Consider the following 54,856-nt stretch of genomic DNA (forward strand, 5'->3'; position numbering starts at 1 on the left):
AAGCTTCATGAAAATCCATATTCCCGGTGCCCGGCTCGCCGCGGCCCGGCGCGTCGGCAAACTGCACGTGGCCAATCCGCCCTTCCAGCTGCGCAATCGAGTCGGGCAGCGACTCACCCATCCGCGTCAGATGGTACAGGTCCACCTGTGCCGAGAGGTTCGAGTGAGCAACCCGATCCAGCATGTCCAGCAACTCCAGGGTGCTGCCCAGCAGGAAGCCGGGCATATCGTGGCGGTTGACTGCTTCGCAGACCAGGCATACCCCGATATCGGAAAACGCGCTGGCCGCCTTGTCCAGGTTGCCGGCCAGGGTATCCAGCGCCAGCTCCCGACTGACGCCCTCGGCAAGCCGCCCCGGCAGGACATTGACCTTCTCCGGGCGCAGCACCAGCGCATACTCCAGCGCCAGCTCCAGGGCAGCGTCGAACTCGGCCTGCCGCGCCGGCACACCAGCCAGGCCGGGGCCGCCGGTCAGGAGATCGCCAGCGGGGACATTGATCAGTACCAGCGGCATGCCGGCAGCGGCGAGATGGTGCTGCACAGTGGCGGCGGGCATATCGTAGGGAAACTGGATTTCGACCCCATCGAACCCCGCCTCGGCGGCGGCATGGAACCGCTCCGCCATGGGCAGGTCGGCAAACAGCATGGATAGATTGGCAGCCAGCGGCCAGGACATGATGAGCCCTCCGAAACGTGTCTGAGTACTGTAGCAGTTTGCCCGCCCGGCCGGTTCCAGTAAACTTGCGCCACGCCTCATCCGGCCTCGACCTCCGGATGGGAGTCTTCCGCTATTGAACCGGAGCATCACATGTCGACTTTTCGCCGCCCGCTGGCCATTCTGGCTGGCGTTTGCATGACCCTTGCCGCCAGTTTTCTGCCCGCCCATGCCGAGACCAAGGTGCTGCGCGTGTCTGCCATCCCCGATGAAGCGCCTACCGAGCTGCTGCGCAAATTCGAGCCGCTGGCTGCCTACCTGGAACAGGAGCTGGGCATCGAAGTGACCTTCCAGCCGGTATCCGACTACGCTGGCGTGGTTGAGGCATTGGGCGCCGGGCGCCTGGATATGGCCTGGCTCGGTGGTTTCACCTTCGTTCAGGCGCGGCTGCGTACCGGCGATGCCATTCCGGTGGTGCAACGAGAAGAGGATGAGGTCTTCACCAGCACCTTCATCACTGCCGACCCTGAAATCAACGAACACAAGGATCTGCAGGGCAAGAGCTTCGCCTTCGGCTCGGTCTCTTCCACCTCGGGCCACCTGATGCCGCGCTACTTCCTGCTGCAGGACGGCATCAATCCGGATGACGATTTCAGCCGAGTCGGTTTTTCCGGTGCCCATGACGCCACCGTCGCCTGGGTCGAAGCCGGCCGGGTGGATGCGGGTGTGTTGAACACCTCGGTGTGGGACAAACTGGTCGAGGAAAACAAGGTCGATACCGCCAAGGTGCGCGTCTACGGCACCACGCCGACCTATTTCGACTACAACTGGACCGTGCGCGGCGATCTGGACGCGCAACTGGTGCAGGACATCAAGGCCGCCTTCCTCAAGCTGGACCCGGCAAACCCCGAACACAAGGCAATTCTGGATTTGCAGCGGGCCTCTCGCTTCGTTGAAACCAGTGCCGAGAATTACGAGGGCATCGAAGAGGCGGCCCGCTCCGCCGGCCTGTTGCAGTGACCGTACGGCTTGACGGGGTGGGCCTGACCCACCCCGGTGGTTTTCAAGCCCTGCATGACATCGATCTGAGCATTAACCAGGGCGAACGGGTCGCCATTATCGGGCCGTCCGGCGCGGGCAAGACCAGTCTGTTGCGGCTGCTCGGCACGGGGCTTGCGCCCAGCACCGGGCAACTGCACCTGCTGGGCGTTGACCCCGCCACGCTCAAGGGTCAGGCTTTGCGCCGGCTGCGAGCCCGCATCGGGTTGATCCATCAGAGTCCTCCACTGCCGCCGCGCCAACGCGTAGTCACCGCCGTGCTGGCCGGCCGGCTGGGTCAATGGTCGCTGCTGCGCTCCCTGATCTCGCTATGCTACCCCCTGGATAGCGCCGGGGCCCGTGCCGCGCTGGAACCGCTGGACCTGCAGGACAAGCTGTTCGCTCGTTGCGATCAGCTTTCCGGTGGCCAACTGCAGCGTGTCGGTATCGCCCGCGTGCTGTATCAACGCGCTGATTTGCTATTGGCTGACGAACCAGTCTCGGCGATGGACCCGGTGCTGGCCGACCATACGCTGAACGTACTGGGCAAGGTGGCAGCCGAGCGCCAGATCAGCCTGGTCGCCAGCCTGCATGCGGTGGACCTGGCGCTACGGCATTTCCCCCGGATCATCGGCCTGCGGGCCGGGCGGGTATTGTTCGACCTGCCGGCCGAACGCGTCTCCCAGGCGGAGCTGGACCAGCTGTATAGCAACGACAGCTTCAACGAGCCCGTCTTTGCCGATCCGGTATCTGCAATAGCCGCTGCATCCCTCGAGGCACCACGCCGATGTACCTGAGCGGTACCGATGTCGGGGTCCATGGCCGCCCCCGTGATCCAGCCGCCCTGCCCCGGCTGCTGCTGACTATTCTCGCCCTGCTGGTGCTCTGGCCCGGTCTGGTATTGACCGAGTTCAATCTCGCGACCCTGGTCGATCCGCGCAATCTTGATATCTTTGCGCGCTTTCTGGCCGGCTTCTGGCCGCCGGAACTGTCTTCGGGCTTTCTCACCCTGCTGGGCAAGGCCACGCTGGAAACCCTGGCCATGGCCACCGCTGGGCTGGTGCTGGCATTGCTGCTGGCGGTACCCCTGAGTCTGATATCCAGTCATGCGCTATCGGTGTCGGCCTTAGCACGCGGACAGCCAAGCCCTGTCGGTCGAATGTTGCGCTATCCGGCGCGACTATTACTCATCATTCTGCGCAGCATCCCGGAAATCGTCTGGGCGCTGCTGTTCGTACGCGCCGTGGGGCTGGGGCCGACGGCGGGGGTGCTGGCCATTGCCATCACCTACAGCGGCATGCTCGGCAAGGTCTATGCGGAAATCTACGAGTCGGTGGATCGACGCCCGGCCCAGGCGCTGCTGCAGGCCGGCAGCTCGCGGCTGGCTGCGTTCTGCTACGGGATTCTGCCCGCTGCCGCGCAGGAATTGACCTCCTACACGCTGTACCGCTGGGAATGCGCTATCCGTGCCTCGGTAATCATGGGCTTCGTCGGAGCCGGCGGGCTGGGGCAGATGATCGACCTGTCAATTCGCATGTTCGCCGGCGGCGAGGTAGTGACCATCCTGCTGACCTTCCTGGTCCTGGTCTTGGCGGCAGACCAGCTCAGCAATCTACTGCGCCGGCGGTTGGCATGAAACGCCAATTCGAAGCGCTGATCTGGGTCGCCCTGCTGCTGGCGGCGGTGGTAGCGTCCTTCAGTTGGCTGAAGCTGGATTTTGTCGCCCTGTTCGCCGGTGACGGGTTGCAGCAGATGCACAGCTATGCCGCTTCCTTCTTCCCGCCGGACACCTCGACCAACTGGCTGCGGCAGATCTTCCATGGCTCGCTGGAAACCCTGGCCATCTCCGCCATCGGAACACTGCTGGCTGCATTGGCCGGCGCCGCCCTGAGCCTGCTGGCAGCCGGGCGGCTGGGCACCGTGGCGAAGCTGCTGGCGCGATTGCTGCTCAATGCCTTGCGTTCGATACCGGAGCTGGTCTGGGCCGCGCTCATGGTGCTGGCTGCCGGCCTCGGCCCCTTTGCCGGCACCCTGGCACTGGCGCTGCACACGGCTGGGGTTTTGGGCCGGCTGTTTGCCGAAGCGCTGGAAAACGCCCCGCCCGGCCCGACCCGCGCCCTGCGCGAAGCCGGCGCCGGCCCGGTAGCGGCCTTCTGTTACGGCACCCTGCCGGGCGTCCTGGCCCAGTGGCTGAGTTACACCCTGTATCGCTGGGAAAACAACATCCGCATGGCCGCGGTGCTGGGGTTTGTCGGTGCCGGCGGGTTGGGTCAGATGCTTTACGTCACCCTCAGCCTGTTCCAGCAACCCCGCGCCGCCAGTGTGATCCTGGCGATGCTGGTGATGGTATTGCTGGTGGATGCGCTGAGCGCCTGGTTGCGGCGGCGCTGGGGGTAAACCTTGCAGTCGGCGGCGCGGTAAAACTCAGCTCCGCTCCTGCATCAGCACCCACGGCCGGATGACCACCGCCCACAGCGTATCCGGATTGCGCTCGAACCAGTCCGCCGCCTGGGTATCTGTGGCGGCGCCCAGCAGCCCCTGCGCCATCCAGTCTTTCACCTTGGCGCTATCATCGTCGATAAAAGCCTGAGCGACGGTGACCAGATCCAGCCCGCTATCGACCACCAGCAGTTCGCCGCGGGCAAAATGCGGCTCGAGTGCGTTCCATTCGATCTGGGCGGTGGCGCCGAGAATGGCGGCATAGGTTTCGCTTGGCGCGGGCATGGCTTCTACCTCTGGGGAATGATTGTTGCGCATGGTAACCATCACAGCGCCAGATGCAATATCCCGTTGACTGGAAACCGAAGCGGCAGGGGAGTAGCGACTTGGCATCGCCTCCGCTACAGTTCACTTATCTGTGGGCGCTCCATTTCGACCATGCCGACTCTCCGAGGCAATGCAAGATAGCGCCAGCAGACCCGACTACAACTCCAATAAAAAGTGAGCAAATGGCATGAAAAAGACACAGCGCAAGGCTCTTTCTCAATTCATCGTCATCACCGCCCTCGCCGGCGTCAGCAGTCTTACCCTGGCCGCCGAGAATATCCGCATCGCCCTCGCCGGCCCGGTGACCGGCGCCGTGGCGCAATATGGCGACATGCAGTTCACCGGCGCCAACATGGCCATCGAGATGATCAACAAGGCTGGCGGCGTCAACGGTGCCCAGCTCCAAGGCGTGGTGTTCGATGATGCCTGCGACCCGAAGCAGGCTGTCGCGGTGGCCAACCGCATCGTCAACGAGGGCATCAGCTTCGTCGTCGGCCACCTTTGCTCCAGTTCCACCCAGCCGGCCACCGATATCTACGAGGATGAAGGCATCCTCATGGTCACCCCCGCCGCCACCAGCCCGGACATCACCAACCGCGGTTACGAACTGGTATTTCGCACCATCGGCCTCGACAGCCTCCAGGGTCCGACTGCCGGCAAGTACATCGTCGAGCACGTGAAGCCGCAGAAGGTAGCAGTCATCCATGACAAACAGCAGTACGGTGAAGGCATTGCCACCGCGGTGCGCGGTGTATTGACCGAGGCCGGTATCGATGTGCCGATCTTCGATGGCATCACCGCCGGCGACAAGGACTTCTCCTCACTGATCGCCCGTCTGCGCCAATCCGGCGTCGATTTCGCCTATTTCGGCGGCTATCACCCGGAACTGGGGCTGATCCTGCGCCAGGCCCGCGAACAGGGACTGAATATTACCTTCATGGGGCCGGAAGGCGTGGGTAACAGCGATATCAGCGCGATCGCCGGTGAGGCAGCCGAAGGTATGCTGGTCACCCTGCCCAAGGCATTCGATGAAGACCCGGCCAACGCCCACCTGGTGGAGGCGTTCGAGGAGCGCAAGCAGGACCCGCGCGGCCCCTTCGTGTTCCCATCCTACGCTGCGGTACAGGTGATTGCCGATGGCATACGCCTGGCGGAAAGTACCGACCCAGTCGATGTGGCCGAAGCACTGCGCAGCAACACCTTTGATACCCCTACCGGCAAGCTGGCGTTTGACGAGAAAGGCGACCTGAAGGACTTCAACTTCGTGGTCTATGAGTGGCATGCGGACGGAACCAAGACCGCACTGAGCGAGTAACACAACCTGCTCACGGGTCGGCGGCAACGCCGACCCCGCGCTCAAGGATGTATCCATGCCCGACAGTTTTTACTATCTGCTGCAACAACTGCTCAATGGCCTGACCGTGGGCAGCACCTATGCCCTGATCGCCATCGGCTACACCATGGTCTACGGCATCATCGGCATGATCAACTTCGCCCATGGCGAGGTGTACATGATCGGCAGCTACATCGCCTTTATCGTGCTGGCAGCGCTGGCGTTGATGGGCATCGAGTCGCTGCCGCTACTGATCATCGGCGCCCTGGTGGTCAGCATGATCGTTACCAGTGCCTACGGCTACAGTATCGAGCGGGTCGCCTACCGGCCGCTGCGCGGCGGCAACCGGCTGATTCCTTTGATTTCCGCAATCGGCATGTCAATCTTCCTGCAGAACCTGGTGCGTCTGGCCCAGGGCTCGCGGGACATTGCCATGCCCAACCTGGTGCGCGGCGGCCTCGACATCGGCCCCACGACCGGCTTCCATGCGACCCTGTCCTACATGCAGATCATCATCTTCGTGGTGACCCTGATCAGCATGACCTTGTTGACGTTGTTCATCACCCGCTCACGCATGGGCCGTGCCTGCCGCGCCTGCGCCGAAGACCTGAAGATGACCAACCTGCTGGGCATCAATACCAATGGCATCATCGCCCTGACTTTCGTCATCGGCGCCGCCCTGGCGGCAGTAGCCGGGGTGCTGCTGGGTATGTACTACGGGGTGATCAACCCCTATATCGGCTTCATGGCGGGGCTCAAGGCGTTTACCGCAGCGGTACTCGGCGGTATCGGCAGCATTCCCGGCGCGGTACTCGGCGGGCTGTTGCTGGGCGTGGCCGAAGCCATGACCTCTGGCTATTTCAGCGCCGAATACAAGGACGTGGTGGCTTTCAGCTTGCTGATTCTGATACTGCTGTTCCGTCCCAGTGGCATTCTCGGGCGGCCGGAGGTGGAGAAGGTATGATGCGCAATCTGAAACCGGCGCTGATCTCCGCCGTGGTGGTGGTCGCGCTCAGTGGCCTGCTGATGGGCGTGCGAATCAGTCAGCAAGGTACCGGGTTGGCGTTGACCGGCGCCGGACCTGATGTCGCCATGAAGATCGCCGCAGCGGCGCTGTTCATCTTCTTGTTCAATCTGTTCCGCGATCAACTGACGGCGCTGTGGTTCAAGGTGCCGGCCCTGCCCCGCACCCCGGCGGCGTTCAGCATTCTCGCCGGGCGACCTGCCATGCGCCGGCTGTTCTGGTGTTTTCTGATTGCCGCTGCGCTGATCTGGCCGTTCATGAGCAACCGCAGCAATATCGACCTGGCCACCCTGGTGTTGATCTATGTAATGCTCGGACTGGGGTTGAATATCGTGGTGGGGCTGGCCGGGCTGCTGGATCTGGGTTATGTCGGCTTCTACGCAGTCGGCGCCTATACCTACGCGCTTTTGGCCATGTATTTTGGCGTCGGCTTCTGGACCGGGTTGGTCGCCGCCGGGGCCATGGCGGCGCTGTTCGGCTTTCTGCTGGGCTTTCCGGTATTGCGCCTGCGCGGCGACTACCTGGCCATCGTCACCCTGGGTTTCGGCGAGATCATTCGCATTCTGCTGAATAACTTTACCGCGCTGACCAATGGTCCCAATGGCATCGGCAGCATCCCCAAGCCAGACCTGTTCGGCCTGGAGTTCAGCCGCCGCGCCAGCGAGGGCATGCAGACCTTCCACGAGTTCTTCGGCATCGAGTTCAATTCGGTGCACCGGGTGATGTTCCTGTATTTCCTCGCCCTGCTGCTGGTGCTGTTGACCCTGTTCGTTATCAATCGCCTGCTGCGCATGCCGGTGGGCCGCGCCTGGGAGGCTCTGCGCGAGGATGAGGTCGCCTGCCGGTCGCTGGGCATCAACCCCACCGCGGTCAAGCTCAACGCCTTCACCATCGGCGCGACCTTCGCCGGCTTTGCCGGCTGCTTCTTCGCCGCGCGCCAAGGCTTCATCAGTCCGGAGTCCTTCACTTTCATCGAGTCGGCGATCATCCTGGCTATCGTGGTACTCGGCGGCATGGGCTCGCAACTGGGGGTAATCCTGGCGGCCATCATCATGACCCTGTTGCCGGAGGTGGCGCGCCAGTTCGATGAATATCGCATGTTGCTGTTCGGCCTGCTGATGGTGCTGATGATGATCTGGCGGCCCCAGGGGCTGCTGCCGATGAAGCGCCCGCATATGGAGCTGGGAACATGAGTAGCGTCGCTCCTTTGCTGGATGTATCCGGCCTGTGCATGCGTTTCGGTGGACTGCTGGCGGTCAACGAAGTCGCATTGCAGGTCGCCGAGGGTCAGATCGTCTCGCTGATCGGCCCCAACGGCGCGGGCAAGACCACGGTATTCAACTGCCTGACCGGCTTCTACAAGCCCAGTGCCGGCAGCATCCGCTTTCGCGGCGAGGAAGTCAGCGGCATGCCCGGCTTCAAGCTGGCGCGCAAGGGCATGGTACGTACCTTCCAGCATGTGCGTCTGTTCAAACAAATGAGCGTGGTGGAGAACCTGTTGGTAGCCCAGCATCATCACATGAACACCAATATGCTCGCGGGGTTGCTGAAGACGCCGGGCTTTCGCCGCAGCGAAAAGGAAGCACTGGACCGCGCCGCGCAGTGGCTGGAACGGACCGGGCTGCTGGAGTTTGCCAACCGCACCGCCGGCACCCTCGCCTACGGTCAGCAGCGCCGCCTGGAGATCGCCCGCTGCATGGTCACCCGCCCGACCCTGCTGATGCTCGATGAGCCCGCCGCCGGGCTCAATCCGCGGGAAACCGCCGACCTGCAGGAACTGATCGCCGAATTGCGCAGCGAACATGGGCTGACCATCCTGCTGATCGAGCACGACATGAAGCTGGTAATGGGAATCTCCGACCATGTGGTAGTGATCAACCAGGGTTGCCCGCTGGCCGCCGGTACACCGGAGCAGGTGTGCTGCGATCCCGAGGTGATCAAGGCCTATCTGGGAGAGACCTGAAGCATGCTGTCATTCACTGACGTCAATACCTTCTATGGCAAGATCCAGGCGCTGCACGATGTCAGCCTGCAGGTGGAAGCCGGCGAGATCGTCACCCTGATCGGTGCCAATGGCGCCGGCAAGACCACATTGTTGATGACCCTGTGTGGCGACCCCGCACCGACCAGCGGCAGTATTCGCTACCGTGACGAGGAACTGATGGGGATGGACACCTGCGACATCATGCGGCGGGACATCGCCATCGTGCCCGAGGGGCGGCGGGTATTTTCCCGGCTGACGGTGGAAGAGAATCTGGCGATGGGTGCGTTCTTTCTCGAGCGCAATGAGGTGCAGGCACAACTGCAGGCCACCCTGGAGCTGTTTCCCCGATTGAAGGAGCGCTTTCAACAGCGTGCCGGGACCATGTCCGGTGGCGAACAGCAAATGCTTGCCATCGGCCGTGCCTTGATGAGCAAACCGCGATTATTGCTGCTCGACGAGCCCTCTCTTGGCCTGGCACCGATCATCATCCAGCAGATTTTCGAGATCATCGAAGAGCTGCGACGCCAGGGCGTAACCATCTTCCTGGTCGAGCAGAACGCCAACCAGGCGCTGAAACTGGCCGACCGGGGTTATGTAATGGAACACGGCCACATTCTCATGCAGGGCAGCGGCGAGGAGTTGCTGGCCAATCCGCAGGTGCGGGAGGCGTATCTGGGTGCCTGAGCCCCGTCATGGATCCATCCCTGGGAGCAGACTTTGAGCAGGACCAGACCCTGGTAATCTCCTGTCATAGGCGATAAAAAGTTATCGCTCAGCCCCCTGATACCCACAGCCGCGCAACCGCTGCCCGTCGCGCATCAGCGTCGCGCTCAGGTGGTAATAGTCGCCGGTGCTGCGGTCGATGCAGCCGGTGGGGTACAACCATAGCTCCAGCCCCTGGTCATGCACTCCACGGAATACCTGCGCGCCATCCGGCAGCTGTTCATGAATGGTCGCCAGTTGCCGACCGCTTTCCGCATCCTCGGTGGTCAGCGTCAGCCCTTGCGCGCTGATATCCACCCTCCAGGCCGGCTCATGGCTGAAACCGACCCATTGACTGTTCCTGGCGCTGTTGTCCATGCAGCCACGCCCGGTGGTCTGCAGCCGCTGGGTCTGCTGGACGACCCAGCGGCCCTCGTTCTCGGTCACCCGCAGCTCCGCGAACATGGATACCTGCCCCGGCTGGGCAACATCATCGAACAGCTCGCGCAGTTGCGGGGTCGGTTGCAACAACCGCTCATGCTCCTGGCCGCAGGGGCGCAGAACCCAGCGGTCATCCCCCCCCCGTTCGACAAGACCGGAAACGAGCTGCGAGGGCGCTTCCTCCCCGGCCGGCCAGAGGGACCAGGAGGCGCAGCCAGTCAATATCAGGGAGAAACCAGCGACTGCCAACGCCGGTATCCGGCCAATCCAACCCGTCATAGTGTGAACCTCTTTGAAGAATCGGCCATAAACCGATGAATTGCTTGCATTTGGTGGTCACAACCCGATTTTCCGGTGGTAATCTGTGTGCACTCGATGGCCCAGGTTACCTCACCGTCTGGATTGCACATGAATAGCATAAAAACACTGGCACTTGCTTCACTGGTTTTCGTCACCGCCTGTTCCTCCAAACAGGAAGTTGTACAGGCTCCCCCGGCACCGTCCTGGGCCGAATCACGCATCGTCAACCTCACCAGCATCGCTGAGCAGCAGGGTTACGAGATCGAGCGCGAAGGGGAGCAGATTCGTCTGCTGATACCGGTAGACGGCAACTTCCATCCCAAACGCACCCTGTTGCTGCCCTCGGGTCTGGTGCCGCTGAGCAAGGTTGCCCAGGCACTGAAAGTCGACGGCGCCAGCCAGTTGACTGTGGTCGGCCACAGTGACAGCGATGGCAGCGACGAACTGAACAAGAAGCTGAGCATGGAGCGGGCCCAGGCTGTGGCCAGCGTGCTGCGTCTCGGTGGCATCGAGCGTCAGCGCATGCGTCTGAGCGCGATGGCTGACAACCAGCCCCGCGCCGACAATGCCAGTAACACCGGTCGCAAGCTCAACCGCCGGGTAGAAATCATCCTCACGCCCTACCCCACCAGTATCGCTCTGGCCGACTGATACCTGCTACTGCTCCCAAGGCTCGCCCCGGGTCCGCTCGACCCGTGCGGCGTGCACCTGCATGGCAGCCTTGGCCAGCATGCAGGCACTGGTGGGCGCGGTGATAAACAGGAATAGCGTGATCAACAGCTCGTGCAGCCCCACCTCCCCTGTAGTACTGAAATAGATCATGGACGCCAGCACCAGCGAGCCAACGCCCAAGGTAGTCGCCTTGGTCGGGCCATGCAGGCGCATATAGAAGTCCGGCAGCTTGAACAGGCCGAACGAGCCGATCAGGGCAAACAGACTTCCCAGCAGCAACAGTGCGGCGACCAGCCATTCAATTGCAGTTTCCATAGGCACTCCTCATTCGATGATGTCGCCGCGCAATAGGTATTTGGCCACGGCCACGGTACCCACAAATCCCATCACGGCTATCAGCAATGCCGCTTCAAAATACAGATTGGAGCGCAGCAGCAGCCCCATCAGAATGATCATGGCGATGGCGTTGACATACAGGGTATCCAGCGCCAGCACCCGATCAGGCAGATCCGGCCCCTTGAACAGCCGCAACAGATTCAGCAGCATGGCCACCGAGATCATGCCCAGGCAGAGAATGATTACGTTGTGGAGCATTCGAACACCTCAATCAGGGGTTTCTCGTAGCGCTGCTTGATGGTGTCGATCAATTCCTGTTCATCCGGCACATCCAGCCCGTGAATCAGCAGGGTCCGATGATCCTCGCTGACATCCGCCGAGACCGTGCCCGGCGTGAGAGAAATGGTGGTCGCCAGCACCCCGATCCCGAACTCGTTACGCAGTTCGAGTGGGTAGACCACAAACGCCGGTTGCAGTCTGCTGCTGGCGCCCAGAATCAATTTGGCCACTTCGAAGTTGGCGAAGAGAATATCGCCGAGAACCCGGAATACAAAGCGAACCAGCACCCAGGGCCGGTGTAACTTGGGCGGGTCGGGCCAGAATGCATGCGTCAGCAAAGGGATCACCCAACCCAGTATCGCACCCATGATGAGCGACCCTGCCGACAGATCGTTGACCAGCAGTTGCCAGACCCCTAGCAACAACAGGCTGAGCCAGGGATGCGGGAACCATTTTCCTGGCGCGTTCAATGTCCACCTCCGCTCGTGTTGATCTGCATGGATAATACCTGCCGCGCATACGCCTGCGGATCCAGCAACTGATCGACAGTGATGGTGAGATAATCGAGCAGCGGGCCGGCAAACACCACCAGTAGTGGGGAGCACAGCAGCAATGCGAGGACGGCCACCAATCGCACATTATCCACCGATCCGCCGGCAGCGGCCGCCGGATCGGTGCGCCAGAACAAAGTGCTACCGGCACGGCTGAAGGCAATGATGGACACCAGCCCGCTGCCCAGCAACAACGAGTACAGCCAACCCGCAGCCACCCCGGTCTCCGCCGCACGCAGCAACAAGAGCTTGCCGATGAAACCGGACAAGGGCGGCAAGCCGATTACCGATATCGCCGCCAGGAAGAAAAGGCCACTCAGTAATGTCGGCCTGGACAGCGCCGGGCCCGGCACCAGGCGACCGACAAAGCGTGGCCCGCGGCAACGGGAAATGATGCCCGCGAACAGGAACAAGGCGCCGCAGACCCAGGTCGAGTGAATCAGATAGTAGAGACTGCCTACCAGCGCATCGTGGCTGTCCAGCGCCAGCCCGGCCAGCAGCGTGCCGACAGATACCACCAGCAGGTAGGAAATCAGACCGTTCAGGGTGCTGGCAGCCAGCGCGCCTATGGTACCCAGAACCAGGGTCAATAACGCCGCCGGCCATAACCAGCCGTTAGCCAGGTCTGCCAGCGGACCGGCAGTATCCCCGAAAACCTGGGTGTATATCCGCAGAATCGAGTAGATCCCGACCTTGGTCATGATGGCGAACAGCGCCGCCACCGGCGGGGTAGCAGCGGCATAAGCCTTGGGTAACCAGAAGTACAGAGGGAAGACAGCTGCCTTGAGGCCAAACACCACCAGTAGAAGCATGGCTGCTGCCCCTACAAGAGGAGCATCCGGGGCTGGCAGCTGGGCTACACGCTGGGACAGGTCGGCCAGGTTCAGGGTGCCGGTAACACCATATAGAGTACCTATGGCGATCAGAAACAGGGCGGAGCCGAACAGGTTCAGCAGCACATAGTGCAACCCCGAGCGGATCCTGGCTGAACCAGTCCCATGCAACAGCAAGGCGTAGGAGGCGATGAGCAGGATTTCGAAGAAAACGAACAGGTTGAACAGGTCACCTGTCAGAAAGGCACCATTGATACCCATCAGTTGAAACTGGAACAGCGCGTGAAAGTTCGCCCCCAGCAGATCGTCGCCGCGCACGGCGTACACCACCGCCGCTATTGCCAGCACCGCAGTCACCAGCAGCAGCAGCGCCGCCAGATGATCCACCACCAGCACGATCCCGAACGGTGGCATCCAGTTACCGGCGGCGTAAACCTGCAATCCCCCGCTGGCTTGTGCCATCAAGGCTATCGCCAGTGGCAGTTGTAACAGTGTTGCCAGTAGACAGAGGCTGCGCTTGAATCCCTCACTCGCCCGGCCGCTCAATAACAGCAGGGCGCCGGCAAACATCGGCAACAGTATTGGCAGTATGGCCAGATGATCCATCAACGTTTGCCCCGCCCATCAACGTGATCATTCTCCAGCTCACCCTGCGCGCGAAGCGCCAGTACCAGAGCGAAGGCAGTCATTGCGAAGCCGATGACGATGGCAGTCAGTACCAACGCTTGCGGCAGGGGGTCGCCATGCTCGGCCACCTGACCAAGCACCGCTGGCTTGCCTGTATGCAGACGCCCCATGGCAAACAGGAAGAGATTCACTGCGTAGCTGATAAGCGTCAGCCCCACTACCACAGGAAAAGTACGGGCCCGTAACAGCAAATAAACACCCGACATCGTCAACACACCCAAGGTGAGAGCGTACAGCAGTTCCATTATTCAGGCTCCCTGGCGGCATGGATGGAAAGCTTGCCCAGATTGGACAGAATCAGCAGTGTGGCGCCGACCACCGTCAGATACACACCGAGGTCAAACAGGAGGGCCGTCGCCAGCTCGATTTCACCGACCAGCGGAATGGCAAAATGATCGAATGCGCTGGTCAGGAAAGGATAACCGAACAACCAACTACCCACTCCGGTCAGCCCCGCGATGATTACGCCGGCCCCGGCAAGATGATGGAAATCGACACCCCAACGGGCCTGACTCCAGGCGTGACCACTGGCGATGTACTGCAGGATAAGCGCCACGGCGGTAATCAGGCCCGCGATGAAACCGCCACCCGGGAGATTATGCCCGCGCAGGAAAATGTACACCGATACCATCAAGGCCAACGGCAGAATGAGCCGTGACAGGTTCACCAGCATGAAGGGATGAGCATCTCGCGCCCAGGTCCATCCCTGTTCATCCACCGATGGTTTGCGCAACCGCAGGCCGTGGATCAGCGCGTAGATAGCGGCGCCTGCAATCGCCAGGACAGTGACTTCCCCCAGGGTATCGAAGCCGCGAAAATCGACCAGGATCACGTTCACCACGTTGGTTCCGCCACCACCCGACAGACTGTTGGCCAGAAAATACCCGGCGATGCTCTCATAGGGGCGGGTAAGTACGGCCAGGCACAGCCCGGCAACCAAAACACCAGCCAATCCGGCGATCAGCAGATCTCGACCGCGCCGCAATCCGGATGACTCTGCCGGCGAGGTGCGCGGCAGGAAGAACAGCGCCAGCATCATCAGGATAATGGTGACCGATTCGACCGAGAGTTGGGTCAGTGCCAGATCCGGCGCCGAGAAACGGGCGAAGGCCAGGGCCACGAATAGCCCCACTACGCTGAGCATGACCAGTGACACCAGCCGCCGACGATGCCAATACGCAGTGGCGGCGGCGGTCAGCATGAGCAGGACGGCACCGACCAGAGTTGCCCCATCCACCGGGGTCATGGGCATCGGCCCCACCAGTGACGGGAGCTGCATCAACCAGAAACCGCTCATCAGCAGCGCCGTCAGCAGCATCCACAGCAGATAGCGTTGCAACGAACTGTTCTCGATTCGCAAGGTAAGCATTGCTGCCTGGTTCACCAGCCGCTGGATCACACGCTCAAACAGATTTTTCGCATCCAACCGCGGCAGGTGCACGTGCCAACCCAGCAAACGGTGCCGCCCGAAGTAGATGAGCACACCCACTAATAATGCCACCACACTCATGGCCAACGGCAGGTTGAAACCGTGCCAGATAGCCAGGCTGTAGCTCGGCAAGTCTCCCCCTAACGTCGCTGCTGCTGCCACTGCCAGCAACCCGGCCACGGTAAAGCCTGGGACCAGGCCTACCAGCAGACACAGGGCGACCAGAATCTCGACCGGAATCTTCATGTAACGGCTGGGTTCATGGGGTGGAAATTTCGGCAGATTCACCGGTTTGCCATTGAAAAACACATCATGAATAAAGCGCAGCGAGTACGCCACCGAGAATACGCCCGCTATTACCGCGACCAGCGGCACCATCCAGCTGAAATTGCCGAACTGGTGTTGCTGCAGGGTCTCGGTGAAAAACATCTCCTTGCTCAGGAAACCGTTCAACAGGGGCACGCCGGCCATCGCCGAGGCCGCAACCATAGCCAGCGTGGCGGTATGTGGCATGTACTTCCATAGGCCATTGATGCGCCGCATGTCCCGCGTGCCGGTCTCATGGTCGATGATCCCTGCAGCCATGAACAGCGAGGCCTTGAAGGTCGCATGGTTGATGATATGAAACACGGCGGCTACCGCCGCCAGCTGGGTATCCAGCCCGAACAGCAGCGTGATCAGGCCCAAGTGGCTGATGGTCGAGTAAGCCAGCAACCCTTTCAAATCATGCTGAAACAGTGCGGTACAGGCGCCCAGTAGCAGCGTAGCCATACCGGTGATACTGACCAGGAAGAACCACAGGTCCGTATCTGATAGCGCCGGGTACAGCCGCGCCAGCAGAAATACCCCGGCTTTGACCATGGTCGCCGAATGCAGGTAGGCCGACACTGGCGTGGGAGCAGCCATCGCGTGGGGCAGCCAGAAGTGGAAAGGAAACTGCGCAGACTTGGTGAACACTCCCAGCAATACCAGTACCAGAATCAGCGGATAGAGCGCATGGTCGCGAATCAGATCGCCTGAAGCCAGCACCACACTGAGCTCGTAGCTACCTACCACCTGCCCCAGCAGCAGCACCCCGGCCAGCAGGGCCAACCCACCTCCCCCGGTCACCGCCAGCGCCATGCGCGCGCCCTTGCGTGCATCGGAAGAGTGCGACCAATAGCCGATCAACAGGAAGGACGACAGGCTGGTCAACTCCCAGAAGAACATCATCAACAGGAGGTTTTCCGACAGGACCACCCCCAGCATGGCGGCCATGAACAGCAGCAGGAAAAAGAAGAAGCGCCCCATCGGATCGTTCTTCGACAGGTAGTAGCGCGCGTAGATGATAACCAGAATGCCGATACCGAGAATCAGCAAGGCAAACAGGAAACTCAGCCCATCGAGGCGAAAACTGATGGTGAGTCCGAGCCGCTCGATCCACGGCCAGCTCTGCACCACCACCCCACCTGAAAAAACGGTGGCGGCATGACTCCACAGCAGTATCAGACCCAGAACTGGCGCCACCATGGTCGCCAAGGCACATAGGGAGCGGCCTTTAGTATCCGTTAGCAGTGGCAGGAAAAAACTCAGCAGTGGCAGCAGCACGATCAGCGCCAGGGTCATTCATGAAACTCCGTTTGTTCGAACGTGCTCAGCACAATATGGTCCATCCCGCTAGCGCGGCGGCGGGAAATGTCCGGGAACGACAGGATGAAGGCAAGCGGGCAGTCAATCAATGACGGGCCAATGAGCGACCCGCCATGCCAGCCAGGTTACTACTTGCTTACACGCGAAACCCCGTTGACTGTCAGTACCCGCACTCGCTCGCCCGGAGCGAAGGAGATACTCGGATCGACTTCCTGCACATAGGCGCGGGTCTGGCCACCATCCTCTCGCACAGTGATTTCGATACCCTGATTGCGGGTGATGCCTTCTTCGGCCGCCGCACCCGCCATGCCACCGGCGACGGCACCCAACACGCCGGTAATAATGCTGCCACGTCCGCCACCGATCGAGCTACCGGCAACACCACCAACCACTGCACCAGCGCCGGTACCGATATTAGTCCTGGTGCCTTCGATCTGCACCAGGCGAACCGATTCGACGGTGCCCATACGCACTGTTTGCGGCGCGCGCGCTTCATCGCGGCTGTAGGTGTCACCGGTCAATCCCGAAGCACAACCACCCAGCACCAACGCAACACCGAGCAGGCAGCTCTGGAGAATTCGTATATTCATGATTCACCTCTGTATTGTGCAGCAACCCTGAAGGCTACCGGTTAGTGTGCAGTTTCTGCCACTGAATATTGGACCGGGCCAGCCCGCGAATGTTGCGGGGGCCTTTCATCGGGTTTTCTTCGGCGTGGGTCGAGGTCCACTGCGGTTTCCTTTAGAATCCGCGCCGATCATTCACCTTCCCACTGCTCCAGCCAGAATAACAATTAAATCCGCAGCTCACGAGCACTCGATATATTCGGAGAAGAATTGCATGCCCGTATTGCAGCTTGCGTGGCTTTATTATCTTAACAATAGCGCCTTTGTACTCAACTGCCTGGCGTTGTTTTACGGCCTCAGTGGCAGCTGGCTGATCATCGCTACCCAGTGGCGTACCGCCCGCGCCATGCGGTTGGCAACCGGCGGCAGCGCACTGACGCTAACCGGCCCGACGGCCCGCCCGCATCCCGCCAACCGGATGTTCATGCTGGTCGGCGGTGTCTGCCTGGGTCTGGCACTACTGCTCACGCTCGCTGCCCGCCTGGTCTGACACCCACTGGCGGCTAGCCACCGGGTTGGCGTATTGGCGCAACCACCAGGGGCGCTGATCCGGCGGGCAGGCCGCCAGGCGCTCGGCAAACCGTTGTTCCTCAGCCACCAGCATCGAAGCATTGAACTGCCCGCGCCAGCCAGCGATGTCTACTGCTGGATGCTCCGCCAGCAGTTGCTCCATCGCCAGATAGTTGCTGGGATACAGACGATATAGCCCGAGAATCTGGCGATCCGCCTCCGCGGCCACCGCCTTGGCATCGGTGTACTCCTCGGTCAGCGGCTTACCGAAGGCGATATGCACGCGCCCCTTGTAGCCGGTCAGGCCCATGGCAATGGAGCGGTCATCCTCGCCCGGCTGCTTGGTATAGCCGCCGGTGCGTTCACGCTGCTCCAGCTCACGTGCCTTCATCTGATCGCAAGGGTCCCACTCATAGGCGATGGAAACCGGCACGATATTCAGTGAGCGCACCACGTCGGCAAAGGCTTCGCCCTTGCGGCTCATGCACAGCATCTTGATGATCGCCGTGTCGGTGCGATCGCAGCCGTCCTTAGCGCGCCCTTCAGCCTGGGCAATCCACACCGAGTGCCCATCCAGAATCGAATGGCTGATGTAGGCGGACAGGGTCTGATAAACCGCCAGTTTTTCCCGCCGCCCGGCCACCGAGCGATGCACGATGAAGCATTTGTTCAGCCGCATCAGGTCGCTGACGAAAGGCCGCTGCAGCAGGTTGTCGCCAATCGCGATGCGCGGCGTCGGATGGCCGCCATGGTACAACGCATAGTTGACGAAGGCCGGATCCATGGCGATATCCCGGTGATTGGCCAGGAACAGATGAGGCCGCGTCTTGCTCAGATGCTCCAGCCCGCTGTAGGTAACGGTGAGCGCGCTGCGCTCGATGACCTTGTCCAGCCATGGCTCAAGCCGGTGCTGCAGCGCATCCACAGTGGTAATGCCCCGCGCCTCACGACGCAGCCCACCACCAACCAGGGCCGAGGCCATGCCCGGCAGCCAGCGGCTGAGCCGCGGGAACCGGTAGCGGGCCAGCGTTTGCAGCAACTCGCGATCATGCAACAGCCGTTGCATGACGGCAGGCACCTCATCGTCTCCATAGGGCCGGATGGCATCAAACTCGCCCATGCATTCCTCATTACCTTGGGTGGAAACCGCGCATTATGCGGCGCAGCGATTCGACTCACAATTGCTGAATGACTGTTTCGTCGGATTGGGGAAGGAGCTAGACTCCCCTTCCCCCTTCCCATCGAGCTGCTGCCAGGAGAATAGCCATGCCGTTGCTGGACGAATGTGCCCGCCATTGCCCGCACTGCGGCGAGCCCATCCGCTTGCTGGTCGATCTCAGCGGCGGGACCCAGAGCTATATCGAAGACTGCGCCGTTTGCTGTCAGCCCATCCTCATCAACCTGTGGGTCGATGCGGACCTGGAAGGTTACCAGCTGGATCTGCGCCGTGAGGAAGACCCGCTGTGACCGGCCGCATCGCCCAGTTCAATGCGCCGGTGGCAGAGGTGCCCCAGAGCTGGCGGCCCAACTGGAACCTCAGCCCCGGCAATCGCGTACTGATCCTGCGCAAGCTGGACAACCGCCTCGACTGCGCCGAGGTGCTATGGAACCTGACTCCGGGCTGGCTGCGTGATCTGAGCCGTGCGCCCTTCTCGGCTCAGGCCGAGTTCCTGCACGACAAGCCGATGTTCCGCGAACCTCTGGTACAGCGGCGCTGCCTGCTGCCGGTCGATGGTTTTTATATATGGCAGCAACAGGGGCAACGCAAGCAGCCCTGGTACCTGCGACAGGAACAGGGTGGGCTGGCACTGGCTGGATTATGGGAGCGCTATGCATTGGATGATGGCGAGTACTGGGACAGCTGCGTTCTGATCACCGCACCGGCCAAGGGCCTGCCGGCCCGACTGGGAGAACGCATGCCGGTCACCCTGAACCGGGCCGAACAGGCCATCTGGCTCGCTGCGGCCACCGCTCCGAGCGCATTGCAACCACTGTTGCTCAATGCCGATTCCCAGGTGCGACTGATGTACCCGGTCAACCCGGCGGTCAGCAGCCCGGCGACCCAGGGGCCACAATGCTGCAACCCCACCGGGCACGCCGTCAGGCTGGATGATCCTATACCTTGAACTGGTTGATCAGCCGGCGTTGATGTTCGGCCAGCTTGGTCAGGCCGGCGCTGGCGCTGGAGGACTCACCAGCCCCTTCGGCCACCGCATTGGCGACCTCACCGATGGTGTTGACGTTGCGGTTGATATCCTCGGCCACGGCGCTCTGCTGCTCCGCCGCACTGGCAATCTGGATGTTCATGTCATTGATCACCGATACCGCCTGGGTAATTGAGGTCAAGGCCGCATCCGCCTCCTCGGCCTGCAATACACTATCGCTGGTCCGGCTGCGGCTCTGCTCCATGACTCTCACCGTTTGATGGGTGTCGGCTTGCAACTGCTCGATCATCTTCTGGATTTCTTCAGTAGAGTTCTGCGTCTTCAGCGCCAGCGAGCGCACCTCGTCGGCGACCACGGCAAAACCGCGCCCCTGATCCCCGGCGCGCGCCGCCTCGATTGCTGCGTTCAGCGCCAGCAGGTTGGTCTGCTCGGCTATGCCGCGGATGGTATCCAGGATCGAAGTGATGTTTTCGCTGTCACGGACCAGGTGCTGCACGCTCTGTGAGGCGCGCTCGATATCCTCAGCCAACCCCTGAATGGTCGCCGCGGTCTGCTGCACCACTTCGCGGCCATGACCGGCCGAGCCGTTGGCGTTGCCCGCCGCTTCGGCGGCCAGGCTAGCGTTACGGGCCACATCCTGGGCGGTAGCGGTCATTTCCGTCACTGCGGTAGCTACCAGCTCGATCTCGCCGAGTTGGCGCTGCACCCCATCATTGGTACGCATGGCAATGTCGGCGGTATGCTCGGCAGCATCGGTCACCTGCTGCACCGAGCCGACCACCTCACGGATCATGTCTTGCAACTTGTCGAGAAAGGCATTGAAACCACGGGCGATATCCCCGAACTCGTCGCTGCGCTGGACAGCCAGGCGCTGGGTCAGATCACCCTCGCCGCGAGCGATATCATTGAGCATGGAAACCAACTGCCGCGCTGGCCGTGCCAAGCCGTAACCGACCGCCAGCATCACACCCAGGCCAACCAGGGCGGTAAGCCCACCGATCACCGCCAGAGTAATTGCCTCACTGGATTGGCGCTGCGTCAGCTCGGTCTCCAGCGCCTGCAGGTCAGCCATCACCACGTCGAGTGGCAAGTTGATCAACATCGTCCAGTGCGTGCCGGTGTCGCCAATCGGAATCGGCATCCACAACTGCACACGATTACCCGCCGTATCCAGTTCGTAGTGAAAGTCATCGCCCAGGCCAGCGAGGTTGGCCAGCCCCTGCTTATCGATCACGCGTTCGGCTGGGTCCCCCGGCGCGGCCCCTTCACCGGTCCAGGCAACCAGTCGGCCGTTGGGACTGATCAGGGCCTGAGTGCCACGCCCTTCGTAAAGTCGGCTGTCGCTCTCTTCGAGCATGGATTGCAGAAACTGCAACGACAGGTCCGCACCGGCAATACCCATGAACTGGCCGTTGAGCATGATCGGGGCAGTGAAAGACGACAGCATGACCCAGCTGTCGCCCAGCTCGTAGGGCGCCGGGTCGATCACACAGGCACGCTGCGTATCACGCGGGCAGAAATAATATTCACCGACGCGCACGCCGGTTTCCAGCATGGTTTCGTCCGTGAGATCGCCCAGCGGCTCCAGCGCCAGTGTGCCATCGAGTTCGCGATACCAGAAAGGCATGAATTGGCCCTGCTCGTCATGCCCCGACTCGCCAGCACCCTGATAAAAACTATCCAGCCCGTCGAACGCGCCCGGTTCCCAGGCAACGTAAGCCGCCAGCAGCGTCGGCTGCTCCTCCAGTATCCGTCGAATATAACGAACCATTTCCTCGCGGCTCATCATCAGTGCCGGCAGACCATCTTCCTGCATTTCGCCCAGCTGGCGATTGAGCAACGCCAGTTGTTCGGTCACCGCAAAGGGTTGCTCCAGCTGTCGACGGATGCGCAGGCTTTCAGCGGTAGCAATGGCTTCCAACTGGCTGCGCACACGCTGCCCCAACATCTGCTCGCTGCGTTCGATGACCATGCTCTGGTTGCGCTCGAATGCCAACAGGGCGTACAGAGTCATGATACCGACCGCGATGAACAGGCAGGCACCTGCCAGCGCGGCTATGGAAAACTGGATGGATCTGAGTTTCATAGGGGCCTCGGCCAGGGAGCTGATGAACGCTTTATCGGCCGTGATAGTCAAACCTCCAGCCATGATCTGATATCGTTCATCAGGTCAAAGCTGTTAAACCCGAAACATGGAAGGAAATCACCATGCGTATCCGCCTGCTTTGCTGTCTTCCGTTCATGGCGCTGGCTAGTTGCGAGACCGTCAACACCACCCAGGGCGGCGCCGTCGGTGTCGATCGAAGTCAGTACATGTTCAGCGCGCTGTCCAGCGCTGAAGTCGACCAGATGGCCGCCGAGTCGTACAACGAGATGCTTGCCGAAGCGAAAGCCGCAAAGGTCTTGAACACCGACACCGCCATGCTCAAGCGTCTGAACCGGATTGCTGATCAGTTGGTAAAGGAAGTGGATCACTTCCGTCCCGATGCCAAGAGCTGGAATTGGGAAGTCAATCTGATCAAGAGTGATCAACTGAACGCCAGCTGCATGCCCGGCGGCAAGATCATCTTCTTTACCGGCATTGTCGACAAATTGCAGCTGACCGACGACGAGATCGCCCAGATCATGGGGCATGAAATCGCCCATGCTCTGCGTGAGCATGGCCGCGAAGCCATTTCCCGTGCTTACACCACGCAGATGGGCACCCAGGTGATAGGTTCGTTGCTGGGCCTGGGCGATGGCGCACGGCAGGCTGCCGACATGGCGGTTCAGTATGGACTGACCCTGCCCAACAGCCGCTCCAACGAAACCGAAGCGGACCTGATCGGTCTGGAGCTGGCGGCCCGCGCCGGCTACAAACCGGAGGCCGCAGTCACCCTGTGGCAGAAGATGGCGCGCGCCGCTGAGGGTGAGCCGCCGGCCTTCCTGAGTACGCACCCCTCTTCCTCGGGGCGCATCCAGAACCTGCAAAACACTATTCCCAAGGTGCAGCCACTGTATGAAGCGGCGCGATAAGACCGGTATGAATAGCTCAGGTTCCTAATACATAAGTCTAATATCACTATTCAATCACTTGATTTCCTGCATATTTCATCTATGTTACAGCGGTTGAAAAACGATCGCCCTCTGGGCAAACCCTGAGATGCAGTACTCGAGGATGAACATAATGAGAAAAACCCTGATCGCCAGCAGTGTCGCCGCTGCTGTGCTGGCTCTGCCCACCCTGTCCATTGCCCAGACTCAGAACAACGGCTTCAGCTTTGTTGATGACGCCAAGGCCACTCTTGGCCTGCGCAATCTGTATTTCAATGGCGATTACCGCGAAGGTGATGGTTACTCGAAAGATGAAGAATGGGGTCAGGGTTTCATGCTCGACTTCCAGTCCGGTTATACCCAGGGCCCGATCGGCTTTGGTCTGGACGTATTCGCCCGCTCGGGTATCCGTCTGGATTCCGGTAGCCGCACCAGCAAGGCTGACCGCAGCCGCAACCCCGGCACCATGTTCCCGCTGGATCATGACGACAGCGCCGTTTCCGAGTTCAGCCAGATCGACTTCGCCGCCAAGGCCAAGGTATCCGAGACCGAGCTGAAAATCGGCCGTGGCCTGCAGCCCAGCCTGCCGGTACTGACACGCAACGATGGTCGCCTGCTGCCCCAGACTTACAGCGGCGCGACGCTGACTTCCAAGGAAATCGACAATCTGACTCTGCGCATCGGTCAGATGGATGAAGCCAGTGGCCGTAACTCCACCTCCCATGAAGGCCTGCTGCTGGGCGGTGGTTCCGAGCGCGTGAACAAGTTCCAGTATGCCGGTGGTGATGCCCAACTGGGTGATAACCTGGTTGCCAGCTACTACTTCGCCAAGCTCAAGGATTACTACAAGCAGCATTACCTCGGTGCCGTCCACACCCTGGACCTGGGTGCCGGTCAGCTGATTACCGACCTGCGCTATTTCGACAGCGGCTCCACTGGCGCCAACGATAGCGGTGAAGCCGGCTATGCAGCCCGCGGCGTATACAACGACGGCGAAGTCGACAACCGCGCCATGAGCGCCATGTTCACCTACAAGCTGAGCAACCATGGCCTGGGCCTGGGCTACCAGAAGATGAGCGGCGACAGTGACTTCGCCTACCTCAACAACGGTGGCGGTGCCACTGCCTACCTGATCACCGACTCGCAGATCAACAAGTTCGAGCGTGCCGGCGAGAAGACCTGGGTTGGTCAGTACAGCTACAACTTCGCCGACCTGGTACCGGGTCTGAAGTTCTCCGCCAAGTATCTGCGAGGCAGCGACTTCGACGTCGCACCCGGCGAAGGCGACAAGGAATGGGAGCGTAACCTGCGTCTGGATTACACCGTCCAGCAAGGTTTCCTGAAGGATCTGGGTGTGTCCCTGCGTCACGCCAGCCTGCGTTCCGATGCGGACCGCGACCAGGACCAGGTACGGGTCTATCTGACCTACAACTTCGTTCTGCTCTAAGTCGATCAGATGCCCCGGTACGCCGGGGCATCATCCCCTTTTCTCTCCCTCTCCCCACCCACTTCCCCCTCCGCACTTTCCCCTGCCTGCAGTGGTCTGTAGTCTGAGCAAGTACGTATTGGTTCTTGCATTGCGACTTCAGAGGCGACCATGGTCAGACACTTTCAAAGCTTCGAGAAAACGTTCAGTGACAGCGGCTTATGGAACAAGCTGTCCCGCTACGCCAGGACTGCCGGCAAAGAGGTGGTGGAAAAGGTGCTGTGGCTGTATTACGCCGCCCAGGATCCGAACACCCCGCGCTGGGCCAAGACAGCCATTTACGGCGCACTGGGCTATTTCATCTTCCCGCTGGATGCCATTCCCGACTTCGCTGCGGTAGTAGGTTATACCGACGATCTCGGTGTGCTGGCCGCGGCACTGGCCACGGTATCCATGTACATCACCGACGAAATCAAGGACCGCACCCGCCAGACCATGGGCAGGTGGTTCAGCCCCATCCCCGTCAGAACCGACCAGCCTGACTGACAGGCGAGTCAAAGCTGCCTTTCTCGAAGACCCCGAACTCAAGGCCATGGATATCAAGATGCAGACTTGCGACAGGGAGGCCCACATCAACGGCTTCATCGGCCACATATACAAATATAGAATAAATAAATTCTTTTTTATTCTTTTTTAAAAGTCAAGCTGTCGTTTATGTTACAGCTCTACGTCAGGGTGCCACTCGACCACGCAGAGCCGGATGACGCATCGTCAACATATCAACGGAGCTTGAACCATGAACTATTCCCTGCTTACCCGCGCTGTGGCCGCCGGTATCCTGACCACCGCCCTGCCCTCACTGGCCTCTGCCGCTGAAGGCTTTGTCGAAGGCGCCTCGGCAACCCTCGGGCTGCGCAACTTCTACATCAACCAGGACAACCGCAGTGGCGACGCAGCCCCTTCCAAGGCGGAAGAATGGGGCCAGGGTTTCCTGCTGGACTTTCAATCCGGTTATACGCAAGGCCCGGTTGGCTTCGGTCTCGATGCGCTTGGCCAGGTGGGGATCCGCCTGGATTCGGGTGGACGCCAGGGCAAAGCCGACCGCAGCCGTGATCCGGGCATCGTATTCCCGGTTGAGAGTGACGGCAGCGCAGTAAGCGATTTCAGTCGTATCGACTTCACCGCCAAGGCCAAGATTTCCAATACCGAACTGAAATACGGCACCCTGCTACCCAAGTTGCCGGTACTGACGCTGAACGATGGTCGCCTGCTGCCGCAGACCTTCCGCGGCGGCCAGCTGAGCTCCACCGATATAGATCGCCTGAGCCTGGTCGCCGGCCAGATCGAGAAGGCCAAGGGCCGTGCATCCAGCGACTATGAGGAACTGCGCATCGCCGGCGGTACCGAACGGGTCGATCAGTTCCGCTTTGCCGGCGGAGACTACAAGGTGACCGACAACCTGACCGCCAGCTACTACTTTGGCGAACTGGAAGACTACTATCGCCAGCATTATGTGGGTGCTGTGCATCACATCACCCTCGGTGGCGGCAAGCTGAGCACCGACCTGCGCCACTTCGACAGCAATGCCCATGGCGCCAACGATGATCAGGATGCCGGTTATGGCGCCGAGGTCGACAACCGCGCCAGCAGCATCCTGTTCAGCTATGGCCACAGCGGCCATAACCTGGGTGTGGGCTATCAGAGACTGAGCGGCGACAGCAACTTCCCGTTCATCAACAACGGCGACGGCGCCACCGCCTACCTGATTACCGACTCGCAGATCGGCAAGTTCGAACGCGCCGGCGAGAAGACCTGGCTGGCGCGCTACGGCTATGACTTCGCCAATGCCGGCCTGCCCGGTCTGAAAACCTCGGCGACCTATCTGCGCGGCAAGGACATCGATACGACCCCCGGCGTTCGCGATACCGAATGGGAACGCGATCTGCGGGTCGATTACACGATACAGGACGGCTTCCTCAAGGATGTCGGCTTCTCCCTGCGGCATGCCAGCCTGCGCAGCGATGTGCAGCGCGACCGCGATGAGGTCCGTGCCATCGTCAACTACACCTTTACCCTGCTGTAACAGCCAGGCGGAGCCGGGGCCAAGGATCCATGGTGCAGGTTGACTCATAGTGACCTGTGGATCCTTCGCCTTCGCGAAGGATGACGGAGGGTGGGAGCGGCGCCCCGCCGCGATTGGCGCCCGGGCTCGGTACTGAATTGGCAATACCCATATTTCCATACGGGGGCAATACCCATGCGCAACGAACTGATCCGATATCTCATCCTGCCGGGGTGGCAAGGCTCCGGCCCCGACCATTGGCAAACGCACTGGCAGCAATTGCTGCCCAACGCCCAGCGGGTGGAACAGGCGAACTGGCAGCACCCGCAGCGGAGCGACTGGGTGGCCGAGCTTGAGCGCAACGTGGCCGCCGATCCGACTCCAGTGGTGCTGATCGCCCATAGCCTGGGCTGCATCACCGTCGCACACTGGGCCGCCGCGACGTCACCAGCATTGCGTAGCCGGGTGCGCGGTGCGCTGTTGGTGGCACCGGCGGATGTGGAGCGCGACAATTGCGCCGAGCCGCTACGCGACTTTGCCCCCATCCCGCGTCAGCACCTGGGTTTTCCGAGTGTGCTGGTCGGTTCGAGCAATGACCACGCCGCCAGCCAACACCGCGCAGTGACCCTGGGCAGCGGCTGGGGCAGTCAGACAGTGATCCTGGACCAGGCGGGCCATATCAATACGGCGGCGGGCTATACCCGCTGGGAAGACGGCTTCGTGCACCTGTATCAGTTGCAGAGCCGAATCGAGGAACAACGACGTCAGCGCGCCTGACCGGTTACATAGATACCCATGACCCTATATCAGTCACCTGACACCATCCTCACGCTCGAGCAGGTCGCACCCGGCCCGCTGAGCATACGCGCCAAGGCACTGGTTTTCGTGGACCCGGCCTCGCAGCACCTGCACACCGAGCTGGAACGCCTGGCTGCCACCCCGCTGGCCGTGCTGATCCAGGGTGAAACCGGCACCGGCAAGGAGTTGCTGGCCCGCCAGTTGCACAGTGCCAGCCAGCGACCCGGCCCCTTCGTGGCCATCAACTGCGGTGCACTGAGCAAAGGCCGGGCCGAGGAAGAACTGTTCGGCACCCAACTGCAGGCACTGCCCAGCGGCCGAACCGGCTGGTACGGCGCAGCCAATGGCCGCACGCTATATCTGGACGAGATCGGCGATCTGCCGCGTACCCTGCAGGCAAAGCTGCTTACTGCATTGCAGACACATGAAATCCGCCCGGTCGGCACGGGCCACTACACACCGGTGGATGTCCGTCTGATCGCCTCCAGCAGTTTCGATCTGGCCCGAGCGGTGTAGGCCGGCACCTTCAACGCCCACCTCCATGAGTACCTGACCGACGGCCTGCTACCGGTGCCGCCGCTACGTCTGCGGGTGGCCGATATTCTCCCGCTGGCCGAGTATTTTCTCGCCATTCATGCGCAACGGCTGGAACTGCCGCTGCCCGCGTTTGACGAGGGCGCAATCAGCCGCCTGCTGGCCCATCGCTGGCCGGGTAATATCCGCGAACTGGAACAGGTGGTGCACCTTGCCCTGCTGACCAGCCAGAATGGGCTGATCAGCGAGCAGGATCTGCACCTGGTGTGAACCGGACGTTCACACCCAGCCCAACCGCCGCCGCAGCCATAACCCGACCAGCAGACCCGCCAGACAGAACAACGCAAATACCCAGCCCGACAGCGCACCGGCCATGATCCCGGACAGCAGCGTGCCCACGGTGCAACCCAGCGCCAGCATGGCGCCCCACCCCATCAGTACCCCGCCCAGCAGACCGCGCAGGGACTGACCAACAGCCGGACGTTTCGGTTGCCAATCGCCAGAGATCAGCGCACTCGCCCAGGACGCCAGCACCAGAGCACTGATAAAGGCCCCGTTATTCGACAGCAGCGCCTGCTTGACCGCCGTGGCGCAGCCGGAGAACCCATCCAACCCGTGCAGTCGACCCGGCAGCCAGCCCAGGCTATCTGCCGCCGTGCGTGAGATGCTGCCCAGTTCAGCGGTCACGCCGAGCGGCGCCACCCGCAGGTAGCAGATCACCCCCAGCGCACCAATCAGCAGACCACCGACATAGGTCGGCCAGCGCCGACGCCAGATGCGCTGACCAACCGACAGCGCTGCTGCCTCATGTGGCTGGGGCCGGGCAAAGCGCAGCAACAGCCAGGCCAGCACCGCCAGTAGCGCCAACTGCACCAGCAGCGAACCGGCATAGCCCAGTCGGCCTGGCAGCCAGATGGTCGGCGCATCGGCAATCAGCGTGAGATACAGCGGATTCCAGCTGAGGAAGCCGAGCACGAACCCCAGCAGTACGCCCAGCAGGGCAAATACCGAGGCAAAGGCGCCTTCACCCAGCCGATACAGGTGCGCGCTGATACAGGAACCGGAGATCGCCATGCCCAGGCCAAACAGGCCTGCACCCAACGCCAGCACCACGCTGACCGGGCCGATATGCGCATCCGGTGGCAGACGGCCGCTGGACGGGTCCGGCACAAAGGTGCCAAACAGCGCGTGATAGCCCAGGCTGCCTACTGCCAGCGCCGCCAGCAGACCGAGCAGGCCATTGGGGTCGCGGCGCTCCACATAATCCCGGGTGATGCAGAAGAAGCAGAAGCGCGAACGCTGCAGCAGCACCCCGAACACCGCCCCGGCCAATAACGAGAAACTCAAGGCGCGCCCCGTCGGGGTCGGCTCGAACAGTAACCAGGCCCAGCCCAGAATGCCGCTGGCCAATACCAGCGCCAGCAGCAGAGCGCCGCTGGCCGGCCGGTCTGCCGTTGTGTGCTTCATCATCCGCAAGTCCTCCCTTGTATTACCAGACTGTCCCTACACCCGGCCCACACATGGAGGGCCGGGTTCCATCCCGGCCAACGGAGGCTCAGACGACCCCAATGGTCGAGATGGAACTCGACCCTCCAAAAAAGCCCCAGCCAGAGCAGCAATGCTGTTCACTCAAGCCGGAGCCGGGGTACTGGAAAGGTTGAAAGCACTGCGGTTACTTGCCACCCCATACCGTGCCAGCGACATTCACCACCGGCACGCCTACGGCATTGCCGTATTCCGTCCATGAACCATCGTAGTTACGCACCTCGTAACCGAGAATCTTGCTCAGGGCGAACCAGGTATGACTGGAACGCTCACCGATGCGGCAATAGGTGATGATCGGCTCGGAACCGTCCACGCCCACCGCGGCATACACCTTGCGCAGCTCATCCGCCGACTTGAAGGTGCCGTCGGCAGCCACCGCCGAACCCCAGGGCACATTCACCGCGCCGGGAATATGCCCTGCCCGGATGGCCAGCTCCTGCACGCCATCAGGGGCGAAGATGCGCCCGTTGAATTCATCCGGCGAGCGGATATCGATCAGCCTGGCCTGGTCCTTGCCCTCGGCCACCGCGACCACATCGACAAAGCGCGCACGCAGCGCCTCGTTACGCTCACCGAGAGTGATATCACCCGCGGTATGGGTGACCTGACGGGTAGTCAGCGGGCGTCCTTCGCTTTCCCACTGGGCCCGACCACCATCCAGCAGCTTGACGTTGTCCACACCGTACACGTCGAAGATCCACGCGCCCCAGGCAGCGAACCAGTTGTTACTGTCGCCATAGAGAATCACCGTACTGTCCTGCGACACCCCCGCCTCACGCAGCAGTTTCTGGAAGCTGTCCTGCGAGGCGATATCCCGGCGTACCGGATCGACCAGATCGGTATGCCAGTTGAAATTCACCGCGCCAGGGACATGCCCCCGCTCGTACTGGCCGGGATTGACGCTGACTTCAATAATGCGCAGATCAGCCTGATCCAGGTTCTTCTCCAGCCAGTCGGTACTCACCAGTACATCACTGGCGGCAGCCTGCGCCCCTTGCACTACTGCTGCGGCAGCCAATACCCCGGCTCCGAGCCATTGCTTGATGTTCATACCTTCTCCTTGCCTTTCAGGGTGAGCCCGTGCGGGCTGCTCAAGCTGCCGACGCCGCACCGGCGCCGGTCAGTCTCCGTTCTGCCGTCAGCTGTAGACCGAGGGCGCAGGATGCTCCCCGGTCAGCAGCCAGCGGCCGATATCCTTCTGTTTGTGATCCAGCGGGTCATGCAGCGTGTGTACCCGCACGTTGCGCCAGTAGCGGTCGAAGCCGAATTTGGCCGAGGTCGCCCGTGCGCCCATGGTTTCGAATACCTGGCTGGTGATATCCAGCGCCGCGCGGGCCGACAGCAGCTTGGCTTCGGCGATCTGCAGCGCCAGTTCACCGCGCTGCAGCGCAGTCGGCTCGGCGCTTTCCCATAGCTGCTGCAGGCGCTCTGCGGCCCTGTCAGCCAATACACTGGCGGCTTGCAGTTGCGTCCATAGATCCCCCAGACGCAATTGGATAAGCACGTCCGCAGTCGGACGGTCCGCCGTCGAACCGGGCCAGCTGCGCGCCCGCTCACGGATATAGCGCACCGCCGAGTCCAGTGCGCCCACCGCGTTGCCCAGATAGATCTGCACCAGTACCAGTTGCGAGAAACAGGTACGCAAACTCGCCCGTACCGTGCCCAGCCCCTGCTCCAGCAGATCCTTGGGGTCGACGAACACCCCTTCGAAGTTCACCGTACCGCTGTCGGTCTGGCGTTGGCCGAAGCCATCCCAGTCGTCGTTGACCAGCAGGCCGTCACGCTGCGCCGGCACCACCAGGAATACCCGGTCTTCCGGACGCGGCCCGCGCGGCGCGCTGACCATCAATACGTCCGCACCCAGTGCGCCGGAGCAGAACGATTTGCTGCCGTGCAACTGGTAGTGCTCCTCTTCGCGGCGCAGTTGCAGGCCGGTATCGCGCCCATTGGTGGCATTACCCCAGAACCAGTCCTGTTCCACCGTGCGACTCAGCCACTGCTGTTGCTGCTGCGCGCTGCCGAACAACTGCAGGGTCACTACCTGCAGATGGTGAAAGGCGAACAGATGGGCCAGAGAGCTATCCACCGCCGCCAGATAGCGGGTGGTACGGTAGATCTCCGGCCAACGGCTGCCGTAACCGCCCAGGTACCGGGGAATGCTCAACCGCAGCAGTCCACTCTGGCGAATCAGCTGCTTCTCCGACTGTGCCGAACCACCCTGGCGATCCCGCTGCACGGCGCTCTCGGCCAGTTGTGCAGCCAGGGAAAGTGTGGCCTGGCGCCAAGCGTTGTCATCCAGCGCCAACAGCCGCGGGTTGATGACCGGGGCCACTTCAAGGGACGATTGCAAGGCTGCGCTCGAGATGCTCATGTTCGCTCCTCAAGGTGCCCAGATGTCGACATCATTGGCATCCACTTTCACCGGCAGCAGTCCTTCGGCATGGAAGGTGTCAGCAATACGCTGCTGTTCAGCCAGGCTGTCGCGCTGCACCAGGCGCACTTCATAGCTGCGCTTGCGGTTGGCCACCTCGACGATTTCCGGATCCAGGCCACCCCACAGCGGCCCAAGGATGTCAGCAGCCTCTCTGGGGTTCGCCCGCAGCCATTCGCCACTCTTGCGCAGTTCCTCGAAGATGGTTGCGACAATGTCCGGGTGCTGCTGGGCGAAACTGACCGAGCTCAGGTAGTAACGCTGATAATCAGCCAGGCCGTCACTGCCATCGGCCAGCACCTGCGGGTTCAGTTGGCGCTGCGCGCTGGTCAGGAAGGGCTCCCAGACCACCCAGGCATCCACATTGCGATTCTCGAAGGCGGCACGCCCATCAGCCGGCGTCAGATAGGAAGGACGGATATCGGCAAAGCTCAGCCCGGCTTTTTTCAACGCCTGAATCAACAGGTAATGGCTGCCCGCCGCCTTGGTGACCGCCACGCGCTTGCCCTTCAGGTCGCTCAGCTGGTCGATGCCCGAATCGCTGTGCACGACAATGGCCTGGGCAGTGGGCGATCGCGCTTCCTGGGCAACATAGACCAGGCGCGCACCGGCAGCCTGGGCAAACACCGGAACGGTGTCCGCCACATCAGCGGAAAAATCCACATTGCCCACATTCAGCGCTTCCAGCAGTGGCAGGCCGCTGGGGAATTCATGCCAGGAAACCTTGACCCCTTGCTCGCCCAGCACCTGTTCGAGGGTGCCCTGGCTGCGCAGCAGGGTGATCAAGGTGGAGGATTTCTGAAAGCCGATACGCACCGTGGTATCGGCAGCTACCGCGCCGGTGAACAGCAGGCTGGCAGCGGTAAACAGGGAAGCCAACAGCGTGCGACGCTTCCGATAAGGGGTCTTGCTTGGAGTGGACATGGGACTCTCTCTACAACGTGACAGGGATGATCCGTCTCGTCACAGAAGCAGAGCCGGATCAGGAACAAGCGAGGTTGGCCTCGATACTGTCCGGTGATCCGGTGAAGCAAAGCTAAACAATCTAAAAACAGAAAAATAAATACTTTTTTGGAATTAAGTTATGCCGACTTGTCGAGGCTGGTGCGGACACCCGCTTATTCTACAATCGAATATTAAAATCACTATTTATTCTTTTTATTCCAATCCATAGCCATGCATGATGCTCTCATCGCCCGGCGCCCGAAGCGCGCAGGCATCCAGACAGATCACAGGAGAGCACCATGAGCATCAGACTCGGCGATATCGCCCCCGACTTCGAGCAGGATTCCAGTGAGGGCCGCATTGGTTTCCATGAATGGCTTGGCGACAGCTGGGGCATTCTGTTTTCCCACCCGGCGGATTTCACCCCGGTGTGCACCACCGAGCTGGGCCTGACCGCCAAGCTGAAGGATCAGTTCGCCGAGCGCAACGTCAAGGCCATTGCCCTGTCGGTGGATCCGGTCGACTCGCACATCGAATGGATCAAGGACATCAATGAGACGCAGAACACCGTCGTCGGCTTTCCGATCATTGCCGACCATGACCGCAAGGTGTCCGAGCTGTACGACCTGATCCACCCGAATGCCAACGACACCCTGACCGTTCGCTCGCTGTTCGTCATCGACCCGAACAAGAAGGTGCGCCTGACCATCACCTACCCGGCCAGCGCCGGGCGCAACTTCGATGAGATCCTGCGCGTCGTTGACTCGCTGCAACTGACCGACAACTACAAGGTCGCCACCCCGGGCAACTGGAAGGATGGTGACGAAGTGGTGATAGTACCGTCGCTGCAGGACGAGGAAGAAATCCGTCAGCGCTTCCCGGCCGGCTATCGCGCGGTGCGCCCGTACCTGCGCCTGACACCGCAACCGAACCGCAAGACTGCCTGACAGCACCCGATTTACTCCCTTTGCCGCCTGGTTTCGACCAGGCGGCTGTTTGCCTGACTTGACCTCAAGAAGGAGAAAACCATGCGATTGATATAAGAAAGGAGCCAATACATGCCGCTTTCATCCTGGCGTCGACGCCTTGCCGCCGCCCTTATTGCGTTAACCCCCCTGTCCGCCTTCAGCAACACCGGCGAGGTCAGCCTCGATTATGCCTACTACTCGCCACCCAGCCTGGTAATCCGCGATCAGGGCTGGCTGGAGGAACACTTTTCCGAACAGGGTAGAAATGTTAAGTGGGTGCTGTCCCGCGGCAGCAACAACTCCCTCGAATTTCTCAACAGTGGCGCCACGCAGTTCGCACTGACCTCCAGCATCTCGGCCTTCATCAGTCGCGCCAATGGCCAACCGGTCAAGACCGTCTACAGCTATCTGTGGGCCGAACCCAGCGCCCTGGTGGTACCGGAACAGTCGGAGATCAGTGACTTCGAGGATATTCGCGGAAAACGGGTGGCCGCCACCAAGGGTACCGATCCCTATTTCTTTCTGCTGCGCGCCCTGGAGCGCCACAACCTGACTTCAAGGGATGTACGTATCGTGCATCTGCAACACCCGGAGGGACGAACCGCTCTGGAGCAAGGCCGGGTTGACGTATGGGCCGGCTTGGACCCGCATATGGCGGCTTCGGAGGCAGCCGGCGCCCGGTTCCTCTACCGTAACCCTGACTTTGGCCTGGCGGCGTTCCTGAATACCAGCGAACGGGTTCTGGAGAGCCAACCAGAGACGGTGGAAGCGGTAGTCAACGCCTATGAGCGGGCCCGTCAGTGGATCATTGATCACCCGGATCAAACCGCCGAGCTGGTTGCTCGGGAAACTGGCCTGCCGGAGGAGGTGATTCGGCTGCAGCTCGCGCGCTATGACTTCAGTCGCCCCGTTCCCGGTCAGGCACATCTCGACGCCATCAGGCCGGTCGTTCCGTTACTGCAGGCAGACAACATCCTGCGCAGCACCGCGGATACCGAGGGCACTCTGGCCTCGCTGCTGGCAGCAGACATCGCCCAACGTGTTGTCGAAGGCCAGGCACCATGAATACCCGTGTTCAGCCTCTCGAACGACCAGCATCGGTATGGCAGCCCGCCAGGCGACTGGTGCGCTTCACCCCGGTCGGGTTGCTGCTGCCACTGACCTTCATCATCCTGCTGGAACTCAGCGTGTACAGCGGCTGGATTCCGGCCTATCTGATGCCCGCCCCGAGTGCGCTGGTGCTGACCTTTCATGAGCTGGCAGCCGGGCCGTTGTGGAGTCATATCCTTGCCAGTTCCCAGCGGGTTCTACTGGGTTTTGCCATAGGCTCCGGGCTGGCAATACTGCTGGGAACCCTGGTGGGCATGAGCCGGCGTCTCGAAGCCTATCTCGATCCCACCTTCCAGGCGCTGCGAGCTGTACCGGGCCTGGCCTGGGTTCCCTTGTTACTGATCTGGCTCGGCATTGATGAAGTCTCCAAGGTTACCCTCATTGCCATAGGTTCCTTCTTCCCGGTGTACATGAACATGGTGGCGGGCGTACGCAATGTGGATCGCAAGCTCGTCGAAGTGGGGGCTCAGCTCGGCTTCAGCCAGGCGACATTGATGCGCCGGATCATGGTACCGGCCGCCCTGCCCTACCTTTTCACTGGTTTGCGCAACGGCCTGTCGATGGCCTGGCTGTGCGTGGTCGCCGCTGAGTTGCTGGCCGCCACTGAAGGCATTGGCTACCTGCTTACCGACGGGCGGGAGGTGTCCCGTCCTGATCTGGTACTGACCGCCATCATCACTCTAGCCCTGATGGGCAAGCTGACCGACAGCCTGTTGAAGCATGCAGAAAAACGCATGCTGCGTTGGCGGGACAGTTTCTCGGGACAGGAGCAGAAACCATGAGCGCGCTGCTACGTCTGCACAGTATCCGAAAATCCTTTGCCGAACTCACGGTACTGGACAACGTCAGCCTGGCACTGGCCGCGGGAGAAATCGTCAGCCTGCTGGGACCCAGTGGTTGCGGTAAGAGCACCCTGCTGCGTATCGCCGCCGGACTCGATGCGCACTTTGAAGGGGAGCTGGAGCGCAATCCCTTATTGGATTTCGGCTCCAGCTCCGGCATTGGAGTGGTGTTCCAGGAACCGCGTCTGATGCCCTGGCTCAGCGTGGCGAAAAACATCGGCTTCGTTGATGGACGCAAGGCCGATCACCGTTGGACTCAGCAACTGCTCCATGACGTCGGGCTGGAGGGCCGGGGTGAAGCCCTGCCCAAGCAGCTGTCCGGCGGCATGGCCCAGCGCGTGGCCATCGCCCGGGGCCTCTATGGCCGGCCTCAGGTGCTGCTGCTGGATGAACCATTCAGCGCGGTGGATGCCTTCACCCGAATGAAGCTGCAGGACCTGGTGATCAAGCTGGCCGCCCAGTACGACATCAGTGTGCTGATGGTGACCCACGACCTGGATGAGGCGGTATACCTGAGCGACAGGGTAATCATCCTCGGCGGACAACCCAGCCGGATCGTGGCCGAGCTGGCTGTGCCTCTTGCCCATCCCCGAGACCGTCGAGCGGTAGAGCTGGCCTTCCTCAAGGGCGAGGCCCTGACGGCACTGTATCAGCAACCCGCTTAGAACAAAAAAGAATTACAAAATGAAAGCATATGATTTCAGGTAATACATATCTCCTGATAATGTTGCATCCACTTGGGAACAATATGACTTTTAGAACCGATCAATATAAGGAATGCCTTTCATGCTGGTTGTAACCATTGGCGGCAGCCCAAGCCAACGATCCCGCACCGGTCTATTACTGGATAGGGCTGGACACTGGCTGGAACAACGCGGCATCGAGCGGGTGCACGTTGATATTCACCAGTTCGATCCTGCCGATCTGCTGCTGGCCCGTTTCGATAGCCCCGCTATCCGCCACCTTGCTGACCAGGTCAGCCGGGCGGATGGCCTGATTGTCGGCACGCCAGTGTACAAGGCGTCCTTCTCCGGGGCACTCAAGGTGCTGTTGGACCTGCTGCCGGAACGGGCCTTGAGCCACAAGGTGGTGCTGCCCATCGCCACCGGCGGTACCCTGACCCACATGCTGGCGGTCGACTATGCGCTGAAGCCGGTGCTGGCCGCACTCAAGGCGCAGGAAACCCTGCACGGTGTGTTCGCTACCGACAACCAGATCCAGTATGGCGAGCCGCCGACATTCGATGATCAGTTGCTGCTACGACTCCAGGAAGCGCTGGAGTATTTCGCCGCAGCGCTGGCCCGCCGGCCGGCGCCGATTGATCCAAAGCTGTTGAATGACCGATTGATCAACGCTCACTGGAGCATTTGACCACGTAATAGGCCGGTCACGGCCACCCGCCTTACTCTCCCGCCAACGGGTCAGCAGGCTACCAACACCACACGCAAAGGAGACGACCATGAAACAGGTCACTTTGCGCCGGGGATTGGCAGCGCTACTGACCGCTGCCCTCGCCTTCGGCGCTGTAACACAAGCCACTGCCGACACCCTGCGTATCGGCTATCAGAAATACGGCACCCTGACCCTGCTGCGGGCCAGTGGCGCCCTTGACCAGCGGCTGGCCGAACAGGGCGTGAAGGTCACCTGGACCGAGTTTCCCGCTGGTCCGCAACTGCTCGAAGGCCTGAATGTCGGTGCGGTGGATTTCGGCACCACCGGTGAAACCCCGCCGGTATTCGCCCAGGCGGCGGGCGCGGACCTGCTGTATGTGGCCCATGAACCGCCGGCGCCCACCGGCGAAGCGATATTGCTGCCGAAGGACTCACCGATCCAGAGCGTAGCCGAGCTCAAGGGCAAGAAGATCGCCCTGAACAAGGGCTCGAATGTGCACTACCTGCTGGTTCGTGCGCTGGAAGACGCCGGGCTGAGCATCACGGATATCACCCCCATCTACCTGCCTCCGGCTGATGCCCGCGCGGCATTCGAACGTGGCTCCGTGGATGCCTGGGTCATCTGGGATCCCTTCCAGGCAGCCGCCGAACAACAGATCGGCGCGCGCACCCTGATCGACGGCAGCGGGCTGGTCAGCAACCACCAGTTCTATCTGTCGACCGGGTCCTACGCCCAGGCCAACCCCAAGGTGATCCAGATCCTGATCGAGGAAATCGATGCCATCGGCCAATGGACGCTGGACAACATCGATGAGGCTACCGCGCAACTTGCGCCGGTCATTGGCCTGAACCCGGACATCACCCGCACCGCGATCCAGCGCCAGAGCTATGGCACCCGCCTGATCAGTCCGGAGGTCGCCAAGGCGCAGCAGGACATCGCCGACACCTTCCATTCGCTCAAGCTGATTCCGAAGAAGGTGGATATCAGCAAGGTGATCTGGACACCGCAGATCGAGACGGCGAAGGCGCCTTGAGAACCGATGGATTGCCGCGCCCTTCGGGCTCGCAATGACGGAGTGGGGGAAGGCAGCCATGTCACAGTCTGCCGGCACCCACTTTCACCATGGCAATGGCAGGGAGGACCAGGGCGCCCAACCCCTTGCTCGTCGTTGCGAGCTGCGCAGCAGCGTGGCAATCCATCGCACCTGACCACATATGCATCACAACAGCTGGAGAATGAAACATGTCACTGAATATCTTCTGGTTCCTGCCGACCCACGGCGACGGCCGCTTCCTGGGTACCACCCAGGGTGCACGGGCAGTGGACCACAGCTACCTGCAGCAGATCGCTCAGGCCGCCGACAAGCTCGGCTACGGCGGGGTGCTGATTCCCACTGGCCGCTCCTGCGAGGACTCCTGGCTGGTGGCAGCGTCACTGATCCCGGTCACCCAGCGGCTGAAATTCCTGGTCGCGCTGCGCCCCGGGATCATTTCCCCCACGGTTGCGGCGCGTCAGGCGGCCACGCTGGATCGGCTGTCCAATGGCCGCGCCCTGTTCAACCTGGTCACCGGCGGTGATCCGGATGAGCTGGCCGGTGATGGCCTCAACCTCAGCCATGCCGAACGCTACGAAGCGTCCGTCGAATTCACCCGCATCTGGCGCCGGGTGCTGGAAGGCGAAACCGTGGACTATGACGGCAAGCATATCCAGGTCAAGGGTGCCAAACTGCTGTTCCCGCCGGTGCAGCAGCCACGCCCGCCACTGTACTTCGGCGGCTCCTCCGAGGCCGCGCAGGACCTGGCGGCCGAGCAGGTCGAGTTGTACCTGACCTGGGGTGAACCACCAGCCGCCGTTGCGGAGAAGATCGCCCAGGTGCGGGAAAAGGCCGCCAGGCAGGGCCGCAGCGTGCGCTTCGGTATCCGTCTGCATGTGATCGTGCGCGAAACCAACGAAGAGGCCTGGCAGGCGGCCGACAAGCTGATTGCCCACCTGGACGATGACACCATCAGCCGCGCCCAAGCCTCGCTGGCACGCTTCGACTCCGTCGGCCAGCAACGCATGGCTGCCCTGCACGGCGGCAACAAGGACAACCTCGAGGTCAGTCCCAACCTGTGGGCGGGCGTGGGTCTGGTACGTGGTGGCGCGGGTACCGCGCTGGTAGGTGATGGCCCGACGGTAGCGGCGCGGGTGAAGGAGTACGCCGAGCTGGGTATCGATACCTTCATCTTCTCCGGCTATCCACATCTGGAAGAGTCCTACCGGGTGGCCGAACTGCTGTTCCCGTATCTGGAGCTGGCGCAACCCGAGCAGCCAAGCGGCAAGCAGTACATCAGCCCGTTCGGTGAGATGCTGGCCAACGACATCCTGCCCAAAGCCGCTGCGCAGAGCTGAGGACGCGATGATGAGAACCTCCGATCAATGGCTGGAGCGGCTGGCACCACTGGCTCTACCCATCCTGCTGCTGGCGGCCTGGCAGATCTCCGTCAGCACCGGCTGGCTGTCCAGTCGCATTCTGCCCTCGCCCACGGCGGTCCTGGCTGCCGGCTGGGCGCTACTGCAAAGCGGGGAGATCTGGTCTCACCTGGCGATCAGCAGCTGGCGCGCCGGGGTCGGTCTGGCTATCGGCGGCGGGCTCGGCCTGGTGCTGGGCTTTATCTCCGGCCTGTCACGCTGGGGCGAGCGCTTCCTCGACAGCTCGGTACAGATGATCCGCAATATTCCACACCTGGCACTGATTCCTCTGGTGATCCTGTGGTTCGGCATCGATGAGTCGGCGAAGGTTTTTCTGGTCGCACTGGGTTCGCTGTTCCCGATCTATCTCAATACCTACCACGGCATTCGTAACGTCGATGCCGGCCTGGTGGAGATGTCACGCAGCTATGGCCTGTCCGGCTTCAGCCTGTTCTGGCAGGTGATCCTGCCCGGCGCCCTGCCCTCGATCCTGGTTGGGCTGCGCTTCGCCCTCGGGTTCATGTGGCTGACGCTGATCGTTGCCGAGACCATTTCCGCCAGTTCGGGGATCGGCTATCTGGCGATGAACGCCCGCGAATTCCTGCAAACCGATGTGGTGGTGCTGGCGATCGTACTGTACGCGCTGCTCGGCAAGCTGGCCGACACCGCCGCCCGCCTGCTGGAGCGGCTGTGGCTGCGCTGGCACCCGGCCTATCAGAAAAAAGGAGCCAAGGCATGACCGCCCAACAGCCACCCCGGCCGAAGAACGGCACTGCGCTGACGGTGCAGGCGCTGAGCAAGTCCTTTGGCGACCTGCAGGTATTGAACAACATCGATCTGGAGATTCCCGCTGGCCAATTCGTCGCCGTGGTCGGTCGCAGCGGCTGCGGCAAGAGCACCCTGCTGCGGCTACTGGCCGGGCTGGATCAGGCCAGCAGCGGCGAGTTGCTGGCCGGCAGTACAGCACTGGCGGACAACCGCGCCGACACCCGCCTGATGTTCCAGGATTCGCGGCTGCTGCCGTGGAAAAAGGTCATCGACAACGTCGGCCTGGGTCTCAAGGGCGACTGGCGCCCCAAAGCCTTCGAGGCCCTGAGGGCGGTAGGCCTGGCGGACCGGGCCTGGCAATGGCCGGCCACCCTGTCCGGTGGTCAGAAGCAACGCGTGGCCCTGGCCCGCGCGCTGATCCATCAGCCGCGCCTGCTGTTGCTGGATGAACCGCTCGGAGCGCTGGATGCCCTGACCCGGATCGAAATGCAACAACTGATCGAAAGCCTCTGGCAGCAGCATGGCTTCACCGTGCTGCTGGTCACCCACGATGTCAGCGAAGCGGTGAGTGTCGCTGATCGGGTGGTCCTGATCGAAGAGGGCGAGATCGGCCTGGATCTGACCATCGACGTACCCCGACCCCGGGCCCATGGCTCCTTCCGCCTGGCGCAGTTGGAAGCCCAGGTACTCGACCGGGTTCTGGCCAGGCCGGCCAATCCCGAACAGCCGGAAAAACTATCACCCCTGCCCACGCAGCTGCGCTGGGCACTCTAACTCCCATCAAGTAAAAGGAACCACCAACATGACCATTCAAGCCATCAACGTACGCAACCAGTTCAAGGGCCACATCCGCGAGATTCTGCGCGGAGACGTCCTCTCGGAAATCGACGTGCAGACCGCCGCCGGCATCGTTACCTCGGTGATCACCACCCGCTCGGTGGATGAGCTGGATCTGAAGATCGGCTCGGAAGTGATCGCATTTGTGAAGTCGACGGAGGTGTCGATCGCCAAGCTGTAAGGCCGCTTTCGCCCCCTCTCCCCTCGCAGGAGAGGGGGGTCACAAGATCAGAACCTGAATACCGCCGCCGCGCCGGCGCCGCCCTCCATCATGCCTTTGGGGAGAACTACTACCTCGGCCCCCGTCTGGAATGCTCGAGGAATCAACTGATCGAGCACATCGGCACCCCCTTGCGTGGTATCACTATCCGCGTCATACAGATCCACCGCTCCGTTCTGCGGATTCACCACCCCCGGCACGCTGCGACCCGACTCGACCAGCAGCAGCGCTACCCGCCCGGCATATACCGCCTCACCGATCTCTGGAAGGCTATCGCAGGCCAACTGCTTGCCTTTGGCAGCGCCGTAGCGTTCCAGAATGCTGTCCAGCCAGGCACTGTGCCGGCGGCTCATGATTTCCGTCGCCTCGCGACGCAGTTCGGCGGCTTCCAGCAAGGAAGGATCCATCGGGATACCTTCTTCCAGCAGCTGTGAATTGTGACTGATCGCCCGAAAAGCCGCCTGGTTACGGGGCAGGGCTGCCAGAATCAAGGGCAGGCCCGGACGGGAATGATGCTCAGTGATGGCTTTGTCGATCGCACGGAAATAGCGCTCACGATCGACGTCTATTTCATCCTGTTTGCCACCGCCACCGGCCTCATGCGGAGTCATGCCTCCGGCCTTTTCTGCAGCCCGACTGAAGCCACCGGGGTACCCGGCCTGATTCTTGTCGGTCAATTCCGAACCCAGTGCCTCTTCCAGGTTACGCGGTACCGATGGGTGCAGCTCGACCTGATGGGTGACGTGGCGATCCCCCTCGCATAGCCGCACCGCATCTCGGGTCACACAGAGAATCTGGAAGCTCTCCGCCAACTGGCTGATACGCAGCAGCGGTTGCAGATAGGGTTGGCGATCCACCCGGATGCGCTCCTCCACGACCTGATGGAGGGAAAAGACCCTGAACAGGTCTTCGCTGCCCAACACCGCGAGCCCGCTCCGCGGGGAATTCCATAGTTCGTCTTCGTTGAGCAGCGCCTCAAACTTCTGCAGTAACTTCTGCTCCGTCGGGGCGGTTGCTCCGTCCATCTGCTCACGCAGTTGGCGCAGGAGATTCCGGTAACGGACCTTGTTCTGTTCTCGCTCGGGAAATGTCCGCTCCATGGGCATGTAGAGCGAAACGAAAGTCTGACCTTGTAACTTCAGCAGTTCAGCCAGTGCTGCTCGCGTGATGTGTTCGTACATATGCAGTCACCTCGATCGTGGAGCCTCCCTGATTACGACGAGGTTGATGGCTGCGAGTTCAGACAGTCCGACCGCCTGCCGTCGCCTGCCCTTACCTGCATTTCAATCAGCAAGACGGCCTTGCCGAATACTTTCACCGCCTTGCCAGAGGTGCCACTCGCCCGGCTGGCAGGCATGCCATTGCTCGTTGCTGGTCAGCGGCTCGGTGGCAATTACGGTCACCACATCATTCGGCGTCGTGTGTTCCTGAAAATCCACGGCCATTTCCACATCGCGCAGATGAGCCGGGCCGAAAGGCGCTCGGCGGGTGATCCAGGCCAGCTTGGTGGTGCACAGGGTGAACAGCCACTCACCATTGCTCAGCAGCAAATTGCATACCCCCCGCGCCGCATACCCGGCGCACGCACTCGTCAGGCAATCGAGGAGTTCGGCCTGGCTCGGCTGTTCAGCGAACTGGCCGCGCAGACGATTGAGCAGATCGCAGAAGATGGCTTCGCTGTCGGTGTTGCCCACTGGTTGGAACGGACCCGGGCCAGCCACGAAGCCATTGATCTGGCCGTTGTGGGCACAGGTCCAGTATTGCCCCCATAGCTCGCGGGTAAACGGATGGGTGTTGGCCAGGCTGACGCGCCCCACATTGGCCTGGCGGATATGGCAGATCACATTTTCCGATTTGATCGGATAGCGCTCGATCAACTGGGCGATGGCCGAACTGTGGCATGGCGCCGGGTCATGGAAGCAACGAACGCCCTTGCCCTCATAGAAGGCCACGCCCCAGCCATCACAATGGGGCCCCGTCTTGCCGCCACGCTGCATCAATCCGGAAAAGCTGAAGCAGATATCCGTCGGCACGTTGGCACTCATACCCATCAGTTCACACATCTCACATCTCCGTTACCGCCCGACCGCCGGGACCATCTTGGCCGAACATGGTACCGTAGATAGCGTCTCACCACCCATGCACACCCAACAGGGCAGATCCATGATCACGCTACGCAATTCCCTTCTCCCCGGCGTCACCGCCGGCCTCCTGTTCAGTCTCGGTGCCTACGCCCAAACCCCAGTCACCGACCTCGAGCAGCAAATCCGCAAGGATATCGCCAGCATTGAATCGCAACTGATCGAATGGCGACGCGACATTCATCAGCATCCGGAACTCGGCGAGCAGGAAACCCGCACAGCGAGGTTGGTGGCTGAGCATCTCAAGAAACTGGGGCTGGAAGTGCAGACCGAGGTCGGTCGCACCGGCGTGGTCGGCATTCTCAAGGGTGCCAAGCCCGGGCGCACGGTTGCCCTGCGCGCCGACATGGATGCTCTGCCGGTGAAAGAACCTGCTGGCCTGCCCTTCGCTTCGCAGGCTACCGGCATCTATCACGGCACCGAAGTCGATGTGATGCATGCCTGTGGCCATGACGCTCACACCGCCATGCTGATGGCCACCGCCGAGGTGCTGACCGGCATGCGCGATCAGCTCGAGGGCACCGTCATGTTCATCTTCCAGCCCGCCGAAGAAGGCTCCAGCCTGGTCCAGCCCGGCCCGGACGCCAACTGGGGCGCCAAGCTGATGCTCGAGGATGGCCTGTTCAAGACGCACAAACCCGATGCGGTGTTCGCCATGCACGTGATGCCCGGCCCATCGGGCGAGCTGAGCTGGCGCAGCGGCGCCACCACCGCCGCCAGCGACATGCTGAACATCACCGTGACCGGCCATCAAGGCCACGGCGGCATGCCCTGGAATACCATCGATCCCGTGGTGGCGTCAGCCCAGGTGATCAATGGCGTGCAGACCGTGGTCAGCCGCAAGGCCAACCTGACCCGCTCCCCGGCGGTGGTGACCATTGGCAGCATTCATGGCGGCAGCGGGCCGAATATCGTTCCGGAAAGCGTGGCCATGTCCGGCACCATTCGCACCTATGACCAGGGCGTTCGCGACAAGCTGCGCGATGACCTGACGCTGAGCGCGGAAAAGATCGCCGAAAGCGCCGGTGCCACTGCCAAGGTCTCCATCGAGCCGATGTACAGCACCACCATCAACGACGCTGAGCTTACCGAGCGCATGGCGCCGGTGCTGGAACGCGCCGCGGATGGCAAGGTCGCGACAGCAGAGTTGCCCGGCGCCGCCGAGGACTTCTCCTTCTTCGCCCAAGAGGCACCCGGCCTGTATTTCTTTCTCGGGGTAACGCCTGACGGCCAGGATCCGGCCACCGCCGCGCCCAACCACAACCCGGAATTCTTCGTCGATGAAAGCGCACTGGTGGTAGGCAGCCGGGCGATGACCATGCTGGCAGTCGATTTTCTCAATAATGACGAAAGCTGAATACGCCAACCAGACCGGGCCCTGACGGCCCGGTTACCGCTCGCGCTGGCAAGCCGCATATCGGTTTATGGCCAGCGGGCTGAATGATATTGCTGATACACTCCGGCCCCATGACCACGCAATCTCCCCTGAGCCTGTACCAACAGGCCATCGCCTACCAGGGGTTCATCCCCGACCCGGCGCAGCAGAACGCCGTTGACCATCTGCAGAACTGTTTCGAGGCATTGCACACCGGCAGAACCACACCACCCCGCGGAGTCTATCTCTGGGGTCCGGTGGGTCGCGGCAAGACCTGGCTGATGGACAGTTTCCACAGCAGCCTGCAGGTGCCCAGCCGGCGCCAGCATTTCCATCACTTCATGCAATGGGTGCACCGCCGGCTGTTCCAGCTGACCGGCACCGCCGACCCACTGAGCAGTATCGCCCGTGAACTGGCGACCGAGGTGCGGGTGCTCTGCTTCGATGAGCTGTTTATCAGCGATATCGGCGACGCCAGCATTCTCGGCCGGCTGTTCATCACGCTGTTCGAGGAAGGTGTGGTGCTGGTCGCCACGTCCAACCAGCCGCCGCAGCAGCTGTATGAGCATGGCCATAACCGCGAACGGCTGCTGCCGGCGCTGGCAGCCATGGAGCGGAACATGCAGGTGGTCGATGTGGATGGCGGCCAGGATCACCGGCTACATCCGGGGCAGCAACACCAGCGTTATTGGGTTCAGGACGCAGCAGCGTTGGCGGGGGTATTCGAGCGGCTGCGCGGCGGTACTGCGGTATCCAGCGAACCGGTGCAACTCAATCATCAACAGCTGCAACCGCTGCGCCATTGTTCACAGGCGGTCTGGCTCACCTTTGCCGAACTCTGCGAACGCCCCCTGGCTGCCGCTGACTTCATGGCGCTGTGCGACCGTTTCCCGGCCATTCTCCTGGGGCAGGTGCCCGCTCTGAGTAGCGCCCAGCGGGACGCGAAGATCGCCCGCGGCACGGAAGATGCGGTGGAGCAGGTAACGGCCGGCGACCGGGTGTTACCGCCGCTATCGAAACAGGACGACAGTGTGCGCCGGCTGATTGCCCTGGTGGATGAATGCTATGACCGGCGAGTGCCGCTGTATATCGAAGCCGCGGTGCCCCTGACCGAGCTCTATACCGAAGGCGCCCTCACCTTCCCGTTCCGCCGCACGCTCAGCCGTTTGCAGGAAATGCAATTGGCGCGCTTCTGAACGAAAAAACCCTCGCATCTCTCGATGCGAGGGTTTCGGATATGGCGCAGCGGACGGGACTCGAACCCGCGACCCCCGGCGTGACAGGCCGGTATTCTAACCAACTGAACTACCGCTGCGCGTTACCTCGAGTGGTGGGTGATGACGGGATCGAACCGCCGACCCTCTGCTTGTAAGGCAGATGCTCTCCCAGCTGAGCTAATCACCCATTTGCTCTCGAAGTGGAGCGCATTCTAGACAGGTTTTACCGCTAAGGCAATCGCTACTGATCCTCAAATATGGAGAAAGTCGACACAGCCCCTTCACTAATGGCATCAACTGCAGCGTCTTGGTTAATGCTGCGCCTGGGAGTATCCAACCCCGAATCAGACTACGGTAATGCGCCAGCCGATTTGCCTTTAAAGGTAACCACTTCACAATTTCGAGCGCATTGATTTGACTTGAGTTTCGCCGGTCGCGAGGATCTACGCTCTGACTAACGACACTATGGAAGCCTCATGCAATGCCCAAGCATCGATAACCTGGAGCTATCTCAGCGCAGCAAGAATGCGGTGGAGTCAATACGTAGTGTAGAGCGTTTTTCTCTGGCACTGCAGCGCGTGGCTGTGGGCGGTGTAGTAATGAATATCTTCGCAGGCAACAACTCGCTGCAATCTTCCTATGCAATCGCCTCCACTGATTTCGTTGCCATGACGAAGGCACTGGCAGCAATCCCCAGTATCGCCCGTCGCCGTATTTCCAATATCGCTCAGGAAACGGCATTCTACGTAACCGACCACAATGAGATGGTCTTTTGGAACGCAGTCGTTGCGGGATGCAAACAATGAAACCGATACCCATGTGTTTGCTGATCTTCGTGATAGCCGGCATCGTCCATGCGAAAGACAATCCATCCCATTTAATTCAAATCAGATTGAATGACAGCATCACCCACCTTGAGGGCCGGGAAGAGCACTGCTATGCGGATGAAAACGTGCTGCCAGAGGATACGCTGCATAATGTAGCGCTGGATCCTGAACAGAAGAAAGTGGTGTTGTCCTATTTTTATTTCAAGAACATAACCGATTGTACTGAAGAAGCAGTGAAGAGCTATCTTCTGGAAGCTGCTCTTCTGGCTTCATTGGCACCTGATCGGGCAGACGATATTCGTGACGGCAACGAGCTCATCATTCATACCCATCTCGCTAAAGCCAGGGCGGAGGCCAACTATTTGACCCTGCCCCGTCATGTCAGAGAGAAGCTTGAGCAGATCGCCATCCTACAACGCCCTTTCAACTTGGGGTTATCCGCCAAAGTGATTATTCCAGCCAACCAGAGATAATCTTCTTACAGAGGCTTCTCTCGCTGGCTGGTCGATTTTCCCGAGCTATTACCTATTCACGCTCAGTGATCGAAATCACTCGCCGCATGCCGTTCCGGCACCTGCTCATCCAGCTCGCCCCAGGTGCGGTTGACCTGTCGGCCGCGCTGCACGGCAGCACGTTGACCAACCTCCTCGGCCCAGCGCAATACATGGGTATAGCTGTGCGCTTCGAGGAACTCCGCCGCCTCGTATACCTGGTTAGTGGCCACCCCGCCGTACCAGGGCCAGATTGCCATATCGGCGATGCTGTACTGCTCGCCGGCAACGTAGCGGTTATCCGCCAGCTGGCGATCGAGCACATCCAACTGCCGCTTGACCTCCATGGTGTAGCGGTTGATTGGATACTCGAACTTCTCCGGCGCATAGGCATAGAAATGACCGAAGCCGCCACCCAGAATGGGTGCGCTGCCCATCTGCCAGAACAGCCAGTTCAGGCATTCGGTGCGCCCGGCGATGTCCTGCGGGATGAAGTGGCCGAACTTTTCCGCCAGATACAGCAAAATGGAGCCGGACTCGAACACCCGCAGCGGCGGATTGATGCTGGTATCCAGCAGCGCCGGGATCTTCGAGTTGGGGTTGATGCCCACAAAACCACTGCCGAACTGATCGCCTTCACCGATGCGAATCAGCCAGGCGTCATATTCGGCCTCGGCAATGCCCAGCGCGACCAGTTCCTCCAGCATGATAGTGACCTTGACCCCGTTGGGTGTTGCCAGGGAGTACAACTGCAGCGGGTGCTTGCCTCGGGGCAACTCACGCTCGTGGGTCGGGCCGGCGATAGGACGATTGATGTTGGCAAACTTGCCGCCATTATCCTTGTCCCAGGTCCAGACCCGGGGTGGTGTGTAGGTGTCGTTACTCATTCTGTTCTCCCATGCTGATTCCAGCGGGACGCCCGCCGGAGAAGAATGACATGGGAGGATACTAGCCCCGGCGGGCGCCACTGGCCACCGCAGTCACCGAATCAGGCGCTGCGGATTTCCCCGTCCTCCAGGAAGATTCGGCTGTTTCGTGGCCTGATCCAGGCATCGCCACCCTGCACCAAACCCAGTTCGCGGAAGCGACTGCGGGACATTTCCGCATGTACCGTCTGGCTGCTGCTCTCCGTCTGCAGCTCCAGCCGTACCCGCGGCCCGATCACCGACACCAGGTCGATCCGCGCATGCAGACTAGCGGCGCTGGCGCCCGGCAGCACGTCGATATCGTAAGGCCGTACGTAGGCCACCGCCGCACTGTCCGGCTGGCTGGCATATTCCGGCGCGGGAACCTGCAGCTGCCCGATCTGCGCCACGCCGTCACGAACCCGCGCACCGAACTGATTGACGCTGCCCAGGAACTGATAAACGAACGGATTGGCCGGATGGTCATAGACCGCTTCCGGGCTGCCATCCTGTTCCACCCGGCCGTGGTTCATCACCACCACCCGGTCAGACACCTCCAGCGCCTCCTCCTGATCGTGGGTTACGAACACGCTGGTGACGTGGATGTCATCGTGCAGGCGTCGCAGCCAGCGCCGCAGTTCGGCACGTACCTTGGCATCCAGCGCACCGAAAGGCTCATCCAGCAGCAATACCTTGGGCTCCACCGCCAGCGCCCGGGCGAGCGCGATACGCTGGCGTTGGCCGCCGGACAGTTGCGAGGGCAGGCGGTCGGCGGTCCAGTCCAGCTGTACCATCTCCAGCAGGTGCATGACTTTCCTGCGAATCTCCGCCTTGCTCGGCCGCTGACTGCGGGGTTTGACGGTCAGGCCGTAGGCGACATTCTCATAGACGCTCATATGCTTGAACAACGCATAGTGCTGGAAGACGAAGCCGACGCCGCGCTCGCTGACGTGCAGATCGGTGGCGTCCTCACCATGGAAACGGATACGCCCGCTGTCCGGTTGCTCCAGTCCGGCAATGATCCGCAGCAAAGTGGTCTTGCCCGAGCCGGATGGACCGAGCAATGCGGTCAGTTCGCCATTATTGAGGGAGAGACTGACATTATCTACGGCGACAAAATCGCCAAAGCGCTTGTTTACCTGATCGATTTCAATACTCATTGCGCGTACTCGCTTCAAAGGGGAACCGGGATTACCTCGGGCATTTCCCAACAATCACAACTTGCTTCTTTACCCTGACCTTGTAGAGCTGACCGCTCCCACAGCTACCGCCGCGTCCTGCGCTCGCCCAACCATTCAACAAAACCCTTCACCGCAATGGTGACCAGCGCCAGCCCGGTCAATAGCGAAGACACGGCAAAGGCGGCGGTGAACATGTATTCGTTGTACAGCACCTCGATATGCAGCGGCATGGTATTGGTTTCCCCGCGAATACGCCCCGACACCACTGCCACCGCGCCGAACTCGCCCAACGCCCGCGCATTGCACAGGATCACCCCGTAGATCAGCCCCCACTTGATGTTCGGTAGGGTCACATACCAGAAGGTCTTCCAGCCACTGGCCCCGAGAGTCAGCGACGCCTCCTCCTCTTCCTTGCCCTGTTGCTGCATCAGCGGGATCAGCTCGCGGGCAATAAAGGGCATGGTGCCGAAGGCGATCACAATGATGATGCCGGGCACGGCGAAGATGATGCGCATGTCGTGCGCCGCCAGCCATGGACCGAGCCAGCCCTGGGAGCCGAACAGGATGACGAAGATCAGCCCCACCACCACCGGCGAGATGGCAAAGGGCATGTCGATCAGCGAAATCAGGATCGGCTTGCCGCGGAACTCGAACTTGGCAATCGCCCAGGCGGCAGCTACGCCGAACACCAGGTTGATCGGCACCACAATCAGCACCACCAACAGGGACAGGCGAATCGCCGCCAAGGCATCCGGCTCGTTGATCGCGGCCCACCAGACCTGCAGGCCCTGCTCGAAGGCGCCATACAACACCACCGTCAGCGGCAGCACCAGAAACAGCGCCAGAAAGGTCAGCGCAATGCCAATCAGCATCCAGCGCAGCCAGGCCGGTTCGTCGGTAGCGCGGCGCCAACGGGCCGCCAGCTCGGGGTTGCCCACGTGAGTCAGTACTTGAGTCGTCATTGGAGTCTCCTCACCAGCCACGACGCTGTGTCCACCACTGCAGCCCATTGATCAGCAGCAATAGCAGAAACGCGGCCACCAGCATGACGGTGCCAATGGCCGCAGCACCCTGGTAGTCGTACTGTTCAGTCTTGGAAACGATCAGCAGCGGGGTGATCTCGGTGCGATAGGGCATATTGCCGGAGATGAACACCACCGAGCCGTACTCGCCCACGGCACGGGCAAAGGCCAGCGCATAACCGGTCAACAGGGCCGGTAACAGCGACGGCAGTATCACTCGGCGGATCGTGGTGAAACGACTTGCGCCCAGACTGGCGGAGGCTTCTTCGCGCTCGGCTTCCAGGTCCTCCAGCACCGGTTGTACGGTACGTACCACAAAGGGCAAGCCGATATAGGTCAGCGCAACCACCACGCCCAGCTGCGAGTAGGCCACCTTGATGCCGAAGATATCAAGGTACCGCCCTACCCAGCCGGTCGATGCGTAGAGCGTTACCAATGCGATACCGGCCACCGCGGTAGGCAGGGCGAACGGCAGATCCACCAGCGCATCGACGATCTTCTTGCCGGGGAAGGTATAACGCACCAGTACCCAGGCAACCAGCGCACCGAACACCAGGTTGATGGTCGCGCCGATCAGCGAAGCGCCGAAGGACAGTTTGTAGGAGGCAACCACTTGGGGATGGCTGACGGCTTTCCAGAAGTCATCCCAACTCATCATGGAGGTGTACAGCAGCAGCCCACCCACCGGAATGAGAAAGATGAAGCCCAGATATAGCAGGCTGAAACCCAAGGTCAGCCCGAAACCGGGTATGACCCGTCGTTGCTTGGCGGCAGACAACATTCATCACCTCGAAAAGAGCCCGGGCGTTAGCGCCCGGGTTGGCCATGTACCGGCGTCGATCAACGTCTGGAAATGCTTTCAAGAATGCTGTCGAACCTGCCACCGTCGTTGAAATGATCGTTCTGCGCCTTTTCCCAGCCACCGAACACCTCGTCGATACCGAACAGCTCGACATCGACGAACTTGTCGGCAAACTCCCTGGCGATCTCCGGGTTGCTGGGACGGTAGTAGTGCTTGGCCGCCAGGCGCTGCGCGTCATCGCTGTACAGGTATTGCAGGTAGCCCTCGGCGGTCTTGCGTGTACCCTTGCGGTCGACGTTCCTGTCGACCACGGTCACTGGCGGCTCGGCGAGAATGCTGACCGACGGCACGACGATCTCGAACTGCCCTTTGCCCAACTGCTCGACCGACAGATAGGCCTCGTTTTCCCAGGCGATGAATACATCACCCAGGCCGCGCTGGACGAAAGTGTTAGTGGCGCCTCGGGCGCCTGGATCGAGTACCGGCACGTTGGCGAACAGCTTACTGACGAACTCGTAAGCCTTGTCCTGATCGCCGCCGTTTTGCTTCAGGGCATAACCCCAGGCCGCGAGATAGTTCCAGCGTGCACCACCGGAGGTTTTCGGGTTGGGAGTGATGACTTGCACGTCATCGCGCACCAGGTCATTCCAGTCCTTGATGTTTTTCGGGTTACCCTTGCGCACCAGCAGCACTATGGTCGAGGTATAGGGCGAGCTGTTCTTGTCCAGACGGCTTTGCCAGTTTTCCGGAATCAATTGGGCGTGCTGACGCAACGCATCCACGTCATAGGCCAATGCCAGGGTCACCACATCGGCATCCAGACCGTCGATTACCGAACGGGCCTGGGAGCCCGACCCACCATGCGATTGACGCACGGTAACGGTATCGCCGGTAGCCTGCTTCCAGTAGTCACCAAACGCCCGGTTGTACTCGCGATAGAATTCGCGGGTAGGATCATAGGACACGTTCAGCAGGGTGATATTGTCCGCCAGCACGGAGCCGGCCAGCAGCGTGGCAAGGCCACCCACCAGGGTATTGCGCAGAATTTTCTTCATGATAAGCACTCGGTAAAAGCAATCTGGGAAATCGGTCAGAGTCGGCTTCGATTACTGGCACATTCGTGTGATGACGCTTTTACTGAGGTGGGTCTGACTGGATGTGGCAAGCCGTGTCATGGTGTTCTCCATTATCGTGACGGTTGCACACACCTCTGGTGGTCCAGTCGGCGGGTGTTTACTGAAAACTGTGTTGGCGCAATCCCCGTGGTCGGGTAATCAGGACGTTCGTGTCGGCGGCTGGAAGCGGATCTTTTCCTTGCGTTCGATCTGCACCACCTGACCGTTATGAAGGGTGATTTCCACTGCACCGAACTGAATGCTTTGCAGCGCTTCAGCGATGGCGGCCAGCACCTTCTGATCGTCCACAGCCGCATGCAGTGATGTTGTTGCGGTCATGGTCTTGCTCCGGATCATGGTTTGATACTCGCGTATCGACGGAGCAGATATTAGACAGGGAGACATATAGCTAAAAATAATATTTTGGAACTTACTTATATATTAAAGGAATAAAACCATGTTGCAGAAGGGTAGGAGCGCCCTATCGGCGCGATGGCGCCCGTCAGGACGCCCCGCTCACCCATGGTGCCTACCCCAGCGCCATCCAGCCTGCGTACAGGCCCAGCAGCAGGAAGATCACTGCGGTAATCCCCCGAATCAGCCCCAACGGCAGCTTGCCCGCCGCCGCATTGCCAAGAAATACCACCGGCACGTTAGCCAACATCATCCCCAGCGTGGTACCCAGCACCACCCACAGATAGGCATCGAATTGCGCAGCCAGTACCACGGTTGCCACCTGGGTCTTGTCGCCCATCTCGGCCAGAAAGAAGGCCACCAGCGCTGCCATGAAGGCGCCGTAACGGCTGATCGGCGGGGTGTCGTCCTCATCCAGCTTGTCCGGCACCAGGGTCCAGGCCGCCACGGCCAGAAAGCTGATCGCCAGCAAGGTGTACAGCCAGGTATCGCTGAGCAGGTCGGCAACCAGTTGCCCCACCGCACCGGCCAAGGCGTGATTGGCCACGGTGGCCAGTAGTATTCCCCAGATGATCGGCCAGGGCCGACGGAAACGTGCTGCCAGCAATAACGCCAGCAATTGGGTCTTGTCGCCGATCTCTGCCAGCGTGACTACCCCGGTTGAAACGAAAAAAGCTTCCACGGATGTTCCACAAGAGGGCGGGTCGACCATTCCAATGACATACGAACACCCCCGCCCTCGGCTGGTGTTCCTATGTCAAAGGTCTCGTCAGACCCAGTCACCCAAGGTGACGGCGGGTCGCAAACGCCACGGCCTGCGGGCCGAATATGTTGACGTTTGCCGTGGAAGAAACTTCAGAAAGAAATCTCTTCCGGAGAGACTACTCCCCTAAGACGGCGGCCACTGTAGCAAGGCCCGCCGGTTGAATCAACCCGGCGCGATCGCCGAATACACCTTGAACCGATTGTTCTCGCGCAGCACCCGACATGGTCCAATGTGCTCCTCGATCAGCGGCGGATATCGCAGAAACCCATTGGCAACGATGCGCAGCTCACCACCGGGCAGCAGGTTGCGGGTGACTTCATTGAAAAATGCCTCGGCGATGCTGGTGTCATGGCGGATGCCGGTATGAAATGGCGGGTTGCTGACCACTGCGGCAAAGCGGCCATGCACGTCACTCAGGCCATCGGAAGGATAGACCTGCGCTTGCACTCCATTGACCAGCAGGGTCTGCTCGGCACAGTACAGCGCCATGGCATCGACATCCACCAGCTCAAAGCGGGTGTCCGGATTACGCCGGGCCAACACCGTGGCCAGCACCCCGGCACCACAACCGAAGTCCAGCACTTTGCCCGGCGGCAGCGGTGCCAGTTCCTCCAGCAGCAATTGACTGCCTTCATCCAGCCGGCCATGGCTGAAAACCCCGGGCAGACTGACCAGTTCAACGGTCTGGTCAGGGAAGGTCAAGGCAATGGAGCGCTGCCAGTCTTCCAGGCGAAATGGCGCGGGCTGATCCTGGACGATGCAGCGCCACAGTTGGCAATGCCGGGCGGAATCCAGTTTCTCGATTGCAGCACCATGTGCCGCCAACAGTTTTTCCGCCCGGGTAATGCCGCCCTTCTTCTCCCCCACCAGATACAGTGGGCAACCGGCCCGCAGTAGCGGCGCTATCTGCGCCAAGGCGAACTCGGCGCGCTCGATGGCCTTGGGCATCACCAGAATCGCCCCCTCCAGCCCATCGACCTGTGGGCAAAGATGGGAGAAACTCAGATGCGCCTCATCCAGTCCGGCACTGAGGCCCTGCTGCACGAAATAGTCCCAGGTCCAGACATGCCAATCGGCCGGCAACTGTCGAGTCAGCCCATCCACAGGTGGGTTGACCAGCAGCAGGCGCTGGCTGGCAAACAGCTCGGCGCTGCGTTCAAGTATCTGGCTGGTATTATCCATGGCTGTGCTCCGAAGGTGAACCGGGCCGGGCATTGTACGCGGGGGCAGCAGGAGCTTAAAGATGGATTGCCCCGAACCTCAGCCTTTCCTTGGCTT

The 54,856-nt window shown here is 61.2% G+C and carries 61 protein-coding genes, 2 tRNA genes, 1 pseudogene and 1 riboswitch (2 of these 65 running past the window's edge); of the genes and pseudogenes, 34 read left to right on the plus strand and 30 right to left on the minus strand.

The features are described from left to right. Positions 1-676 carry the 5' portion of a hydroxypyruvate isomerase family protein gene (locus tag DHB74_RS08775; protein ID WP_074780322.1) on the minus strand. It extends 140 nt beyond the left edge of the window, so only the first 676 of its 816 coding nucleotides appear in the window; its start codon is at positions 674-676; the stop codon falls past the left edge of the window. A 132-nt stretch (positions 677-808) separates the two neighbouring features. Here DHB74_RS08775 and DHB74_RS08780 point away from each other — a divergent pair, with 132 nt between their 5' ends. Genes DHB74_RS08780 through phnE form a run of 4 tightly spaced genes read left to right on the plus strand, consistent with a single transcriptional unit; the run spans position 809 to position 4,090 of the window. Next, positions 809-1,675, plus strand: coding sequence for a putative selenate ABC transporter substrate-binding protein (locus tag DHB74_RS08780; RefSeq protein ID WP_499161224.1), 867 nt, complete (start codon positions 809-811; stop codon positions 1,673-1,675). After that, a complete protein-coding gene (locus tag DHB74_RS08785) occupies positions 1,672-2,490 on the plus strand; it encodes a phosphonate ABC transporter ATP-binding protein (RefSeq protein ID WP_074780316.1) in 819 nt (272 codons plus the stop codon). Before DHB74_RS08780 ends, DHB74_RS08785 begins: the two co-directional genes overlap by 4 nt. Beyond that, entirely contained in the window at positions 2,481-3,329 is an 849-nt protein-coding gene (locus DHB74_RS08790) for a PhnE/PtxC family ABC transporter permease (protein WP_136869293.1), read from the plus strand. The genes DHB74_RS08785 and DHB74_RS08790 overlap by 10 nt, the downstream gene beginning before the upstream one ends. Then, entirely contained in the window at positions 3,326-4,090 is a 765-nt protein-coding gene (phnE, locus tag DHB74_RS08795) for a phosphonate ABC transporter, permease protein PhnE (protein ID WP_074780310.1), read from the plus strand. Before DHB74_RS08790 ends, phnE begins: the two co-directional genes overlap by 4 nt. Positions 4,091-4,117: 27 nt before the next feature. Here the strand turns inward: phnE and DHB74_RS08800 are convergent, their stop codons facing one another. Beyond that, positions 4,118-4,450 carry a DUF2288 domain-containing protein gene (locus DHB74_RS08800; RefSeq protein ID WP_235833901.1) on the minus strand — a complete coding sequence of 111 codons (333 nt, stop codon included), beginning with the start codon at positions 4,448-4,450 and terminating at the stop codon, positions 4,118-4,120. 196 nt (positions 4,451-4,646) lie between these two features. Here DHB74_RS08800 and DHB74_RS08805 point away from each other — a divergent pair, with 196 nt between their 5' ends. The 5 genes from DHB74_RS08805 to DHB74_RS08825 are packed head-to-tail and all read left to right on the plus strand — an operon-like array spanning position 4,647 to position 9,484. Beyond that, a complete protein-coding gene (locus tag DHB74_RS08805; RefSeq protein WP_036990598.1) occupies positions 4,647-5,774 on the plus strand; it encodes a branched-chain amino acid ABC transporter substrate-binding protein in 1,128 nt (375 codons plus the stop codon). Positions 5,775-5,829: 55 nt separating this feature from the next. Continuing rightward, a complete protein-coding gene (gene livH, locus DHB74_RS08810) occupies positions 5,830-6,756 on the plus strand; it encodes a high-affinity branched-chain amino acid ABC transporter permease LivH (protein ID WP_036990599.1) in 927 nt (308 codons plus the stop codon). Next, complete coding sequence (locus tag DHB74_RS08815) at positions 6,753-8,009, plus strand: high-affinity branched-chain amino acid ABC transporter permease LivM (protein WP_136869292.1); 1,257 nt, start codon at positions 6,753-6,755, stop codon at positions 8,007-8,009. The genes livH and DHB74_RS08815 overlap by 4 nt, the downstream gene beginning before the upstream one ends. After that, on the plus strand, positions 8,006-8,779 hold the full coding sequence (livG, locus tag DHB74_RS08820; RefSeq protein WP_074780302.1) for a high-affinity branched-chain amino acid ABC transporter ATP-binding protein LivG: 774 nt from the start codon (positions 8,006-8,008) through the stop codon (positions 8,777-8,779). The genes DHB74_RS08815 and livG overlap by 4 nt, the downstream gene beginning before the upstream one ends. A gap of 3 nt (positions 8,780-8,782) precedes the next feature. After that, positions 8,783-9,484: an ABC transporter ATP-binding protein gene (locus tag DHB74_RS08825; RefSeq protein WP_036990602.1), complete on the plus strand. Its 702-nt coding sequence runs from the start codon at positions 8,783-8,785 to the stop codon at positions 9,482-9,484. Between the two features lie 81 nt (positions 9,485-9,565). Here the strand turns inward: DHB74_RS08825 and DHB74_RS08830 are convergent, their stop codons facing one another. Then, complete coding sequence (locus DHB74_RS08830; RefSeq protein ID WP_051611010.1) at positions 9,566-10,222, minus strand: hypothetical protein; 657 nt, start codon at positions 10,220-10,222, stop codon at positions 9,566-9,568. Positions 10,223-10,351: 129 nt separating this feature from the next. Between DHB74_RS08830 and DHB74_RS08835 the strand changes: the two genes are divergently transcribed. Beyond that, positions 10,352-10,894 carry an OmpA family protein gene (locus DHB74_RS08835; protein ID WP_051611012.1) on the plus strand — a complete coding sequence of 181 codons (543 nt, stop codon included), beginning with the start codon at positions 10,352-10,354 and terminating at the stop codon, positions 10,892-10,894. A 6-nt stretch (positions 10,895-10,900) separates the two neighbouring features. Here the strand turns inward: DHB74_RS08835 and DHB74_RS08840 are convergent, their stop codons facing one another. The 7 genes from DHB74_RS08840 to DHB74_RS08870 all read right to left on the minus strand — a co-directional run bounded on the left by DHB74_RS08840 (position 10,901) and on the right by DHB74_RS08870 (position 17,249). After that, positions 10,901-11,230, minus strand: a complete 330-nt coding sequence (locus DHB74_RS08840; RefSeq protein ID WP_036990603.1) for a Na+/H+ antiporter subunit G — start codon at positions 11,228-11,230, stop codon at positions 10,901-10,903. Between the two features lie 9 nt (positions 11,231-11,239). Continuing rightward, positions 11,240-11,509: a K+/H+ antiporter subunit F gene (locus DHB74_RS08845; RefSeq protein ID WP_036990604.1), complete on the minus strand. Its 270-nt coding sequence runs from the start codon at positions 11,507-11,509 to the stop codon at positions 11,240-11,242. Beyond that, positions 11,494-12,000 (minus strand): Na+/H+ antiporter subunit E, encoded by a 507-nt coding sequence (locus tag DHB74_RS08850; protein WP_036990605.1) that lies wholly within the window; start codon positions 11,998-12,000, stop codon positions 11,494-11,496. The genes DHB74_RS08845 and DHB74_RS08850 overlap by 16 nt, the downstream gene beginning before the upstream one ends. Further along, positions 11,997-13,520, minus strand: coding sequence for a monovalent cation/H+ antiporter subunit D (locus DHB74_RS08855; RefSeq protein ID WP_036990606.1), 1,524 nt, complete (start codon positions 13,518-13,520; stop codon positions 11,997-11,999). The genes DHB74_RS08850 and DHB74_RS08855 overlap by 4 nt, the downstream gene beginning before the upstream one ends. Further along, positions 13,520-13,846: a Na+/H+ antiporter subunit C gene (locus DHB74_RS08860; protein ID WP_036990607.1), complete on the minus strand. Its 327-nt coding sequence runs from the start codon at positions 13,844-13,846 to the stop codon at positions 13,520-13,522. The genes DHB74_RS08855 and DHB74_RS08860 overlap by 1 nt, the downstream gene beginning before the upstream one ends. Then, entirely contained in the window at positions 13,846-16,635 is a 2,790-nt protein-coding gene (locus DHB74_RS08865; RefSeq protein ID WP_499161225.1) for a monovalent cation/H+ antiporter subunit A, read from the minus strand. The genes DHB74_RS08860 and DHB74_RS08865 overlap by 1 nt, the downstream gene beginning before the upstream one ends. Before the next feature lie 152 nt (positions 16,636-16,787). Next, positions 16,788-17,249 (minus strand): outer membrane lipoprotein, encoded by a 462-nt coding sequence (locus DHB74_RS08870; protein WP_036990609.1) that lies wholly within the window; start codon positions 17,247-17,249, stop codon positions 16,788-16,790. 250 nt (positions 17,250-17,499) lie between these two features. On the opposite strand from DHB74_RS08870, the gene DHB74_RS08875 reads away from it, so the two are divergent. Next, positions 17,500-17,775: a hypothetical protein gene (locus tag DHB74_RS08875; RefSeq protein ID WP_036990610.1), complete on the plus strand. Its 276-nt coding sequence runs from the start codon at positions 17,500-17,502 to the stop codon at positions 17,773-17,775. Here the strand turns inward: DHB74_RS08875 and DHB74_RS08880 are convergent. Further along, entirely contained in the window at positions 17,743-18,915 is a 1,173-nt protein-coding gene (locus tag DHB74_RS08880) for a 1-acyl-sn-glycerol-3-phosphate acyltransferase (RefSeq protein WP_499161226.1), read from the minus strand. The two genes, DHB74_RS08875 and DHB74_RS08880, sit on opposite strands and share 33 nt — an antisense overlap. A gap of 146 nt (positions 18,916-19,061) precedes the next feature. On the opposite strand from DHB74_RS08880, the gene DHB74_RS08885 reads away from it, so the two are divergent. Together DHB74_RS08885 and DHB74_RS08890 are read left to right on the plus strand one after the other, a co-directional pair. Then, on the plus strand, positions 19,062-19,262 hold the full coding sequence (locus tag DHB74_RS08885) for a CPXCG motif-containing cysteine-rich protein (RefSeq protein WP_036990612.1): 201 nt from the start codon (positions 19,062-19,064) through the stop codon (positions 19,260-19,262). Continuing rightward, positions 19,259-19,921, plus strand: coding sequence for an SOS response-associated peptidase (locus DHB74_RS08890; RefSeq protein WP_499161227.1), 663 nt, complete (start codon positions 19,259-19,261; stop codon positions 19,919-19,921). The genes DHB74_RS08885 and DHB74_RS08890 overlap by 4 nt, the downstream gene beginning before the upstream one ends. On the opposite strand, the gene DHB74_RS08895 is transcribed toward DHB74_RS08890, so the two are convergent. After that, positions 19,911-20,753 (minus strand): methyl-accepting chemotaxis protein, encoded by an 843-nt coding sequence (locus tag DHB74_RS08895; RefSeq protein ID WP_499161386.1) that lies wholly within the window; start codon positions 20,751-20,753, stop codon positions 19,911-19,913. The two genes, DHB74_RS08890 and DHB74_RS08895, sit on opposite strands and share 11 nt — an antisense overlap. Positions 20,754-20,765: 12 nt before the next feature. After that, positions 20,766-22,109 (minus strand): annotated as a pseudogene (locus tag DHB74_RS08900) (methyl-accepting chemotaxis protein); the annotation flags it as partial. Between the two features lie 59 nt (positions 22,110-22,168). Here DHB74_RS08900 and DHB74_RS08905 point away from each other — a divergent pair. The 7 genes from DHB74_RS08905 to DHB74_RS08935 all read left to right on the plus strand — a co-directional run bounded on the left by DHB74_RS08905 (position 22,169) and on the right by DHB74_RS08935 (position 28,083). Continuing rightward, on the plus strand, positions 22,169-22,975 hold the full coding sequence (locus DHB74_RS08905; protein WP_074780279.1) for a M48 family metallopeptidase: 807 nt from the start codon (positions 22,169-22,171) through the stop codon (positions 22,973-22,975). A gap of 151 nt (positions 22,976-23,126) precedes the next feature. Continuing rightward, positions 23,127-24,440 carry an OprD family porin gene (locus tag DHB74_RS08910; protein ID WP_036990614.1) on the plus strand — a complete coding sequence of 438 codons (1,314 nt, stop codon included), beginning with the start codon at positions 23,127-23,129 and terminating at the stop codon, positions 24,438-24,440. Between the two features lie 150 nt (positions 24,441-24,590). Continuing rightward, positions 24,591-24,965, plus strand: coding sequence for a YkvA family protein (locus tag DHB74_RS08915; protein WP_499161228.1), 375 nt, complete (start codon positions 24,591-24,593; stop codon positions 24,963-24,965). Between the two features lie 250 nt (positions 24,966-25,215). Then, positions 25,216-26,502, plus strand: a complete 1,287-nt coding sequence (locus DHB74_RS08920) for an OprD family porin (protein WP_499161229.1) — start codon at positions 25,216-25,218, stop codon at positions 26,500-26,502. A 174-nt stretch (positions 26,503-26,676) separates the two neighbouring features. Next, positions 26,677-27,258, plus strand: a complete 582-nt coding sequence (locus tag DHB74_RS08925) for an RBBP9/YdeN family alpha/beta hydrolase (RefSeq protein WP_499161230.1) — start codon at positions 26,677-26,679, stop codon at positions 27,256-27,258. An 18-nt stretch (positions 27,259-27,276) separates the two neighbouring features. Then, on the plus strand, positions 27,277-27,795 hold the full coding sequence (locus DHB74_RS08930) for a sigma 54-interacting transcriptional regulator (RefSeq protein ID WP_499161231.1): 519 nt from the start codon (positions 27,277-27,279) through the stop codon (positions 27,793-27,795). Positions 27,796-27,849: 54 nt separating this feature from the next. Continuing rightward, complete coding sequence (locus DHB74_RS08935; protein WP_499161232.1) at positions 27,850-28,083, plus strand: AAA-type ATPase lid domain-containing protein; 234 nt, start codon at positions 27,850-27,852, stop codon at positions 28,081-28,083. A 9-nt stretch (positions 28,084-28,092) separates the two neighbouring features. On the opposite strand, the gene DHB74_RS08940 is transcribed toward DHB74_RS08935, so the two are convergent. The 4 genes from DHB74_RS08940 to DHB74_RS08955 form a co-directional block, all read right to left on the minus strand. Then, entirely contained in the window at positions 28,093-29,283 is a 1,191-nt protein-coding gene (locus tag DHB74_RS08940) for a YeeE/YedE family protein (protein ID WP_499161233.1), read from the minus strand. Positions 29,284-29,485: 202 nt separating this feature from the next. Then, positions 29,486-30,409, minus strand: coding sequence for a sulfurtransferase (locus DHB74_RS08945; protein WP_499161234.1), 924 nt, complete (start codon positions 30,407-30,409; stop codon positions 29,486-29,488). A gap of 87 nt (positions 30,410-30,496) precedes the next feature. Continuing rightward, complete coding sequence (locus DHB74_RS08950; protein ID WP_499161235.1) at positions 30,497-31,729, minus strand: acyl-CoA dehydrogenase family protein; 1,233 nt, start codon at positions 31,727-31,729, stop codon at positions 30,497-30,499. A 9-nt stretch (positions 31,730-31,738) separates the two neighbouring features. Further along, positions 31,739-32,713 (minus strand): aliphatic sulfonate ABC transporter substrate-binding protein, encoded by a 975-nt coding sequence (locus DHB74_RS08955; RefSeq protein ID WP_499161236.1) that lies wholly within the window; start codon positions 32,711-32,713, stop codon positions 31,739-31,741. A gap of 320 nt (positions 32,714-33,033) precedes the next feature. Between DHB74_RS08955 and DHB74_RS08960 the strand changes: the two genes are divergently transcribed. The 10 genes from DHB74_RS08960 (at position 33,034) to DHB74_RS09005 (ending at position 41,283) form a co-directional block, all read left to right on the plus strand. Further along, positions 33,034-33,681: a peroxiredoxin gene (locus tag DHB74_RS08960; protein ID WP_499161237.1), complete on the plus strand. Its 648-nt coding sequence runs from the start codon at positions 33,034-33,036 to the stop codon at positions 33,679-33,681. A gap of 111 nt (positions 33,682-33,792) precedes the next feature. Beyond that, on the plus strand, positions 33,793-34,767 hold the full coding sequence (locus DHB74_RS08965) for an aliphatic sulfonate ABC transporter substrate-binding protein (protein WP_499161238.1): 975 nt from the start codon (positions 33,793-33,795) through the stop codon (positions 34,765-34,767). Beyond that, on the plus strand, positions 34,764-35,594 hold the full coding sequence (locus DHB74_RS08970; protein ID WP_499161239.1) for an ABC transporter permease: 831 nt from the start codon (positions 34,764-34,766) through the stop codon (positions 35,592-35,594). The genes DHB74_RS08965 and DHB74_RS08970 overlap by 4 nt, the downstream gene beginning before the upstream one ends. Continuing rightward, the gene (locus DHB74_RS08975) at positions 35,591-36,319 is read left to right on the plus strand and encodes an ABC transporter ATP-binding protein (protein ID WP_499161240.1); all 729 of its coding nucleotides are present in this window, start codon (positions 35,591-35,593) and stop codon (positions 36,317-36,319) included. Before DHB74_RS08970 ends, DHB74_RS08975 begins: the two co-directional genes overlap by 4 nt. Positions 36,320-36,440: 121 nt before the next feature. Continuing rightward, a complete protein-coding gene (gene ssuE / locus DHB74_RS08980) occupies positions 36,441-37,025 on the plus strand; it encodes an NADPH-dependent FMN reductase (protein ID WP_499161241.1) in 585 nt (194 codons plus the stop codon). 88 nt (positions 37,026-37,113) lie between these two features. Next, on the plus strand, positions 37,114-38,079 hold the full coding sequence (locus tag DHB74_RS08985; protein ID WP_499161242.1) for a sulfonate ABC transporter substrate-binding protein: 966 nt from the start codon (positions 37,114-37,116) through the stop codon (positions 38,077-38,079). 209 nt (positions 38,080-38,288) lie between these two features. Then, positions 38,289-39,437, plus strand: coding sequence for an FMNH2-dependent alkanesulfonate monooxygenase (gene ssuD / locus DHB74_RS08990; protein WP_499161243.1), 1,149 nt, complete (start codon positions 38,289-38,291; stop codon positions 39,435-39,437). Between the two features lie 10 nt (positions 39,438-39,447). Continuing rightward, positions 39,448-40,236 (plus strand): aliphatic sulfonate ABC transporter permease SsuC, encoded by a 789-nt coding sequence (gene ssuC, locus DHB74_RS08995; RefSeq protein ID WP_105646571.1) that lies wholly within the window; start codon positions 39,448-39,450, stop codon positions 40,234-40,236. Further along, positions 40,233-41,039, plus strand: a complete 807-nt coding sequence (ssuB, locus tag DHB74_RS09000; RefSeq protein WP_499161244.1) for an aliphatic sulfonates ABC transporter ATP-binding protein — start codon at positions 40,233-40,235, stop codon at positions 41,037-41,039. The genes ssuC and ssuB overlap by 4 nt, the downstream gene beginning before the upstream one ends. 28 nt (positions 41,040-41,067) lie before the next feature. Continuing rightward, on the plus strand, positions 41,068-41,283 hold the full coding sequence (locus DHB74_RS09005; protein WP_105646514.1) for a TOBE domain-containing protein: 216 nt from the start codon (positions 41,068-41,070) through the stop codon (positions 41,281-41,283). Between the two features lie 47 nt (positions 41,284-41,330). On the opposite strand, the gene DHB74_RS09010 is transcribed toward DHB74_RS09005, so the two are convergent. Beyond that, positions 41,331-42,503, minus strand: a complete 1,173-nt coding sequence (locus DHB74_RS09010) for a baeRF3 domain-containing protein (RefSeq protein WP_499161245.1) — start codon at positions 42,501-42,503, stop codon at positions 41,331-41,333. A 102-nt stretch (positions 42,504-42,605) separates the two neighbouring features. Further along, on the minus strand, positions 42,606-43,385 hold the full coding sequence (locus DHB74_RS09015) for a class II glutamine amidotransferase (RefSeq protein ID WP_036990616.1): 780 nt from the start codon (positions 43,383-43,385) through the stop codon (positions 42,606-42,608). Between the two features lie 100 nt (positions 43,386-43,485). On the opposite strand from DHB74_RS09015, the gene DHB74_RS09020 reads away from it, so the two are divergent. Continuing rightward, positions 43,486-44,820 (plus strand): amidohydrolase, encoded by a 1,335-nt coding sequence (locus DHB74_RS09020; RefSeq protein ID WP_499161246.1) that lies wholly within the window; start codon positions 43,486-43,488, stop codon positions 44,818-44,820. Between the two features lie 110 nt (positions 44,821-44,930). Then, positions 44,931-46,034 (plus strand): cell division protein ZapE, encoded by a 1,104-nt coding sequence (gene zapE / locus DHB74_RS09025; RefSeq protein ID WP_499161387.1) that lies wholly within the window; start codon positions 44,931-44,933, stop codon positions 46,032-46,034. A gap of 42 nt (positions 46,035-46,076) precedes the next feature. On the opposite strand, the gene DHB74_RS09030 is transcribed toward zapE, so the two are convergent. Continuing rightward, positions 46,077-46,153, minus strand: a tRNA-Asp gene (locus tag DHB74_RS09030). 13 nt (positions 46,154-46,166) lie between these two features. Beyond that, positions 46,167-46,242 (minus strand) — tRNA-Val (locus DHB74_RS09035). Between the two features lie 289 nt (positions 46,243-46,531). Here DHB74_RS09035 and DHB74_RS09040 point away from each other — a divergent pair. Continuing rightward, a complete protein-coding gene (locus DHB74_RS09040) occupies positions 46,532-46,861 on the plus strand; it encodes a hypothetical protein (protein WP_499161247.1) in 330 nt (109 codons plus the stop codon). Beyond that, positions 46,858-47,355 (plus strand): hypothetical protein, encoded by a 498-nt coding sequence (locus DHB74_RS09045; RefSeq protein WP_499161248.1) that lies wholly within the window; start codon positions 46,858-46,860, stop codon positions 47,353-47,355. The genes DHB74_RS09040 and DHB74_RS09045 overlap by 4 nt, the downstream gene beginning before the upstream one ends. A gap of 62 nt (positions 47,356-47,417) precedes the next feature. On the opposite strand, the gene yghU is transcribed toward DHB74_RS09045, so the two are convergent. The 9 genes from yghU to hrpB form a co-directional block, all read right to left on the minus strand. Continuing rightward, positions 47,418-48,260: a glutathione-dependent disulfide-bond oxidoreductase gene (yghU, locus tag DHB74_RS09050; protein ID WP_036990617.1), complete on the minus strand. Its 843-nt coding sequence runs from the start codon at positions 48,258-48,260 to the stop codon at positions 47,418-47,420. A 101-nt stretch (positions 48,261-48,361) separates the two neighbouring features. Continuing rightward, entirely contained in the window at positions 48,362-49,438 is a 1,077-nt protein-coding gene (locus DHB74_RS09055; RefSeq protein ID WP_136869288.1) for a sulfate/molybdate ABC transporter ATP-binding protein, read from the minus strand. A 104-nt stretch (positions 49,439-49,542) separates the two neighbouring features. Continuing rightward, entirely contained in the window at positions 49,543-50,421 is an 879-nt protein-coding gene (cysW, locus tag DHB74_RS09060; protein ID WP_051611018.1) for a sulfate ABC transporter permease subunit CysW, read from the minus strand. Between the two features lie 10 nt (positions 50,422-50,431). Further along, positions 50,432-51,262 carry a sulfate ABC transporter permease subunit CysT gene (cysT, locus tag DHB74_RS09065; RefSeq protein ID WP_136869287.1) on the minus strand — a complete coding sequence of 277 codons (831 nt, stop codon included), beginning with the start codon at positions 51,260-51,262 and terminating at the stop codon, positions 50,432-50,434. A 59-nt stretch (positions 51,263-51,321) separates the two neighbouring features. Next, the gene (locus DHB74_RS09070) at positions 51,322-52,338 is read right to left on the minus strand and encodes a sulfate ABC transporter substrate-binding protein (protein ID WP_136869286.1); all 1,017 of its coding nucleotides are present in this window, start codon (positions 52,336-52,338) and stop codon (positions 51,322-51,324) included. 219 nt (positions 52,339-52,557) lie between these two features. Beyond that, positions 52,558-52,737, minus strand: a complete 180-nt coding sequence (locus DHB74_RS09075) for a DUF2292 domain-containing protein (RefSeq protein ID WP_280165428.1) — start codon at positions 52,735-52,737, stop codon at positions 52,558-52,560. Between the two features lie 190 nt (positions 52,738-52,927). Next, entirely contained in the window at positions 52,928-53,494 is a 567-nt protein-coding gene (locus DHB74_RS09080) for a TMEM165/GDT1 family protein (RefSeq protein ID WP_499161249.1), read from the minus strand. 25 nt (positions 53,495-53,519) lie between these two features. Next, a riboswitch (yybP-ykoY riboswitch) is annotated at positions 53,520-53,714 on the minus strand. 26 nt (positions 53,715-53,740) lie between these two features. After that, entirely contained in the window at positions 53,741-54,760 is a 1,020-nt protein-coding gene (locus tag DHB74_RS09085) for a methyltransferase (RefSeq protein ID WP_169304592.1), read from the minus strand. A gap of 78 nt (positions 54,761-54,838) precedes the next feature. Beyond that, positions 54,839-54,856: the final stretch of an ATP-dependent helicase HrpB gene (gene hrpB, locus DHB74_RS09090; RefSeq protein WP_499161250.1), read on the minus strand. It continues 2,526 nt past the right edge of the window; the window shows 18 of its 2,544 coding nt (coding positions 2,527-2,544); its start codon lies off the right edge, out of view; its stop codon occupies positions 54,839-54,841.

It is taken from the genome of Pseudomonas sp. G11-1 (assembly GCF_024031555.1).
Taxonomy (GTDB): domain Bacteria; phylum Pseudomonadota; class Gammaproteobacteria; order Pseudomonadales; family Pseudomonadaceae; genus Halopseudomonas; species Halopseudomonas bauzanensis.

Excerpts from the sequence above, each read along its gene's own strand:
- DHB74_RS08780 (WP_499161224.1), top strand. The coding sequence starts at position 809 with ATGTCGACTTTTCGCCGCCCGCTGGCCATTCTGGCTGGCGTTTGCATG.
- DHB74_RS08790 (WP_136869293.1), top strand. The coding sequence starts at position 2,481 with ATGTACCTGAGCGGTACCGATGTCGGGGTCCATGGCCGCCCCCGTGAT.
- phnE (WP_074780310.1), top strand. The coding sequence starts at position 3,326 with ATGAAACGCCAATTCGAAGCGCTGATCTGGGTCGCCCTGCTGCTGGCG.
- DHB74_RS08800 (WP_235833901.1), bottom strand. The coding sequence starts at position 4,450 with ATGCGCAACAATCATTCCCCAGAGGTAGAAGCCATGCCCGCGCCAAGC.
- DHB74_RS08805 (WP_036990598.1), top strand. The coding sequence starts at position 4,647 with ATGAAAAAGACACAGCGCAAGGCTCTTTCTCAATTCATCGTCATCACC.
- livH (WP_036990599.1), top strand. The coding sequence starts at position 5,830 with ATGCCCGACAGTTTTTACTATCTGCTGCAACAACTGCTCAATGGCCTG.
- DHB74_RS08815 (WP_136869292.1), top strand. The coding sequence starts at position 6,753 with ATGATGCGCAATCTGAAACCGGCGCTGATCTCCGCCGTGGTGGTGGTC.
- livG (WP_074780302.1), top strand. The coding sequence starts at position 8,006 with ATGAGTAGCGTCGCTCCTTTGCTGGATGTATCCGGCCTGTGCATGCGT.
- DHB74_RS08825 (WP_036990602.1), top strand. The coding sequence starts at position 8,783 with ATGCTGTCATTCACTGACGTCAATACCTTCTATGGCAAGATCCAGGCG.
- DHB74_RS08830 (WP_051611010.1), bottom strand. The coding sequence starts at position 10,222 with ATGACGGGTTGGATTGGCCGGATACCGGCGTTGGCAGTCGCTGGTTTC.
- DHB74_RS08835 (WP_051611012.1), top strand. The coding sequence starts at position 10,352 with ATGAATAGCATAAAAACACTGGCACTTGCTTCACTGGTTTTCGTCACC.
- DHB74_RS08840 (WP_036990603.1), bottom strand. The coding sequence starts at position 11,230 with ATGGAAACTGCAATTGAATGGCTGGTCGCCGCACTGTTGCTGCTGGGA.
- DHB74_RS08845 (WP_036990604.1), bottom strand. The coding sequence starts at position 11,509 with ATGCTCCACAACGTAATCATTCTCTGCCTGGGCATGATCTCGGTGGCC.
- DHB74_RS08855 (WP_036990606.1), bottom strand. The coding sequence starts at position 13,520 with ATGGATCATCTGGCCATACTGCCAATACTGTTGCCGATGTTTGCCGGC.
- DHB74_RS08860 (WP_036990607.1), bottom strand. The coding sequence starts at position 13,846 with ATGGAACTGCTGTACGCTCTCACCTTGGGTGTGTTGACGATGTCGGGT.
- DHB74_RS08865 (WP_499161225.1), bottom strand. The coding sequence starts at position 16,635 with ATGACCCTGGCGCTGATCGTGCTGCTGCCACTGCTGAGTTTTTTCCTG.
- DHB74_RS08870 (WP_036990609.1), bottom strand. The coding sequence starts at position 17,249 with ATGAATATACGAATTCTCCAGAGCTGCCTGCTCGGTGTTGCGTTGGTG.
- DHB74_RS08875 (WP_036990610.1), top strand. The coding sequence starts at position 17,500 with ATGCCCGTATTGCAGCTTGCGTGGCTTTATTATCTTAACAATAGCGCC.
- DHB74_RS08880 (WP_499161226.1), bottom strand. The coding sequence starts at position 18,915 with ATGGGCGAGTTTGATGCCATCCGGCCCTATGGAGACGATGAGGTGCCT.
- DHB74_RS08885 (WP_036990612.1), top strand. The coding sequence starts at position 19,062 with ATGCCGTTGCTGGACGAATGTGCCCGCCATTGCCCGCACTGCGGCGAG.
- DHB74_RS08895 (WP_499161386.1), bottom strand. The coding sequence starts at position 20,753 with ATGATCCGTGAGGTGGTCGGCTCGGTGCAGCAGGTGACCGATGCTGCC.
- DHB74_RS08905 (WP_074780279.1), top strand. The coding sequence starts at position 22,169 with ATGCGTATCCGCCTGCTTTGCTGTCTTCCGTTCATGGCGCTGGCTAGT.
- DHB74_RS08910 (WP_036990614.1), top strand. The coding sequence starts at position 23,127 with ATGAGAAAAACCCTGATCGCCAGCAGTGTCGCCGCTGCTGTGCTGGCT.
- DHB74_RS08915 (WP_499161228.1), top strand. The coding sequence starts at position 24,591 with ATGGTCAGACACTTTCAAAGCTTCGAGAAAACGTTCAGTGACAGCGGC.
- DHB74_RS08920 (WP_499161229.1), top strand. The coding sequence starts at position 25,216 with ATGAACTATTCCCTGCTTACCCGCGCTGTGGCCGCCGGTATCCTGACC.
- DHB74_RS08925 (WP_499161230.1), top strand. The coding sequence starts at position 26,677 with ATGCGCAACGAACTGATCCGATATCTCATCCTGCCGGGGTGGCAAGGC.
- DHB74_RS08930 (WP_499161231.1), top strand. The coding sequence starts at position 27,277 with ATGACCCTATATCAGTCACCTGACACCATCCTCACGCTCGAGCAGGTC.
- DHB74_RS08940 (WP_499161233.1), bottom strand. The coding sequence starts at position 29,283 with ATGATGAAGCACACAACGGCAGACCGGCCGGCCAGCGGCGCTCTGCTG.
- DHB74_RS08945 (WP_499161234.1), bottom strand. The coding sequence starts at position 30,409 with ATGAACATCAAGCAATGGCTCGGAGCCGGGGTATTGGCTGCCGCAGCA.
- DHB74_RS08950 (WP_499161235.1), bottom strand. The coding sequence starts at position 31,729 with ATGAGCATCTCGAGCGCAGCCTTGCAATCGTCCCTTGAAGTGGCCCCG.
- DHB74_RS08955 (WP_499161236.1), bottom strand. The coding sequence starts at position 32,713 with ATGTCCACTCCAAGCAAGACCCCTTATCGGAAGCGTCGCACGCTGTTG.
- DHB74_RS08960 (WP_499161237.1), top strand. The coding sequence starts at position 33,034 with ATGAGCATCAGACTCGGCGATATCGCCCCCGACTTCGAGCAGGATTCC.
- DHB74_RS08965 (WP_499161238.1), top strand. The coding sequence starts at position 33,793 with ATGCCGCTTTCATCCTGGCGTCGACGCCTTGCCGCCGCCCTTATTGCG.
- DHB74_RS08970 (WP_499161239.1), top strand. The coding sequence starts at position 34,764 with ATGAATACCCGTGTTCAGCCTCTCGAACGACCAGCATCGGTATGGCAG.
- DHB74_RS08975 (WP_499161240.1), top strand. The coding sequence starts at position 35,591 with ATGAGCGCGCTGCTACGTCTGCACAGTATCCGAAAATCCTTTGCCGAA.
- ssuE (WP_499161241.1), top strand. The coding sequence starts at position 36,441 with ATGCTGGTTGTAACCATTGGCGGCAGCCCAAGCCAACGATCCCGCACC.
- DHB74_RS08985 (WP_499161242.1), top strand. The coding sequence starts at position 37,114 with ATGAAACAGGTCACTTTGCGCCGGGGATTGGCAGCGCTACTGACCGCT.
- ssuD (WP_499161243.1), top strand. The coding sequence starts at position 38,289 with ATGTCACTGAATATCTTCTGGTTCCTGCCGACCCACGGCGACGGCCGC.
- ssuC (WP_105646571.1), top strand. The coding sequence starts at position 39,448 with ATGAGAACCTCCGATCAATGGCTGGAGCGGCTGGCACCACTGGCTCTA.
- ssuB (WP_499161244.1), top strand. The coding sequence starts at position 40,233 with ATGACCGCCCAACAGCCACCCCGGCCGAAGAACGGCACTGCGCTGACG.
- DHB74_RS09005 (WP_105646514.1), top strand. The coding sequence starts at position 41,068 with ATGACCATTCAAGCCATCAACGTACGCAACCAGTTCAAGGGCCACATC.
- DHB74_RS09010 (WP_499161245.1), bottom strand. The coding sequence starts at position 42,503 with ATGTACGAACACATCACGCGAGCAGCACTGGCTGAACTGCTGAAGTTA.
- DHB74_RS09015 (WP_036990616.1), bottom strand. The coding sequence starts at position 43,385 with ATGTGTGAACTGATGGGTATGAGTGCCAACGTGCCGACGGATATCTGC.
- DHB74_RS09020 (WP_499161246.1), top strand. The coding sequence starts at position 43,486 with ATGATCACGCTACGCAATTCCCTTCTCCCCGGCGTCACCGCCGGCCTC.
- zapE (WP_499161387.1), top strand. The coding sequence starts at position 44,931 with ATGACCACGCAATCTCCCCTGAGCCTGTACCAACAGGCCATCGCCTAC.
- DHB74_RS09040 (WP_499161247.1), top strand. The coding sequence starts at position 46,532 with ATGCAATGCCCAAGCATCGATAACCTGGAGCTATCTCAGCGCAGCAAG.
- DHB74_RS09045 (WP_499161248.1), top strand. The coding sequence starts at position 46,858 with ATGAAACCGATACCCATGTGTTTGCTGATCTTCGTGATAGCCGGCATC.
- yghU (WP_036990617.1), bottom strand. The coding sequence starts at position 48,260 with ATGAGTAACGACACCTACACACCACCCCGGGTCTGGACCTGGGACAAG.
- DHB74_RS09055 (WP_136869288.1), bottom strand. The coding sequence starts at position 49,438 with ATGAGTATTGAAATCGATCAGGTAAACAAGCGCTTTGGCGATTTTGTC.
- cysW (WP_051611018.1), bottom strand. The coding sequence starts at position 50,421 with ATGACGACTCAAGTACTGACTCACGTGGGCAACCCCGAGCTGGCGGCC.
- cysT (WP_136869287.1), bottom strand. The coding sequence starts at position 51,262 with ATGTTGTCTGCCGCCAAGCAACGACGGGTCATACCCGGTTTCGGGCTG.
- DHB74_RS09070 (WP_136869286.1), bottom strand. The coding sequence starts at position 52,338 with ATGAAGAAAATTCTGCGCAATACCCTGGTGGGTGGCCTTGCCACGCTG.
- DHB74_RS09075 (WP_280165428.1), bottom strand. The coding sequence starts at position 52,737 with ATGACCGCAACAACATCACTGCATGCGGCTGTGGACGATCAGAAGGTG.
- DHB74_RS09085 (WP_169304592.1), bottom strand. The coding sequence starts at position 54,760 with ATGGATAATACCAGCCAGATACTTGAACGCAGCGCCGAGCTGTTTGCC.